The sequence below is a fragment of the Pseudoxanthomonas kaohsiungensis genome (genome assembly GCF_010211765.1).
GTDB classification, from domain to species: Bacteria; Pseudomonadota; Gammaproteobacteria; order Xanthomonadales; family Xanthomonadaceae; genus Pseudoxanthomonas; species Pseudoxanthomonas kaohsiungensis.
The window spans coordinates 57,672-112,201 of the sequence record NZ_PDWO01000004.1 but is presented as its reverse complement, the minus strand read 5'-3'; the positions used below and the strand labels follow the sequence as shown (position 1 = coordinate 112,201).

Here is a 54,530-nt window from a genome sequence, read left to right as displayed (position 1 = left end):
GGCCGGGGCGGCTTCTTCGCCACCACCCTGCTGCTCGGCGACGGCCTTGACCGCGCGGGCGAACATGGTGGCCGGTTCGGCCAGGACGCGGGCCAGCATGGCCAGGGCCTGGTCGAGCGTCGGCAGCGAAGCCAGGACCTCGACGTGGCTGGCCGGGTACAGCTGGCCGCCCACGGCGACCACCTTCGGCTGCAGCTTGTCGTTGGTCTTGGCGAACTCCTTGATCAGGCGACCGGCAGCGCCGGGCTCCTCGGTCGAGAACGCATACAGCAGCGGGCCCGTGAGCGCGTCCTTCGTGCACTCGAACTCCGTGCCTTCGACGGCGCGCGCGGCCAGCGTGTTCTTGACAACCTTCAAGAACACGCCGTTCTCGCGGGCCTTCTTGCGCATCGCGGTCATCTGGGAGACCGTGGTGCCTGCGTACTCGGCGGCGATCAGGGAGTGCGCCTTGGCGGCGACGTCGGCCAGTTCGGCGACGACTTCCTTCTTCTGGGACAGATTGAGAGCCATAACACTCCTCCGTAGTAACTCCGCTCGCGGCTCCTGCCGCTTGCGGTCCTGGGCGGCGCCCTTCCGTGCGCGCCGGGGATGCCTCGGGCATCCCGGTGCTGGCCTTTCTGATCCGTACGCCCGAATGGTCGGTCGTGCCGGGAAAACTTCCAGAAGGCGGCACCATCTACGCAGGCTTGGGGTCCGGACGGACCCTTGATTAAGCGACCCCGCTGCATCGACGGCGAATCCCTGCCGTTCCCGAGCTTCCCTGCCCGTCGCCGATGTGCGCGGACCGCACCTGCGGTCTTTGACGGCTGTCGCCACGCCGGAGCGCGGCGACTGCCCTCAAAAGCCCGCTCCGCCACATGCGCGGCGAAGCGGGGTGAAACGATTACTTCAGGCTCAGCGACGCCTGGTCGACGGTCACGCCCGGGCCCATGGTCGAGCTCAGCGAGATCTTCTGCAGGTACTGGCCCTTGGAGGTCGCCGGCTTGGCCTTGATCAGGTCCAGCAGCAGCGCCTGCAGGTTCGACTTCAGCGCGTCGTCGCCGAAATCGGCCTTGCCGATCGTGGCGTGGATGATGCCGGCCTTGTCGGTGCGGTAGCGGACCTGGCCCGACTTGGCGTTCTTCACCGCCTCGGCCGGGTTCGGCGACACGGTGCCGACCTTCGGGTTCGGCATCAGGCCGCGCGGGCCCAGCACCTGGCCGAGCTTGCCGACCACGCGCATGGCGTCCGGGGTGGCGATGACGACGTCGTAGTTCAGGTCGCCGGCCAGCATCTTCTCGGCCAGGTCGTCCATGCCCACGGCCTCGGCGCCGGCAGCCAGCGCCTCGTCGGCCTTGGCGCCGGCCGGGGCGAACACGGCCACGCGCACGCTCTTGCCGGTACCGGCCGGCAGCACGGTCGAACCGCGCACCTGCTGGTCGGACTTCTTGGCGTCCACGCCCAGGCGCACGGCCACGTCGACGGACTCGACGAACTTGGCCTTGGTGAAGCCCTTGATGATCTTCAGCGCCTCATCGATGGAGTAAGCCTTGCCCGGCTCGACCGCCGCCTTGATCGCCTTCTGTCGCTTGTTCAGTGCCATGTGCTCAGCCCTCCACCACCAGACCCATCGAACGGGCCGAGCCCGCGATGGTACGAACCGCCGCGTCCAGGTCGGCCGCGGTCAGGTCGGGTTCCTTCGCCTTGGCGATTTCCTCGAGCTGCTTGCGGGTGACCTTGCCCACCTTGTCGGTGTTCGGGCGCTTGGAGCCGGAGGTGATGCCGGCCGCCTTCTTGAGCAGCACGGTCGCCGGGGTGCTCTTGGTGACGAAGGTGAAGGTACGGTCCGAGTAGGCCGTGATGATGACCGGGGTCGGCAGGCCCGGCTCGAGCTTGGAGGTCGCCGCGTTGAACGCCTTGCAGAACTCCATGATGTTCAGGCCGCGCTGGCCCAGCGCGGGACCGACCGGCGGCGAGGGGTTGGCCTGGCCGGCCTTCACCTGCAGCTTGATGTAACCGACGACTTTCTTTGCCATTTCAATGCTCTCCGGGTGCTAGCGCCTGCAAGGCAGGCTCCCCATCGTTCCGGGAAAATCACGCGTCCCGGCGTCGCGTTGACGCTTGAAGTCCGTTCGCGCGAACGGCCGCCAGGGCGGCGGCCGGTGCGGTAGCCCGGCTGACCCGGGCAGGGAGCCGCGCAGTATAGCAGGGTTTTCGACCCCTTGGGCGGCGGCCGGGGCCGCCGGGGGTCAGGCCTTCTCGACCTGGCCGAACTCCAGCTCCACCGGGGTCGAGCGGCCGAAGATCAGCACGGCCACGCGCAGGCGGCTCTTCTCGTAGTTGACCTCTTCGACCACGCCGTTGAAGTCGTTGAACGGACCATCGGTGACCCGGACCATCTGGCCCGGCTCGAACAGGACCTTCGGACGCGGCTTCTCCACGCCCTCCTGGACACGCTGCAGGATGGCGTCGGCTTCCTCGTCGCGGATCGGCAGCGGGCGGTCGGCGGTGCCGCCGATGAAGCCCATGACCCGGGAGGTTTCCTTGATCAGGTGCCAGCTCTCGCTGTCGATGCGGGGAATGCCGCCCTCGTCGTGGGTCTCGATCTGCACCAGCACGTAGCCCGGGAAGAACTTGCGCTCGGAACGGCGCTTCTGGCCGGCGCGCATCTCGACCACTTCCTCGGTCGGGACCAGGACTTCGCCGAAGCGGTCTTCCATGCCGTTGCGGACGATGCGGTCGCGCAGCGCCTGGGCGACGCTCTTCTCGAAACCGGAATAGGCATGAACCACGTACCAACGCTTCACTGCGACATTCTCCTCAGCGACCCAGGAACCACTGGATCGCCTTCTGCACGACGAAATCGAACCCGGCCAGGATCAGGCTCAGGATGATGACCACCGCGATCACGACCCAGGTCATGCGGGTGGTTTCCTGGCGGGTCGGCCAGACCACCTTGCGCAGCTCGAAGCGGGACTCGGACAGGAAATCGCGGACGTCGTGGCCCTTGGCGCTGGTGAGGAACACCAGGGTGCCCGCCACCAGGCCCAGCGCGACGGCCAGGCCGCGCAGCTGCGGGGCCCACGTGCCGAGCGCCACGGCGCGCTCGGGCGCCGAGAACCAGAACCAGACGAACAATCCGCCCAGCACCAGCAGCGCGGCAATGACGTACTTGACGATGTCGCCGCCGGAAGCGGACGGTGCCGGGTTGATCTTGCTGTTCAAGTCTTGTCGCTCTCTTGCGGTTGCGGCCCGGTGGGGCCTGCCTCGCGGAACTGCGGGAAGTGGCACGCCAGGAGGGACTCGAACCCCCAACCTGCGGTTTTGGAGACCGCTGCTCTGCCAATTGAGCTACTGGCGTACGTTGAAAAACGCTGGCTTCCCTTAGACGGCGAAGGCGGACCGTGGTTCCGGCCCGCCCTTCGCGCTTTCCGGCGAACCCGTCGCCGGGATCCGCAGGGGGCTTACTTGATGATCTTGGCCACGACGCCGGCGCCGACGGTGCGGCCGCCCTCGCGGATCGCGAAGCGCAGGCCTTCGTCCATCGCCACCGGGTTGATCAGCGTGACCACCATCTTCACGTTGTCGCCCGGCATCACCATCTCCACACCCTCCGGCAGCTGAACCGCGCCGGTGATGTCGGTGGTGCGGAAGTAGAACTGCGGGCGGTAGCCCTTGAAGAACGGCGTGTGGCGGCCGCCCTCGTCCTTCGACAGCACGTACACCTCGGCCTCGAACTCGGTGTGCGGGGTGATCGAACCCGGCTTGGCCAGCACCTGGCCACGCTCCACGTCGTCACGCTTGGTGCCGCGCAGCAGCAGGCCCGCGTTGTCGCCCGCCTGGCCCTGGTCCAGCAGCTTGCGGAACATCTCCACGCCGGTGACCGTGGTCTTCTGCGTCGGACGGATGCCCACGATCTCGATTTCGTCGCCCACCTTGATCACGCCGCGCTCGATACGGCCGGTCACCACGGTGCCGCGGCCCGAAATCGAGAACACGTCTTCCACCGGCATCAGGAACGGCTTGTCGATGTCACGCTGCGGCTCCGGAATGAACGTGTCCAGCGCCTCCACCAGCTTGATGATCGACGGCACGCCGATCTCCGACTGATCGCCTTCCAGCGCCAGACGGGCCGAACCGTGGATGATCGGGGTGTCGTCGCCCGGGAACTCGTACTTGCTCAGCAGCTCGCGGACTTCCATCTCCACCAGCTCCAGCAGCTCGGCGTCGTCCACCATGTCCGCCTTGTTCAGGTAGACCACGATGTACGGCACGCCCACCTGGCGCGACAGCAGGATGTGCTCGCGCGTCTGCGGCATCGGGCCGTCGGCGGCCGAGCACACCAGGATCGCACCGTCCATCTGCGCCGCACCGGTGATCATGTTCTTCACGTAGTCGGCGTGGCCCGGGCAGTCCACGTGCGCGTAGTGGCGCGTCGGGCTCTCGTACTCCACGTGCGCCGTCGAAATCGTGATGCCGCGCGCCTTCTCTTCCGGCGCCGCGTCGATCGCATCGTACGCCTTGAACTCGCCGCCAAAACGCTCCGCGCCGATCTTCGTCAGCGCCGCCGTCAGCGTCGTCTTGCCATGGTCAACGTGACCGATCGTGCCCACGTTCACGTGGGGCTTGGTGCGCTCGAACTTACCCTTGGCCATGGCTGCCTATCTCGCTGACGGTTGTAGATGGAGTACTGCGTTTTTCCTGCGGAACAGCCCGGCTCAGGTCCGGGCGGCTCCCGCGGGCGGGCCCGCGTCGAAGATGGTGCTCACGAAAGGAATCGAACCTTCGACCTCCTCCTTACCAAGGAGGTGCTCTACCGACTGAGCTACGTGAGCGTGGAACCTGTTACTTGCCGGAACACCGGGTGCGGCGCAATGGAGCGGGAGACGGGAATCGAACCCGCACCATCAGCTTGGAAGGCTGAGGTTCTACCATTGAACTACTCCCGCGAGGGGAACCGCTCCCGGCCTACCGCCCCGGGCCTTGCCTCGATGTTCCGATACAACCTGAAACTGGTGGAGGGAGGTGGATTCGAACCACCGAAGGCGTAAGCCAGCAGATTTACAGTCTGCCCCCGTTGGCCGCTTGGGTATCCCTCCGGGATCTGCCACCGCGACCCATACAACCTAGGTGTACGACCGGGGTGAAACAGCCCGCAATTCTGACGACCGCCGCGCGCGCTGTCAACGTTCCCCGGGAGACTTTTTCCGGTCAGACATTGAAGCGGAAATGCAGGACGTCGCCTTCCTGCACCCGGTACTCCTTGCCCTCCAGGCGCATGCGGCCGGCCTCGCGGGCGCCCGCCTCGCCGCGGTAGCGGATGAAGTCGTCGAAGCCGATCGTTTCGGCGCGGATGAAGCCCTTTTCGAAGTCGGTGTGGATCACAGCGGCGGCCTGCGGCGCGGTGGCCCCGGCCTTGACCGTCCAGGCGCGGACCTCCTTTACCCCGGCGGTGAAGTAGGTCTGCAGCCCCAGCAGCCGGTAGGCGGCGCGGATCACCCGGTTCAGGCCCGGCTCGTCCAGGCCCAGGTCGGCCAGGAAGGCGTCGCGGTCGGCATCGTCGAGCTGCGCCAGCTCCTCCTCGATCGCCGCCGACACCGGTACCACCTCGGCGCCCTCGGTCGCGGCGCGGGCGCGAACGGCCTCCAGCAGCGGGTTGTCGTGGAAGCCGTCCTCGAGCACGTTGGCCACGTACATGACCGGCTTGAGGGTCAACAGGAACAGGTCGCGGACCAGCGCCCGCTCCTCCTCGTCCAGGCCCAGCGCCCGGCCGGGCTTGCCCTCGCTCAGCCCGGCATGCAGCTTCTGCAGCACCGGCTTGCGCGCGATGGCATCCTTTTCCCCGGCCTTGGCCGATCGTTCGGCGCGGTTAAGCGCCTTTTCCACGCTGTCGAGGTCGGCCAGGGCGAGCTCGGTGTCGATCGTCTCGATGTCCGAAATCGGGTCGACCTTGCCGGCCACGTGGATGATGTCCGGATGGTCGAAGCAGCGGACCACGTGCGAGATCGCGTCGACCTCGCGGATATGGGCCAGGAACTTGTTGCCCAGGCCTTCGCCGCTGGCGGCGCCGGCCACCAGGCCGGCGATGTCGACGAACTCGACGGCCGTGGCCACCACCTTCTCGGGCTTCACGATCTCGGCCAGCTGGCCCAGGCGCGGATCCGGCACCGGAACCACGCCGACGTTCGGCTCGATCGTGCAGAACGGGAAGTTGGCCGCGGCGATGCCCGCCTTGGTCAGCGCGTTGAAGAGGGTCGACTTGCCGACGTTGGGCAGGCCGACGATGCCGCATTTGATGCCCATGGTTATCCGTTGTCCCGCAGGAGATTGGGGGCTGGGGACCGGCGTTCCCGCCGGATCCCAGCCCCCAGCCACCTAGGCCTTGGCGGTATGCAGCCGCTTCATCGCCTCGTTGACGTCGCCGGCCACCACCAGCGGCATGACCGCCAGGGCGTCGTCGATGGCGCGGTCGATCAGCACCGCGTCGTCCTTGCCCGGCCGGCCCAGGACCCAGCCGGTGACCCGGTCCTTGTGTCCGGGATGGCCGATCCCGATCCGCAAGCGGTGGAACCTGCCGTGCCCCAGGTGCTGGATCGTGTCGCGCAGGCCGTTCTGCCCACCATGGCCGCCGTCGAACTTGAGCCGGGCCGCACCCGGCGCCAGGTCGAGCTCGTCATGCGCCAGCAAGGCCTCCTCCGGCTCGATCTTCCAGTAGCGCAGCGCCGCCGCCACCGACTTGCCGGAAAGGTTCATGAAGGTGGCCGGCTTGAGCAGCCAGACCGTCCGCCCACCGATGTCGGCCTTGGCCGTCTCGCCGAACAGCTTCGACTCCAGGCCGAAGCGCACGCCGGCCTGGGCGGCCAGCGCGTCGACAAAACGAAACCCGGCGTTGTGCCGGGTGTTCGCGTGTTCGGGACCGGGATTGCCCAGCCCGACGATGAGTCGCAGTTCCGCCATTGCACTGGCAGCCTGCATCCTGCCCGGCGTGCCGGGCAGGATGCGGACGGCTTACTTCTTCTCTTCGTCGCCTTCGGCCGCCGGCGCCTCTTCCTCGACGCGGGCATGCTTGGCGATCACCACGGCCAGGTCGTGGTCGGGGCCGAGCTTCAGCTCGGGGATCTCCACGCCGGCCGGCAGCTTGAGCGCCGACAGGTGGATCACGTCGCCCACGGCCAGCTCGGACAGGTCGACCTCGATGGCCTCCGGCAGGTCCTTCGGCAGGCACGAGACGGTGACTTCGTTCAGCTCGTGGGTGATGACCACGCCCGCCGACTTGCCGGCCGGCGACTTCTCGGCGTTGACGAAGTGCAGCTGCACGGCGGCGCGCAGGACCTCGTTGTCATTCACGCGCTGGAAGTCCAGGTGCATGATCAGCTGCTTGTACGGATGACGCTGCATGTCGCGCAGGAGCACGCGCTGCACGTCGCCGTTGAGGCTCAGGTCCAGGATCGAGGAGTAGAACCACTCGTTCTGGCTGGCCAGCCACAGCTTCTCGTGGTCCAGCTGGATGTTGACCGGCTTCAGGTCGCCGCCATAGACGATTGCCGGAATCTTGCCGTCGCGACGCAGGCGGCGGCTCGCACCCTTGCCCTCGTCCTCGCGACGCTCGACGTTGATCACATGAGTTGCCATTGCTCTATCACTCTTCAGTTTGCGGGGACCGCTTCGCGGACGCCCTGGATGGGGACCGCCTTGCGGCGATCCGTGCGACTCGTCCGCGACCAGACGAGTCGTGTGGTTCCCGGGGATCGGGAATCCGGAATCGCCTCCGCAGCGATTCCGCATTGCCGTCCCCCGGTGGCCGGCATCCCGCCGGCCCGGGCCGTCGAGGCTCAGTCGACGTAGAGCGAGCTGACCGATTCGCCGAAGGCGATGCGGCGGATCGTCTCGGCCAGCAGCTCGGCCACGCTGACCTGGCGGATCCGCCCGCAGGCCCGGGCCGCCGGCGACAGCGGGATGGTGTCGGTCACCACCAGCTCGTCCAGCTGCGAGCCGGTGATGTTGTCGACCGCCGGCCCCGACAGCACCGGGTGGGTGCAATACGCGGCCACCTTGGTCGCGCCCTGCGCCTTCAGCGCCGCGGCCGCGGCGCACAGCGTGCCGGCGGTGTCGACGATGTCGTCCACCAGCACGCAGGTCTTGCCGGCCACGTCGCCGATGATGTTCATCACCGTGGACACGTTCGCGCGCGGGCGGCGCTTGTCGATGATCGCCAGGTCGGCGTCATCCAGGCGCTTGGCCACGGCGCGGGCGCGGACCACGCCGCCCACGTCGGGCGAGACCACGATCAGGTTCTCGGTGCCGTAGGCGCGCCAGATGTCGGCCAGCAGCAGCGGCGAGGCATACACGTTGTCGACCGGCACGTCGAAGAAGCCCTGGATCTGGTCCGCGTGCAGGTCCACGGTCAGCACCCGGTCGGTACCCACCGCGCTGAACATCTTGGCCGCGACCTTGGCGGTGATCGGCACGCGCGAGGAACGCAGGCGCCGGTCCTGGCGCGAGTAGCCGAAGTACGGCACCACCGCGGTGACCGAAGCGGCGCTGGCGCGCTTGAGCGCGTCGATCAGCACCAGCAGCTCCATCAGGTTCTCGGCCGTCGGCGCGCAGGTCGGCTGGACCACGAACACTTCCTGGCGGCGCACGTTCTCCTCGATCTCCACCTGCACTTCGCCATCGGAGAAGGTGGACACCAGCGCCTTGCCCGGCCGCACCCCGAGCTCGCGGCAGATGCTGTCGGCGAGCGGCTTGTTGGCGTTGCCGGAGAAGACCAGCAGGCTGCGTTCGTCTTGCATCTTGGTCATACCGGCGGCGGCTCGGATCAAGGTGGAAATCGATGGAACGCCACGATCCCTGCGGCCTTCCGTTGAATCCCCGCACATGGATGTGCGGGCTTTTGCGAGGGGCTCGCAATGCATGGCAGGGGCGGCAGGATTCGAACCTGCGGATGCCGGGATCAAAACCCGGTGCCTTGGACCTCTTGGCGACGCCCCTGTGTCAGTGCTGGTGCGACGGACGCGCCAACGCCGCCCGCAGCGGCGAATCCGAAACGCCGGCCGCGACCCAGGCGTGCATCCGTCGCGGCAAACGCGCCAGAGCCTCCTGCGCCGCGTCCCGGTGGGCGAACTCGACGAAGCAGCCGCTGCCGGTACCGGTCAGGCGCGGAACCCCGATCCGCGCCAGCTCTTCGAACACGGCCTCGACGGCAGGTTCGCGGCGGCGCAGGACCGGCTCGAACGCATTGTCGAGCACGGTTCCGGCAGCGAAGTCGGATATTTTCGCGGGCGCCGAATCCCTAGTCAAATCCGCGGACTGGAACAGCGCGGCGGTGGGGACCTGGACCCCGGGGTCGACCAGCACGTACCAGGCCGGCGGCAGCGCGACCGGGACCAGCCGTTCCCCCACCCCTTCGGCCCAGGCGCTGCGACCGCGGACGAAGACCGGGACATCCGCCCCCAGCTCCAGGCCGAGCGCCGCCAGCCGGTCCTCGCCCAGTTCCAACCCCCACAGCCGGTCCAGGGCGCAAAGGACGGTGGCCGCGTCCGAGGAACCGCCGCCGAACCCGCCCCCCGCCGGGATGCGCTTTTCCACCTCGATGTCGGCTCCTTGCGGACAATTCGCCGAAGATTGCAGGAGGCTGGCCGCACGGACCGCCAGGTCGGCGAGGTCCTCCACCCCGGGCAGTCGGTCGCCGTGGCGGACGATGCGGCCGTCGCTGCGGGGACGCAGCCGGATCCGGTCTCCCCAGTCCAGCAGGCGGAATACCGTCTGCAGCTCGTGGTACCCGTCGGCACGGCGGCCGGTAATCCGCAGGAACAGGTTCAGCTTGGCCGGCGCCGGCCACTCGCTCCAGCCGGAATTCATGGGGCGGCTTCCCAGCCGTCGATCACCAGGCGGACCCGCGCGCCCTCACGGCTGGCCTGCAGCCGGCGCGGCATCTGCGGCCAGTCCGCATCCGCCGGCTGCCACTCCTGGTACTCCACGGTCCAGCCGTCGGCCACCAGCCGCCGCAACCTGCCATCGGCACCGAACTCCTGCGTGGCCTCCGGGGTCGACGGCAGGCCCTGCAGCCATGCCGCCATCGCCGCGACCGGGATCGGCCAGCCGGTGGCCTGGTACAGCAACTGCGCGGCATCGGGGCCGGACCGCACGCCCCCCTCCAGCCCGTCCAGGGTCGCCCCGCCGGGCTCGCCGGACAGCTGCCAGCTCTGGCGGGTGACCGGTGCGCTGAGCGAAATCCGGTACGCGGGGCCCTGCTGCTGCCAGTCCAGGCGACCGCTGCCGCCCTTGCCGTCGACGCTGACCGCGATCCGACCCTGCATCGACCAGGCGGGGATGGCCGCCAGTTGCGCCTGCCGTTGCGCCTGCAGCGCCAGGGCCTGGGCGCGGTCCACGGCGGGCGCCGGGGGCCGGCGCGGCGCGGTGCCACACGCCGCGAGCAGGGCCACGACCAGCCAGGCGCCGGCCCACGCGCGGGCCCGGATCATCGCTCCGGGCCCGCGGCGGCCGGCTGGGCGGCGGCCGGGGCGGCGGGCGGCAACACGACCTGCAGCTTCTCCAGCGCGCGGACCAGCGAGCGGTTGTCGGGATCGAGCCTGCGCGCGTCCTCGAAGTAGCGCATGGCCTCGTCGCGCCGACCCATCACCCACAGCACCTCGCCGACGTGGGCGCCGATCTCCGGATCCTTGAGCAGGCCCCAGGCGCGGCGCAGCTCCACGAGCGCCTCCTCGTTGCGGCCGAGGCGATAGAGCACCCAGCCATAACTGTCGACGATGGCCGCGTTGTCGGGCTCGGCGGTGCGCGCGCGGTCGATCAGCTCCAGCGCTTCCTGGTAGCGCTGGGTGCGGTCGGCCAGGGTGTAGCCGAGCGCATTGAGCGCAGCGACGTTTTCCGGTTCGGCGACCAGGACCTTGCGCAGGTCCGCCTCGGTGCGGTCGATGCGATCCTGGCGCTCCCAGGCCAGCGCGCGGGCGTACAGCAGCGCCGGGTCGTCGGGATAGGCGGCCAGCCCCCGGCTGAGGGCTTCGATCTCGGCGGCAGGGTCGCCACCACGCTGGCGCAGCTCGCCTTCCAGCAGGTACGCGTTGCGACGCGCGTCGTCGTCGCTGGCGGCGTCGTTCTGCAGGGCATGGGCCTCGCTGTAGGCCTGCTCGACCTGGCCCTGCTCGTACAGCGCCGCCGCGATCCGGATCCGCGCTTCGGCGCGCAACGGACCGCCCGGGACGCCGCGGTACCAGTCCACCGCCTCGGCCGGGCGCTCGAGGAACTCGGCGATCCGGCCGAGCAGCATCCGGCTCGCCGGATCGGGCCTGGCGCCCTGGCTGTCGGAAAGCTCCCGGTACAGCCCTTCCAGGGTCGCGCTGTCCTCGGCACGCGCCAGCAGCGACGCGCGGATGCCATAGGTCTGGACATCCTGCGGCCCCAGGGCCATCACCCGGGCGGCCTCGGCGAAATCGCCCATGCCCTCGTAGGCGACCGCGAGCATGCCGCGCACCTCCGGATCGGCGGCCGCACGCGGTTCGGCGGCCACCAGCATCTCCCGCGCCCGCGCGGTCTCGCCGGCCTGGTGCAACTGGCCGGCGCGCAGCACCGCTACCCGCGGCTCGTCGGGGAAACGCTCGACCATCTGGTCGACGATGCGCGCGGCCACCTGCGGGGCATCCAGGCGCAGGGACAGGCGGCCGAACTCCTGCCAGGCCTGGAGCTGGTCGGGAATGGCGCCGGCATCGACCAGTTGCCCCAGCACCTTGGCGACCGCCTCGGGATCGCGGCCACCGGCCAGCGCCACCAGGGCGTAACGCCAGGCACGCGGATCCGGGGCGGCGAGCAGCTGCAGCAGCTCCTGCCGCGCCTTGCGCAACCTGCCTTCGCGCAGCGCCAGCGAGGCGGTGGCCGCCTGCAGCGACAGGGAATCGGGCGAACGCTTCTGCCAGAGTTTCAACGCCTGGGCGGCGCGGACGTCGTCATTGGCGAGCATCGCGATGCGGGTGGCGCGCTCGGCGAGCAACACATCGTCCTGCGCCAGCCGGGCCGCCTCCAGCGACCATTGCGCCGCATCGGCCAGCTGGCCGGCCTGCAGCGCGAACTCCCCCGCCATGAGCTGCTCCAGCGGAATGGCCTCGGCCGACGGCTTCGGAAGCGGAGCGGCAGGGGCGACCACTGGCGCGGCCAGCGCCATGAGCAGCAGCCACGGCCGCCTTCGCAGGCGGCCGGGCGACGGACGCGGGCGTCCGGTGTCGATCTCGGAAAGCTCAGGTACGGGCATTGGCACCCACCGGGCCGTAAAATGGCGGCCCAAACAAGCCAGCAGATTAACGCAAGCACCTGAACATGACGCTGTGGCTCCTCGGCCTCAACCACCAGACCGCGCCGGTCGACCTGCGCGAACGGGTGGCCTTTGCCGGCGATGCGCTGGGCCGGGCCCTGGCCTCGCTGCGCAAGTTGCCGGAGGTGCACGAGGCCGCACTGCTGTCGACCTGCAATCGCACCGAGATCTACGCGGTGGCCGCTGACGGCCAGGCGCTGGCGGCATGGCTGGACGAACAGGCCGAAGGGCTGGGCGCCTACCTGTACCAGCACCGCGACGCCGACGCCGTGCGCCACCTGTTCCGGGTCGCCACCGGGCTGGATTCGATGGTGCTCGGCGAGCCGCAGATCCTCGGCCAGGTCAAGGAGGCGTGGGCGCTGGCGCGCGAGCACGGCGCACTGGGCGGCCGCCTGGACCGGCTGTTCCAGCAGACCTTCGCGGTGGCCAAGCGCGCGCGCACCGACACCCGAATCGGGGCCAACCCGGTCTCGGTGGCCTCCACCGCGGTGCGGCTGGCCCAGGACTCCTTTGCCCACCTGCCCGATTCGACCGTGCTGCTGGTCGGCGCCGGCGAGACCATCGAACTGGCCGCCCGCCACCTGGCCAAGGGCGGGGTGCGCCGGCTGCTGGTCGCCAACCGCACCCTGGCCCACGCCCAGGACCTGGCCACGCGCCATGGTGGCTACGCCTTGCCGCTGACCGAGCTCGACCGCCACCTGGCCGAGGCCGACGTGGTGTTCTCGGCCACCGCCAGCCGCGAGCCGGTGCTGCGCCAGGCCCAGGTCGAGGCCGCGCTGGCCGCGCGCCGGCGCAAGCCGGTGCTGCTGTTCGACCTGGCCGTGCCACGCGACATCGAGCCGGGCGTGGCCGGCCTGGACGACGCCTACCTCTATACCGTGGACGACCTCGAACGCGCGGTCGAGGACAACCGCCGCGGCCGGCATGAGGCCGCCGAGGCGGCCGAGGCGATCATCGACCTGCAGGTCGCCCGCTACATGGAGGCCCTGCACGCCGGCGACCGCCAGGAGACGCTCAAGCGCCTGCGCATGCTGGGCGACAACACCCGCGACGAACTGCTCGCCCGCGCCCGCCAGCAGCTGGCCGGCGGCCGCGACGCGGACGAGGTGCTGCAGTTCCTCGCCCACACCCTGACCAACCGCCTGCTGCACCCGCCGACCGCCGCCCTGCGCGAAGCGGCGCTCAGCGGCGACGCCGAGCTGGCCCGCGCCGCCGAACGCCTGTTCCCGGCCAGGGCGCCCTACGCCCATCCGGCGACTCCCCCGACCGCCGAACCGCGACTGCCCGATGACCCCGAGCCTGCGCCGTAAGCTGGAAGCGCTGGCCGAGCGCCGCGAAGAACTCGAACGCCTGCTCGCCGATCCCGGCGTGCTGGCCGACAACGCACGCTTCCGCGACCTTTCCCGCGAGTTCGCCCAACTGGAGCCGGTCGCCACCGCGCTGGCTGCCGAAGCCCGCGCCAAGGCCGACCTGGCCGCCGCCGAGGCCATGCGCGACGACCCCGAACTGGCCGAACTGGCCGGCGAGGAAATCGCCGCGGCGCGCGCGCAGCTCGACACGCTCGACCGCGAGCTGGCCCTGCTGCTGGTGCCGAAGGATCCGCGCGACGACGGCAACCTGTTCCTGGAGGTGCGCGCGGGCACCGGCGGCGACGAGGCGGCGATCTTCGCCGGCGACCTGTTCCGCATGTACGCCCGCTACGCCGAGCGCCAGGGCTGGAAGGTCGAGGTCGAATCGGACAATCCCGGCGAGCACGGCGGGCACAAGGAGATCGTGGCGCGCATCGTCGGCCGCGGCGCCTACTCGCGGCTGAAGTTCGAGTCCGGCACGCACCGGGTGCAGCGCGTGCCGGCGACCGAGTCGCAGGGTCGCATCCATACCTCGGCCGCGACGGTGGCGATCATCCCCGAAGCCGACGAGATCGAGGACATCGCGATCAACCCGGCCGACCTGAAGGTGGATACGTTCCGCTCCTCCGGCGCCGGCGGCCAGCACGTCAACAAGACCGACTCGGCGATCCGCATCACCCACCTGCCCACCGGCGTGGTGGTCGAGAGCCAGACCGAGCGCAGCCAGCACGCCAACCGCGACAAGGCGATGAAGCGGCTGAAGGCGCAGCTGCTCGACGCCGAGCGCAGCCGCCAGCAGGCGGCGCAGGCCGAATCGCGCCGCCTGCAGGTCGGCAGCGGCGACCGCAGCCAGCGCATCCGCACCTACAACTTCCCGCAGGGCCGGATCACCGACCACCGGGTCGAAGGCCTGACCCTGTACGACCTGCCCAACATCCTGGAAGGCGAGCTCGGGCCGCTGGTCACCCGCCTGCAGCAGGAACACCAGGCCGACGAGCTGGCGCGACTGACGTCGGAGTAAGGCCGGCGCGGCGCCGTCGCCACGCACATGGCTTCTTTCAGCGCCGGGCGGGAGCTCCGGCGCCGGGCGGAAATCGCCACACCATCGGCGGCAACCCGCCCTCGAACCGGACCGCCGCATCCGGGGCCCCGGGCGGGGTGCCGGCGCGGAAGCCGCGGCCTCGGAACGTCGGGCGGGGCCAAGGAGCCCAGTCGCAAGGCAAAAGGCCTTGCGGTTGGGGCCCGGGAGCCCCGGCGTTGGAGCAAAAAGCCCCGATCGCGGAGCCCGGCAGCCCCGGGCGCAAGGCAAAAAGCCTTGCGATTGGGGCCCGGCAGCCCCGGCGCTGGAGCAAAAAGCCCTGGCCGCGGGGCCCGGCAGCTCCGGGCGCGAGGCAAAAAGCCTTGCAGTCGGGGCCCGGGAGCCCCGGCGTTGGAGCAAAAAGCCCCGATGGCGAAGCCCGGCAGCCCCGGGCGCAAGGCAAGAAGCCTTGCGGTTGGGGCCCGGGAGCCCCGGTATCGGAGCAAAAAGCCCAGGCCGCATGGCCGGGCACCCCCGGGCGCACGGCAAAAAGCCCCGGGGGGATGCCTAGGAGTTCGGTGACGGGGGAGCGCCCTACAAGGCGGTACTCGCGACCGTAGTGCCAGCTCCGGACCGGGCCGCCGTGCCCTGGGGGCAGGGCGCATCCCTCGACCGGACGTCCTGTCCGGACTCGGGTCGTGGCACATCCCTGTGCCACTTGCGCCCTGCCCCCAGGACACGACGTCCTCGGGCGACGTTGTGGGCGTGGCTTCGCTCGACGCGACGGTATCGCCAGAAGGAGCCAATGCCACGGTGTCTCCACCCTTTCCTTCGTCGGCGGGCCACGCACCAGCGACGACGGATGCTCTCCTGTAGGGACGGGCATGACCGGAGCGACGACCCCAACGCACCCCGAAGACGTGGTGGGCCGGAGGCGTCGCAGCAGCGGCCATGGATGGCCGCGGTAGCGAGTGCGTACAGGGATGTACGCCCGAGCGGCTGCGATGCCTCCGGTCCACCACGGCTCCCGCCGGAGCCGACCACGACCGGCGCTTCCGCACTTGCTGCCGCTGTCGTCTCTGTCGTTTCGGCCCTGGCGGAGCAACAACCCCAACGCACCCGAAGACGTGGTGGGCCGGAGGCGTCGCAGCAGCGGCCATGGATGGCCGCGGTAGCGAGTGCGTACAGGGATGTACGCCCGAGCGGCTGCGATGCCTCCGGTCCACCACGGCTCCCGCCGAGCCGACCACGACCGGCGCTTCCCCACTTGCTGCCGCTGTCGTCTCTGTCGTTTCGGCCCTGGCGGAGCAACAAGCCCCACGCACCCGAGGACGTGGTGGGCCGGAGGCGTCGCAGCAGCGGCCATGGATGGCCGCGGTAGCGAGTGCGTACAGGGATGTACGCCCGAGCGGCTGCGACGCCTCCGGTCCACCGCGGCTCCCGCCGGAGCCGACCACGACCGGCGCTTCCGCACTTGCTCCGTTGTCGCTCCAGTCGCACCCGGTTGCCTAGGTCGCCGAGGCCACTGCCCGCGCCGCCGCCTTTCCCACCGCCGCCACGCCGCCACGCCCGCAAGGTATAGGCTATGTCCATGACCGCCGAACGCGACTTCATCCCCCTGCAGGTGTGCGTGCTGACCGTGTCCGACACGCGCACCGCGGCCAACGACACCTCGGGCGACTACCTCGTCCAGTCGCTTGAAGCAGCCGGCCACCGGGTGCCGATGCGCGCGCTGATGCCCGACGACCGCTACCGCCTGCGCGCGATCGTCGCGCAGTGGATCGCCGATCCCGAGGTGGACGGCATCCTCGTCACCGGCGGCACCGGCTTCACCGGGCGCGACTCCACGCCCGAAGCGCTGCTGCCCCTGCTGGACAAGGAAATGCCGGGCTTCGGCGAACTGTTCCGCGCGGTGAGCGTCGAGGAGATCGGCACGTCGTCGCTGCAGTCGCGCGCATTCGCCGGCCTGGCAAACGCGACCTTCCTGTTCGCGCTGCCCGGCTCGACTTCGGCCTGCCGCACCGCGTGGGAAAAGATCATCCGCCACCAGCTCGATGCGCGGACCAAGCCATGCAACCTGGCCACCCTGCGGCCACGGTTGCGCGAGTAGACCTGCTCCACGCGGAGGCACCGGCATGGCTGGCAAGAAGGGCAAGCATCCGAAGGGAGCGAAGGCGCTCGGCAAGGGCGACTACAAGGACCTGCTCGAACCGCTGCAGCTGGAACTGGTGCGCATGGCCGAGTGGCTGCAGGCGACCGGCCTGCGCCTGGTGGTGCTGTTCGAGGGCCGCGACACCGCCGGCAAGGGCGGCGCGATCAAGGCCCTGTCCGAGCATCTCAACCCGCGCCAGTGCCGTACCGTCGCGCTGCCCAGGCCGACCGAGCGCGAATCTACCCAGTGGTACTTCCAGCGCTATGTCGCGCACCTGCCCGCGGCCGGCGAGATGGCCCTGTTCGACCGCAGCTGGTACAACCGCGCTGGCGTGGAACGGGTGATGGGCTATTGCACCCACGCCGACTACACCGCCTTCCTGCACCAGGCGCCGCAGTTCGAGCGCATGCTCGTGGACGACGGCATCCTGCTGTTCAAGTACTGGCTGTGCGTGGACCAGGCCGAGCAGGAGCAACGCTTCGCCGAGCGCCACCAGAACCGGCTCAAGGGCTGGAAGCTATCGCCGGTGGACCTGGAGGCGCGGCAACGCTACGACGCCTACACCCGTGCGCGCGAGGACATGCTCGCCGCCACCCACACGCCCCACGCGCCCTGGACGCTGGTCGACTTCAACGACCAGCGCTGCGGCCGGCTGACCCTGATCGCCGACCTGCTCGACCGGCTGCCCGACGTGGAGGTGCCCAATGACATCCCGCCGCTGGTGCCGCTCAAGGGCAGGCCGCACCGCGAACGCTACCGCGTGCTCGAACCGATCGCGCCCTATGCGCCGGACAAGCGCGGCGACGGCAACGAGGTCCGCTGACCCGGCGGCCCGGGTCCAGCGTGGCCTCACCCGATCGCGAAACCCTGTGCCACCGACGCCGGCGGCGCCAGCCGTTCCAGCGCGTCCACGCGCGCCCGGGGCGGCCCCTGCCGCAACGCCGCTTCCAGTTGCGCCAACGCCTGCGGCGCGCCGCAGGCGACCACTTCGACCGAACCGTCGTCCAGGTTGGTCGCGCTGCCGTCCAGCGCCAATCGCAAGGCCTGCTCGCGGGTCCAGGCGCGGAAGAACACGCCCTGCACGCGACCGCACACGCGCCAGCGCATCGTGGTCGCATCCACCCCGCTCATTCCAGCGTGCCGCCGCCGGCCTTGATCGCGTTCTCGATGTCGTAGGCGGTCACCGGGCCGAGGAAGTGCCGCGCCACCTTGCCGTCGGGCGCCAGCAGGTAGGTGGTGGGCAGGCCGCGCGGCGTGGCGAAATCGGCCGGCGGGCTCATCGGGTCCAGGATCACGATCGGATAGGAGACCGGTCGTTCCTCCAGGAACGCGCGCATGTCCTCGACGGTGATGTCCTCGTAGGCCAACCCGACCACCTCCACCTGCTCGCGCATGGTGTGCAGCGCCGACAACTCCGGCATCTCCTTCAGGCAGGGGCCGCACCAGGTCGCCCAGAAGTTGACCACCACCCATCTGCCGCGATGGGCGGCCAGGTCGTACAGGGCGCCGTCGACCGCCGGGGCGGAGAAGCGCGGCACCTCGGCGGTTTCATCGACCACGGTGGCTTGCGCCGGGGCCGGCTCGGCCGGCGGCGCGGCCGGCGTGGCGGCGGGCGCGGGCGTGGCGGTGGTGGCCGGCGCCTGCTCCTGGCCGCAGGCCGCCAGGGCCAGGATCAGGACGGACAGGCACAGGGTGGGAAGGCGCATGGGTCAGGCTCCGGTTCGTTCGTCGGTCTGCGGGAAGATGTCGCCGACGCGGCGCTTGAGCGCGTCGCGCAGCGGCAGGCGCAGGTCGTCCAGCACGGCCTGCACCGCGGCGCCGAGGGTGTCGTCATGGCACGGCAGCCACGCTTCCTCGATCGGCACCCGCAGCTGGCAGGCCTCGTACAGCTCGGCCAGGGTCAGGGTGTCGAGGTCGCGCGCGAGCAGCCATTCGCCGCGCTCGTCGCGCCGCACCAGCCGGATCTCGTCCAGCCGGCACAGGAATTCCTGCAGCAGCGAATCGGTGAGCATCGGCTCCAGCGCCAGCATCTGCTCGGTGTGCAGGCCCCGGCCCTCGCGGCGCGCCTGCTGGAAACGGCCGATCAGGCGCAGCAACGCATAGCCCTCGTAGCCCTGCGGCAGGCGCATCGCCGCCGGCTGGTAGCGGAAGGCGGCCATCGACGAGGCCAGCGAGGCGCCGAGCAGGATCGCGACCCAGCCCAGGAAGATCCAGAGCATCAGGATCGGGATGAAGGCCATGGCGCCGTAAAGATTCTGGTAGCCGTCAAAACTGCCCAGATACAGGCCGAGGCCGGCCTTCACGCTCTCCAGCAACACCACCGCCAGCAGCGCGCCTGCCGCGGCGTGGCGCCATTTGACGGTATGGTGCGGCACCACCCGGTAGGCGAGCATCACCACCACCAGTTCGATCAGTATCGGCGCGATGCCCAGGCTGAAGTTTGCAATCCACTGGCCCTGCGGCGTTTCGACGAACAATTTCATGGCGAAGAAGCGGGCCGACATCGACAACGAGGCGGCGGCCAGCAGCGCGCCCAGGGTCAGCACGGTCCAGTACACGAGGTAGCGCGACAACCTGGGCCGCGCGCTTGCCACTCGCCAGATCCGGTTGAAGGTCGATTCCACGCTGTTGAGTGTCACCAGCAGCGATATGACCAGGGCTACGGTGCCGGCGGCGGTGAGCTTCTTGGTGTGTGCGGCCAGCGTGTTGAGCTGGTCCCGGATCGAGTCTGCGGCGGCTGGAACGAAGTTCGAGAGCACATAGTCGACGAGCTTTTCGCCCATGTCCTGGAACACCGGGAAAGCCGACAGCACCCCCAGCACCACCACCGCCAGCGGCACCAGCGCGAAGGCGGTGGTGTAGGCCAGCGAACCGGCGGCCTGGAACAGGTTGTCGTCGAGGAAGCGGCGCCACAGGAAGCGGGCGAACGTCGCCGCGCGGGCGCGGTCGCGCACCCGTTCCCTCAGCCTGTCCGCGACATCCGCCATGCCCATCGGGGAAGCCTACCCGATGCGCGGTCGTGGCCGCATCGTCGATACTGGGCGCCCTCGCCACCGACGTGGAAGCCCGATGCCGGAGATCCTGGTCCTGTACTACAGCCGTGGCGGCTCCGTCGCCCGCCTGGCGCGGCAGATCGCGCGCGGAATCGAGGAGGTGCCCGGCATGCAGGCGCGCCTGCGCACCGTGCCGCCGGTGGCCGCGGTGACCCAGCAGGCCGCCCCGCCGGTGCCTGACGACGGCGCGCCGTACGTGCAGGCCAGCGACCTGGCCGATTGCGTCGGCCTGGCCCTGGGCAGCCCCACCCGCTTCGGCAACATGGCCGCGCCGGTCAAGCACTTCCTCGACGGCCTGGGCGCGGAGTGGGCCAGCGGCACCTTGGCCGGCAAGCCGGCGGCGGCGTTCACATCCACCGCGACCCAGCACGGCGGCCAGGAATCGACCCTGCTGACCATGCACGTGCCGCTGCTGCACCACGGCTGCGTGATCGTCGGCATCCCCTTCACCGAGCCGCTGCTCAGTTCGACGCGCAGCGGCGGCACGCCGTACGGCGCCAGCCACGTGGCCGGGGCGCAGGACGATCCGCAGCCCAGCGACGAGGAAGCGGCGCTGGCACGTGCCCTGGGCCGGCGCCTGGCCGACATCGCCGCGCGGCTGGCACGCTGATGGCGGCGACGACTTCGCATCGCGTGGCCGGTGTCGCGCTGCTGGCGCTGGCGGGCCTGTTCGTGGGCTGGTTCCATGACGACCGCCATGCGGCCGCAGCGCTGCTGGTATTCGCGCTGCCGCCGCTGCTGCTGGCCGTGCCGGCCTGGCGCGGCGGCCGGCGTGCGGGCTTCTGGGCGGGGGTGTTGGCGCTGTTCTGGTTCAGCCACGGGGTCATGGTCGCCTGGACCCGCCCGGGCGAAGCGCTGTTCGCGTGGCTGGAGATCGTGCTGTCGCTGCTGATCGTGGGCGCGGTCAGCTGGGCCGGCCTCCAGGCCCGTTTTGGTCGCCGCGGCTGAACCGCGTGCGGGCGGCCGGGCGGCCGCCATCGCCAATGGTCGATAATGCCGGCACTTCGCGTCGCGACGGCCCCGGCCCGCGCGCTCCCACTCTCCGTACCGGACGCCGCGCGCGCCGGACCAGGGCACCGACATGGAAGAACTGCTGATCGTCACCACCGGTGGCACCATCGACAAGATCTACTTCGACGACAAGTCCGACTACCAGATCGGCGAGCCGCAGATCGGCACGATCCTGCGCGAGCTGGGGGTGAGCTTCCGCTTCAGCGTGATCCCGATCCTGCGCAAGGATTCGCTGCACATCACCGACGAGGACCGCGAGCTGGTCCGCGCCACCATCGCCGCCCAGTCGACCGAACACGTGCTGGTCACCCATGGCACCGACAGCATGGTCCAGACCGGCCAGGTGCTGAAGTCCATCGCCGGCAAGACCATCGTCATGACCGGCGCGCTGAGCCCGGCGCGCTTCCGCGGCTCGGATGCCGAGTTCAACATCGGCTGCGCGATCGGCGCGGTGCAGTCGCTGCCGCGCGGCGTCTACATCGCCATGAACGGACTGATCTGGGATCCGGCGAACGTGCGCAAGAACGTGGCCGCCAACCGTTTCGAGGCGACCTGAGGCCAACCACCGTGTCGATGGCTACCCGCGCCACCCGCGCGCTGGACGCCGCAGGCGTGGCCTATCGCCTGCACCCGTACGACTACGAGGCCGGCGCGGCCGTGGGCAAGGGCCTGCAGGCCGCCGCGGCGCTGGGCCTGGCCCCGGACCGGGTGCTCAAGACGCTGATGGCCTGGGTCGATGCGCGCGCGGTCTGCGCGGTCGTTCCCTCCGACCGCCAGCTGCAGCCCAAGGCGCTGGCCACGGCCTGCGGCGGCAAGGCGGCACGGATGATGGAGGCTGCCGAAGCCGAGCGCCGCAGCGGCTACAAGGTCGGCGGGGTCAGTCCGTTCGGCCAGCAGCGGCCGGTGCCGGTGTGGTTCGAACACGATGCGCTGGCCGCGCCCAGCGTGTGGATCAACGCAGGCCAGCGCGGACTGCTGCTGGAGATCGCCCCGGCCGACGCACTGCGCGTGCTGCAGGCCTCGAGCGCGGCGATCAGCCGCTGACACCGGCTACCAGGCTGCCTCGCGCACGACCGCGTAGAGCGGGGCTTGCCCCGCTGCTGTTGTCTCCCGGCGAGGAGCAGCGGGGCAAGCCCCGCTCTACGAACGCCGCATGACGGCAGCGGGGCAAGCCCCGCTCTACGGACGCGCGATGCAATGCAGGGGACGCGCGATCCGACGGTCGCACCGGGCCCAACTGGATGGGGTGCGGCAACGCCGCTCAGAACATCCCGGTTTCCAGCCGCGCGGCTTCGGACATCATGTGCCGGCCCCACGGCGGGTCGAACACCAGCTCCACGTCGGCCTCGGCGATCGTCGGGATCTGCTCCAGCTTGCTGCGCACGTCGTCGACCAGGATCTCGCCCATGCCGCAGCCGGGCGCGGTCAGGGTCATCCTGACCTCGACCATGCGCTGGCCGTCGTCGCGCGGCTTCAGGCTGGCCTCGTACACCAGGCCCAGGTCGACGATGTTGAACGGGATCTCGGGGTCGAAGCAGGTGCGCAGCTGGCGCCAGACCATCGCCTCGACCTCCTCGTCGCCGGCGTCGGCGGGCAGGTCCAGCTCGGCCGGCGGCTCCTTGCCGATGGCATCGGCATCCTTGCCCGCGATGCGGAACAGGTTGCCCTCCACGAACACGGTATAGCTGCCGCCCAGGCCCTGCGTGATGTAGCCGACGCTGCCGGCCGGCAGGGTCACGGCTTCGCCCTGCGGCACCATGACGGCGGCGCAATCGCGCTCGAAACGGACGGGTTCGCTGCTGCGGGAATACATGGAGCCGATATGGGGCGCGCAGGCCCGGCGCACAAGGCGGGACGGATACGCGGCCGCGGAAGGGGGCGAGAGGCGGCATTCTAGCCGATGCGGGCAACGCGTATCCTTGGCCGCCCTGCCTGGAGCCCGAATGCCACCTGCCCCGCCTCGCCCGCCGCACGCCGCGCATCGCGCCCCGGGCTGGCTGTGGCCCTTCATGCTCCTGCTCGGCAGCACCACCCTGGTGGTGGCATGGAGTTCGCTGGCCCTGGCCACCGGCCTCCAGCACGGCTGGTTGGGCCTGCTCGCCGCCCTGGAAGCGGCCTGGATGTTGCGCCTGGGCGGCATGCGCCCAGGCTGGCCACGCCGGCTGACCGCGTTGGCCGCCACCGTAGTGATGATCGTGGCCGTGCAGTGGCTGGTCGCCGCCGGCCATATCGGCGCGCAGATGGGCCTGGCGCCCTGGGAAGCGGCGCCCAAGATGGGCGCGTTCTACGTGTGGACCCTGGCCCGGCTGGCGAACACATGGCTGGACGTGATCTGCCTGGTCGCAGCGCCGCTGCTGGCATTGCGGATCGCGCGCTGAGCGGAAAGCAGCCCGAGGAGGCGCAGCGGGGCAAGCCCCGCTCTACGAAAAGCCTGCGTCCCGTAGAGCCGGGCTTGCCCGGCTTGGCGGTGCCGCGTAGAGCCGGGCTTGCCCGGCTGGCCGCCATCTTGGAGAAAAGCAGCGGGGCGAGCCCCGCTCTACGAAACCCCGGCCGCGCAGGGCGCGACGCGCGCCCGCTCAGTGCCCGCCGCCGTCCAGCGCCTTCAGTTCGCTGACCAGGGCGCTGGCCATCTCCGCGCCATCGCCATAGAGCATGCGGGTGTTGTCGGCATAGAACAGCGCGTTCTCGATGCCGGCGAAACCCGTCCCCTTGCCGCGCTTGATCACGATGGTGTTCTTCGACTCGACCACGTCCAGGATCGGCATGCCGTAGATCGGGCTGGCCGGATCGGTCTTGGCCACCGGGTTGACCACGTCGTTGGCGCCGATCACCAGCGACACGTCGGTGTTCGGGAACTCCGGGTTGATGTCGTCCATGTCGGCGATCAGGTCGTAGGGCACGCCGGCCTCGGCCAGCAGTACGTTCATGTGCCCCGGCATGCGCCCGGCGACCGGGTGGATGGCGAACTTCACTTTCACCCCGCGGTCGATCAGCCGCTGCGCCAGCTCCCAGATCTTGTGCTGGGCCTGGGCCACCGCCAGGCCATAGCCGGGCACGATCACCACGCGCTCGGCGTAGGCCATCATCGCGGCCACGTCGCCGGCCTCGATCGGCTTCTGCGATCCGCTGATTTCCTGCTGCTGGCCGCCGCCACCGAAGCTGCCGAACAGCACGCCGGTGATCGGCCGGTTCATCGCCTTGGCCATCAGCCGGGTCAACAGGATGCCGGCCGCGCCGACCATCATGCCGGCGATGATCAGCGCCTCGTTGCCGAGCACGTAGCCTTCGAACGCCACTGCCAGGCCGGTGAACGCGTTGTAGAGCGAGATCACCACCGGCATGTCCGCCCCGCCGATCGGCAGGGTCATCAGCACGCCCAGCGCCAGGGCGACCACGAAGAACGCGACGATCGCCCAGACCTCCAGGGTCACGCCGGCCCAGACGCCCAGCACGGCCATCGCCACGGCCACCAGCAGGTTGAACGCCTGCTGCCCGGGGAACACCACGCGCTTGTCGAGCCGGCCGTCGAGCTTGGCCCAGGCGATGATCGAACCGGACAGCGACACCGCGCCGATCGCCGAGCCGAGCACCGCCAGCACCAGCACCACCGTGCCCGGGTGCGGCGGCAGGCCGTCGGGCCCGAGCGCGCCGCCATGCGCGAAGGACGAGAAGCGCAGCAGCTCCACCGCGCCGATGGCCGCGGCCGACCCGCCACCCATGCCGTTGTAGAGGGCGACCATCTGCGGCATGTCGGTGATGGCGACACGCTTGCCGGAGATCCAGGCCGCCACCGTGCCGAGCACCAGCGCGGTCACGATCAGCGGCATGTTGTGCAGGCCCGGCAGCAGGAACGTGGCCCCGGTGGCGATCAGCATGCCCCAGCCGGCCCAGTGGATGCCGCTGCGCGCGGTGGCCGGCGAGGCCATCCGCTGCAGGCCCAGCAGGAACAGCGTGGCCGCCACCAGGTAACTGGCGCCGACGAACCACGTACGCAAATCGAACTCCCCTCCGATCATGCCTTTTCCCCCGGTTGCGCCGCGCCTGCGGCGCGCGACGGATGCGCGACGCCATCGATGCGCGACGGATTTCTGTCCAGTCGATGGTGCTCGAACATCTCGATCGCCGTCTTCAGCAGCCCGAACATGCCCAACCCCAGGCCGACCAGGCCCATGGCCAGCTGCGACCACGCCGAGCCGTCGGCCAGGTACATGCCGGCCAACCCGCCGCCCAGTGCCAGCACGACGATCGCGGCGATGATCCCGATCCCCCAGCTGCCCTTGCCCGGGTCTTCCCAGACCTTGCGCGATATTTCGTTCTGCGTGGTGGTCGGATCCTGCAGCGAGGAGAACCCGATCGCGATGCCCGCATGCAGCAGCGCCAGGTTGAAGTCGGCGAGGATCGAAGCGAAGCCGGTGAAGTACGGCCGCACCACGTAAAAGCACGCCACCGCCATGAACGGGTACTGCAGGTAGCTGGCGGCATGGAACAGCTTGCGCGGGCTGCGCCAGCCGGTTGCCGCTGCGGCCCGGTCCGCGCTCATTTGCCGCCGCCCTTGGCAGGCGGCTTCTTGCTGCTCTTGAACATCTCCAGCATGCGTTCGGTGACCACGTAGCCGCCAGCCGCATTGCCCGCGCCCAGGACCACGGCGATGAAGCCGATGGCCTTTTCCAGCGTCGTGTCGGCATGGCCGAGCACGACCATGGCGCCGATCAGGACGATGCCGTGGATGAAGTTGGATCCGGACATGAGCGGCGTGTGCAGGATCACCGGCACCCGCGAGATGATCACGTGGCCGGCGATGGCCGCCAGCATGAAGATGTACAGCGCAACGAAACCGTCGTTCATTACCGCCTCACTCCCCGGGGCACGGTGCCCCACCGGATGATAACCGCTGCCTGAACATGGCACAGCCCGGTCAACCGGTTGCATCTGCATGCGTTTCCAGTGGCGTCACCACCCACCGCCCTGGAGGATTTCCATGAAGCATCGTGCCCCGACCTTGCTGTCCGCCCTCCTGCTGCTGGGTCTGTCCGGCGCCGCCCTGGCCGCCGACCGCGGCCATCGCGTCGACGCCCGCCTGGACCGGAAGGGCGAGCGCATCGATGCCCGCCTGGACCACCGTGGCGATGTCGCCGAACGCCGCTACGACCGCGCAGCGGGCGTGGCCGGGCGGCAAGGCCATCCGCGCCTGGCGGACCGGCTGGACCTGCGCGGCGACCGCCTCGACGCCTCGCTGGACCGCAAGGGCGACCGCGCCGACCGGCGCTGGGACCGCCGCGGCGACCGCTTCGAGCGCCGCTGGGATGCGCGCGGCTAAGCTGTGCTGGTGACCGCGCCCCTGGATCCCGGCTGGGAAACGCAAGCGACGCCCGTGTGGGGGTCGCTGGACGCATTCCTGGCCGACATCGGTCCGCGCGCGTTCCGCTTCGCCGAGGCCGGGCTGCGCCACCACGACGACGCGCTGGACGCGGTGCAGGACGCGATGATGAAGATGCTGGTCTACCGCGACCGCCCGGCGGGCGAATGGACGCCGCTGTTCTGGAGCATCCTGCGCCGGCGCATCATCGACATGCAGCGGCGCGCGGGTTTCCGCCTGCGCTGGCTGCGCCCGGCCGGCGACCTGCCGCATGCCGACGATGCCAGCATCGACTGGGCCGACCCGGGCGCCGGGCCGGCCAACGCCCACGAACAGCGCGAGTCCTATGCGCGGCTGGTGGCGGCGCTGCGCGCGCTGCCGCCGCGGCAACGCGAGGCGTTCACCCTGCGTGTGTTCGAGGAGCTGGACGTGGCCACCACCGCCCAGGTGATGGGCTGCTCGGAAGGCTCGGTGAAGACCCACCTGTCGCGGGCGCGGCAGGCACTGCAATCGCAACTGGAGGACGTCCTGTGACGACCATCCCCGACAACGACAACCCCACGTCCCTGGACGCGCGCGCGCGCCGGCTGCACGCCGACGCGCTGGCCACGGTCTCGCCGCGCACGCTCGCCCGCCTGCGCGATGCGCGCCGGAACGCCACCACGCCCGCGCCCTCCCGCACGCGGGCGCCGCTGGGACCGTGGTTCGCCGGCGGTGCCCTGGCGGCCGGCCTGGCGCTGGCCGTGCTCATGCTGCCCGGCGTCATGCCCGCACCGGATCGGGCGGCTCCATCCGCCCCGGCGGTCGCCGCCCTGCCAGCCGCCGGATCGACGGACGAGCCGGTCGGCCCGCTGCAGGAGGATCCGGGTTTCTACCTGTGGCTGGACTCGGTCGACGCCACCGCACTTGCCATGGAGTAAACCATGAAGCTTCCCCTTTCCACCTGCCTGCTGCTGTTGTGGCTGCCCGCGCTCGGCCACGCCCAGGACGCCCCGGCCACTGGCGCCAAACCCGCGCCGGCGGCAACGGCCCGCGCGCCGGCGGCCGAAGCGCCCCTGCCCGCATGGGACCAGCTCAGCGCCGAGCAGCGCGAGGCGCTGGTGGCGCCGCTGCGCGAACGCTGGAATGCCTCGCCCGCCGAGCGCGCGCGGATGCTCGAGCGTGCCCGGCGCTGGGAGTCGATGCCGCCGGAGGAGCGCGAACGCGCGCGCCGCGGCATGCGCCGGTTCGAGCACATGACGCCGGAACAACGCGACCAGGCGCGGGCGATCTTCGACCAGACCCGGGCCATGACGCCCGAACAGCGCAAGGCCTTCCGCGAACAGTGGTCGAAAATGAGTCCCGAACAGCGGCGCGCGTGGCTCCAGCGCCACGCGCCCGCGCCCCCTGCGCCGCCGCCCCCGGCGCGCTAGCGCGCCCCGCCAGCCGGCGAAGGCATGCCGTTACGGATCGGACCGATCGCCTCAGCCGGCCGCGGTTGCCGGTTCGGGCGCCGGTTCCGGCCAGGCCGTCTTCGCCACCAGCTCGTCGTTCCAGTCGAACGACAGCACGCCGTCCTTCAGCAGTAGCGCGACGAAGTTGTAGACGTTGCGCGCGTACATCTCGCTGGCGTGCACCGCGCCCATGCTGGCCAGGTTCAGCGGGCCGTCGATCACCACCCCGCCCTCCTCCACGGTTTCGCCCGGCCGGGTGAGCTCGCAGTTGCCGCCGGTCTCGGCGGCCAGGTCGACGATCACGCTGCCCGGCTTCATGCCCGCCACCATCGCGGCGGTGACGATCTTCGGCGCCGGGCGGCCGGGCACGGCGGCGGTGCAGACCACGACGTCGATCCCCCTGAGATGGTCGGCGAGGCGTCGCTGCTGCTCGGCGCGTTCATCGTCGGTCAGCTGGCGCGCGTAACCGCCTTCGCCCGCCGCGCTCACGCCCAGGTCCAGGAACTTGCCGCCGAGCGATTCGATCTGCTCGCGCGTCTCCGGCCGCACGTCGAAGCCCTCCACCTGCGCGCCCAGCCGACGCGCGGTGGCGATCGCCTGCAGGCCGGCCACGCCGGCACCGACGATCAGCACCTTCGACGGACGGATCGTGCCGGCCGCGGTGGTCAGCATGGGGAAGAACCGCGGCGCCAGCTGCGCGGCGATCAGCACCGCCTTGTAGCCGGCCATGCCGGCCTGCGAGCTGAGCACGTCCATCGCCTGCGCGCGGGTGGTGCGCGGCAGCCTCTCCAGCGGGAAGGCACGGATCCCGCGCGACCGCAGGGCTGCCGCGCGCGCCTGGTCGGCCTGCGGATGCAGCACGCCGACCAGGGTGGCGCCCTGCCTGAGCGTGCCGATCGCCTCGGCCGGTGGTGGCTGCACGCACAGCACCAGGTCGGCGCTGCCGCTCGAATCGGCGGCCGCCAGTTGCGCGCCGGCATCGAGGTAGGCCTGGTCGGTGATGCCTGCGCCCAGGCCGGCGCCGGATTCCACCGCGACCTGCGCGCCGGCGGCGGCGAGCTTCTTCACCGTTTCCGGCGTCGCCGCCACGCGCTTCTCGCCCGCGGCCGACTCCTTCAGCACCAGCACTTGCACCGACATGCGTCCCCCCGCCCAGATGCGGACCGAGCGGCGATGCTAGCAAACCGCATGCGGCCGACGATGCCCGGGCGATGGTTTCAGGCGTACCCGAAGGACATGCCGACGCCGGGGGCCAGGTGCGGGAAGCGGGCCGCGAAAAAAGTCGTGGGTGCCTGGCAGGCGGCCGCGCGGGCAGCTTGCGTGCCCGTCGATCGGCGGCGGCAATCCCCGCGCGCCGGCCCGGTCAACAGCGCCCGCGCGCCGGGACGGCAGCACGTCGTCCATGCGGAATGGTCTGCGCCGGCCTACCGCCGGACGCGACGTATGCGGGATCGCGGCGCCGCGCGGGCGCCGCGCGCGGTGTCAGTGCAGGGTCACCGCTTCCTGCACGGCCGGCACGTCCAGGCGCTCGATCACGCCCTGCATCGCGCTGTCGAAGGCGCCGTCGTCGGCCACGTGGGTGCGCAGGCGACCGAGCCGCACCATCACCGCCAGCTCTTCCGGCGAAGCCACGCAGAAGCGCACCCCGCGACGGTTGACGAACAGCAGGCGCGAGGAGATCGGGCTGATCCACGACAGCTTGCCCGCCTGCACGCGCCCTTCCTTGTCCACGAAGTCCAGCCAGGTACCGACCGGCAGCGCGCGGATCCGGTCCGCGTCGGCATTGTCGAAGTCCAGGGTATCGGTGCCGGCCACCAGCTCGATCCCGCCGCGTTCCACCGGTGCCGGCTGCGGCAGGGTCACCGCCGGCAGTTCCGGCAGCGGCTTCTCCAGCTCCGGACGGGCATCGGCCACCGCCTGCAGGGTGTCGTGCAGCGCGCCGATCGCGGCGTCGGCCGCATCGCCGTGCAGGCCGATGCTGGAGAACACCTTGCGCAGGCCCGGCTGCCAGTTCTGCAGCCACAGCTTGCCGACGATGTGGCGCTGCGCCTCGGCCACTTCCTCGAGGATGCCGTCGGCGAGTTCCAGCGACTCGACGAACACGTCGCCGACCTCGCCTTCGCGCAGCAACGCCAGGGTCACGTGGTGCTGCCACGGGTTACGCAGGAACTCGGCCACCGCCTGCGGCAGCTGCCGGCCTTCCAGGCGCGAGGCCAGCTCGAACTCGGCACGGCTCCGGGCCAGCTCCAGGCGCTCCTGGCCACGCTGGATCTCGGCGGCGCGGCGCTCGGTGATCTCGATCCGGCGGCGATGCTGCTCGAGGAAGTCGCGGAACTCCTCCTCCAGGGTCATGAAGATGGCCAGGTTCTCGTTGAACTCGGCCACCAGCCGGTGGATGATCTCCTCGACCTTGGCCAGCAGCGTGCGCTCGGCCGCGCTCTCGCCCTGGTTGCCCTCGCAGGCCTCGGCCAGCGCGTTGAGCAGGCGCCGGGCCGGGTGGGTCTTCTGCACGAACATGCGCCGGTCCAGCAGCGCCACCTTCACGAACGGCACCACCAGCCGGCCGATCAGCTCGCGCGGGCGCCCGGCCAGGTCGCGTTCGTCGAGGAGCACGTCGAACAGCATGCCGACCAGGTCGATCGCGTCCTCGTCCTTCGGATCCAGGCGCGTGCTGGTCGGGTCCATGCCGAGCTGGCTGGCGTTGGAAAGCACTTCGCTCTTGAGCCGCTGCGACAGCGACTCCTGTTCGTCGCCGATCGCCGCGTTCAGTGCCGCGTTGGGCGTGGCCTGCAGCAGCGACAGCACCGACAACATCTCGCGCTGGCTGAGCGGGCGCTGCGCGGCCTGCGCCGCCTGCACGCCACCGGCGGCCTGCTCGGCGCCGCCACGCAGTTCGCGGCTCTGCTGCAGCAGCTGGTGCAGGGCGTCCAGCAGCGAGCCGCCGTGGTTGCCTGCGTGGCCGGCCTCGCCCGGAGCGTCCAGGCCGTGCTGCATCACCCCGCGGGTTTCCTGCCAGCGCTGCATGAAGCGATCCGCCCACGCCGGCGAGTATTCGTCGCCGCCGGCGCCCTCGGCCCAGCCACCCGCGCCGGCGGCATGCGCCTGGTCGGCTGGCCGCGCGGGCCGCTGCGGGGCGCGGGCGCCGGCCGGCGCCCCTGGCAGCACGCCTTCGCGGACCAGGCGCAGGTCCAGCGCCTCGTACAGCTTGGACACCGTGCCGACCAGGTCGCGCTCGCACAGCTTGATCAGGACCAGGCGCACTTCCGGCGCCAGGTCGCAGGTGGCGAAGGCTTCGTGCACGGCCACGCCGATGTGTTCGGGGCCGATCGGATTGGTGTCCGCATCCAGCTCGAAGCCGCCGGCGATCCAGCCCAGCCGGCGGTCCAGCCGCGACAGCGCGGGCTTGCAGTCGCGCAGCAGGACGCTGGCCAGGTTGCGCACGGCCAGGCGCGATTCGAGTTCGTGTTCGGCCACCAGGCTCAGCCCGGACGCCTGGCTGGAGAGCGCGGCTTCGGCCGATGGCGGCGACCCGGCGTCGAGCGCCTGCCACGCCAGCGACAGCTGGGCGCGGAAGCGGCTGGCGATCTCCTGGCGCCGGCGGCGCAGCTCGCGCATGCCGTCGAGGAACAGCAGTTGCGATCCCCCGGCGCGCTCGGCGCGATCGAACAGGACGTCGTCATAGCGCGCGACGGCGGTGGCGAATGCATCGCCGAGCGGCGGCAGGAACGCGTCGCGCACCATCGCAAGCAGGACGGGATCGCGGGCGCGCTCGAAGTTGGGATTGGGCTGTTGGGTCGGGCTCATGCGCGCAACTCCGGCGCGGACTCGGGGAACTGAGGGGGTTGCGGCTCCCCACTACCGCACTCGCATCCTAGGCGCTCGCCGCGCAAGCGACCGTGATCCAGTCTGCAGTTCCCGACGCGTCAGGGCAATTTCCGACGCGCAGCGTCAGGCCGCGGCCGGCGTGCCCAGGGAATCGACCACCGACTGCATGGCACTGTAGAAGGCATCCTCGTCCCGGTGCAGTCGCAGCCGGCCCAGCCGGACCATGGTCGCCAGCTGCTCCGGCGACGCCACGCAGAACCGTGCGCCGCGGCGGTTGACGAACATGCGCCGGCCGGAGATGGGGCTCACCCACGCCAGCTTGCCCGCCTGGACCTGGCCGAAGCGGTCGACGAAGTCCAGCCAGGTCCCCAGCGGCAGCGACTGGAAGTACTCGGCCGTCTCCATGTCGAATCCGACCTGCTCGGGGGGCTCGTCGGGCAGCGGCGAGTCGGCGGCCTCGTCGACCGGGGCCGGCGCCGGCGGGGTCGGGGGCAGCTCGGGTGCGGGCAGGTCGGCCGCCCGCAGCCCGCGCAGCCCGTCCAGCAGGGGGGCGGTGGCCGCGTCGGCGCTGTCCGGCGCCAGCCCGGCCTCGGTGTAGATGCGCTGCAGGACCGGGCGCGGCCGTTCGAGCCAGGCATCGTCGCGGGCCGCCGGTTCCGCGCACGCGCGCAGCAGGCCGTCGGCCGCCGCCAGCGCCGCGGTCGTGGCCGGGCCATCGGCCGCGCCCTCGCGCAGCGCGACGCGCTCGAGGTGCTGTACCCATGGCCGGCGCAGGAAGCCCTCCAGGACGGGCGGCAGCGCCTGTCCCTGCATCCTGGCCTCCAGCGCGCCGGCGGCCAGGGTGCGCGCGGCGACGCGGCGCTCTTCGGCGCGCTGCAGCTCCGCGGCGCGCCGCTCGGCGATCTCGACGCGGCGCCGGTACTGCTCGAAGTACGCGCCGAATTCCGATTCAGCCTGGAGGAACACCCCCAGGTGTTCGTCGAAATCGCGGGCCACGCGCCCGGCAACCGCCTGCACCTGGGCCAGCAGCGCCAGTTCGGCCGCGGTCTCGCCGGGGTTGCCGTCGCAGGCGTCGGCGAGCAAGTTCAACAGGCGACGCGCCGGATGGCTGTCGCGGACGAACAGGCGTGGATCCTGCAGCGCGACCTTGGCCACCGGCACGAGCAGCTGGCCCAGCACCGGGCGCAGGTCCGCGCGCACCTGCGATTCCTGCAGCATGGCCTGGAACAGCATGGCGACCAGGTCGAGGGTGTCGGCATCGGCCGCGTCCATGCGCACCGAGGCGGGGTCGATCCCCAGCATCGCGCCGTGCGCGAGCAGCTGCCCGCGCAATCCGGCGCGCAGGTCGCCGCCCCGGTCGATTTCCTCGAAGCCGGCATGGGGGGTGGTCTGCAGCAGCGACAGGGCCGACGCCATTTCGCGCGGAGACAGCACCCGCCGGCCGTCGCCCGCGGCGCCCGGATCGCCCCCGGCACGCGCACCCTGCAGCAGCCGGTGCAGCTCGGCCGGCAGGAGCTCATGGCCGGCGCGCGCATGGACGTCGATCGCATGGCCGGCCTCCGGCGCCCGCTGCCCACCCTGCCAGTGGCTGAAGAAGCGGCTGATCCAGTCCGCCTCGGCGCGCGCAGACCTAGCCTGGCCGGGGATGCCGCGGCGACGCGCGCGACCCGTGGGCAGCTCGCTGGCGCGGGCGATGGCCAGCAGCTGCGTCTCCAGGCTGGCGTACAGCCGACCGACGCGTTCGACCATGCCCGGCTCGCAGACGCGCACGGTCGCCAGCTGCGCGCGCGGCGCCAGCCGGGTGCCGGAGAGGGCGGCGTAGAACGCCACGCCCAGGTGTTCGGGACCGATCGGGTTGCTGTCGCTGTCCAGGCGCATGCCACCGGCGATGAAACCCAGGTATCGGTCCAGCCGCATCAGCTCCGGGCGCCAGGCCTGCTGGATCGCGCCGGCGAGGTTGCGCACGGCCAGGCGCACCTCCAGCTCGGCCTCGGCGACCAGGGTCAGGTCGTTGCCGCGCGCCAGCGTGCGCTCGACCGAAAGCGGCCGCCCCGCCTCGAGCGCCTGCCAGGCCCTGGCCAGGTGCGCGCGGAAACGGGCGACCAGCGACTCGCGGTCGCGCTTGAGCTCCTGGACTGCGTCCAGGTATTCCTTCTGCAGCGCCGGCGCGGCCGTGTCGGCCAACTGGAACAGCCCGGCACCGGCCGCATCGAGCTCGGCGGCGAAGGCATCGGACAGCGGCAGCAACATGCCCTCCCGGACCTGGTTCAACAGGTCGGGGTTGCGGCTGGGGAGTTCGTCTACGAACGGCGGTGTCTGCATCGGCCTGCGAATTTAAGGCGCGCACATGAACCGCTTGTGCAGGCCAGGTCCGCCCCCGATCCGGGGCGTGCGAGGGGGACGCCTATACTTCCCACTTTCGGCACGCCGCGGCCGGACTTGAGTGATTTGAGATTATGCGCACACTTTCAGCCCTGCAAGCGCTGGACCAGCGCCGCTCGGTTCCCTCCATGCAGCTGGGCGAACCCGGTCCCGACGAGCCGACCCTGCTGCGCATGCTCGAGTCGGCCGTGCGCGTGCCCGACCACGGCAAGCTGGTCCCGTTCCGCTTCCTGCGCATCGCCGGCACCGCGCGGCAGGTCCTGGGCGAGTTCCTGGCCCGGCGCGCGCTGCAACGGGATCCGGACGCCCCGCCGCATGCCGTGGAGAAGGATCGCCAGCGCTTCTCGCACGCGCCGCTGGTGGTGGCGGTGGTGGCCCGCCTCCAGTCCGGGCACAAGGTGCCGGAGCAGGAGCAGTTGCTGACCGCCGGCTGCGTCTGCTTCGCCCTGCTCCAGGCCGCGCAGGCGATGGGCTTCGGCGCGCAGTGGCTGACGGCCTGGATGGCTTACGACACCGGGGTCGCGCGCATCCTGGGCCTCGCCGACGGCGAGCGCATCGTCGGCTTCGTCCATGTCGGCACGCCGTTGCAGGCAGTGCCGGAACGCGACCGCCCCGATCCACGCGCCCTGCTGTCGGACTGGAACCCGTGAGCTCGGCAGCGGCGGAGCTGGCGGACGCGGGCGCTGCAGGGCGGGCCCCGCTCTACCTGGTCGACGCCAGCCTGTACGTGTTCCGCGCCTGGCATTCGATGCCCGACGAATTCCGCGACGCGCATGGTTGGCCGACCAACGCCGTGCACGGCTTCGCCCGGTTCCTGCTCGACCTGCTCGAGCGCGAGCGGCCACCGCAGATCGCCATCGCCTTCGACGAGGCGCTGGACAGCTGTTTCCGCAACCGCCTCTATCCGGCCTACAAGGCCAACCGCGAGCCGGCACCGGTAGAGCTGCGCCGCCAGTTCGCGCACTGCAAGGCGCTGTGCGCCGCGCTCGGCCTGGCGGTGCTGGCCGACCGCGACTACGAAGCCGACGACCTGATCGGCAGCGCCCTGCACCGGGCGCGGCCGGCCGGCTACCGCGGCGTGATCGTCTCGGCCGACAAGGACCTGTCGCAGCTGCTGGGCGAGCACGACGAGCAGTGGGACTACGCGCGCGCGCAGCGCTGGGGCGCCGATGGCGTCAAGGCACGCCATGGCGTGCACGCGCACCAGATCGCCGACTACCTGGCCCTGACCGGCGATGCGGTCGACAACATCCCCGGCGTCAGCGGCGTCGGCGCCAAGACCGCCGCCGTGCTGCTGGCCCATTTCGGCAGCCTCGACGCGCTGCTCGAGCGCGCGGACGAAGTCGGCTTCCTGCGCCTGCGCGGTGCCGCGCAGGTGGCGGCGCGGCTGCGCGAGCAGCGCGAACACGCGCTGCTGTGGCGCCAGTTGACCACCATCGCCTGCGATGCGCCGCTGGGTTACGACGGCCCGGTGGCTGCGCGCGCCGAGGCCGACCCGGAGATGCTCGACGCGCTGGCGGCCACCCTGCGCTTCGGCCCGATGACCCGGCGCCGCCTGCGCGGCGCCGCGGGGCTGGACGCCGACACCACCGGCGACGCACAACCGTCACCGCTTCCGGCTTAGCATGGACGCATGAGCCACGATCGAAACACCGCGCCCGAAGCCACAGGCGTGCAGCCCGGCGACGTCCCCCGCATCGTCTATGAAGGCCGCTACCAGCGCATGGTGGTCCGCGGCACCTGGGAATACTCCGAGCGCACCCATGCCGGCGGCCTGGCGGCGATCATCATCGCGGTCACGCCCGAGGACCGGGTTCTGTTCGTCGAGCAGTTCCGGGTGCCGCTGCAGGCCCGCACGATCGAGATGCCGGCCGGCCTGGTCGGCGATGTCGACGCCGGCGAGACGATCGAGCGGTCCTCGATCCGTGAACTGGAAGAAGAGACCGGCTGGACTGCCGACCACGCCGAAGTGCTGATGGTCGGCCCGACCTCCTCGGGCGCCAGCAGCGAGAAGATCGCCTTCGTGCGCGCCACGGGCCTGCGCAAGGTCGGCGCCGGTGGCGGCGATGCGAGCGAGGACATCACGGTGCACGAGGTTCCGCGCGCCAGCGCGGCGGCGTGGCTGGCCGGCAAGCTCGGCCAGGGCTACGAGCTGGACGCCAAGCTCTGGGCCGGCCTGTGGATGATCGACCACAACCTCGACGGCAGTCCGCGTGGACGCTGATTCCCTGGCCATCGAGGCCCTGCTGCAGCCGGGCGACCCGGCCCCGTTCGAGCTGCTGAACCGCCACGGCGCATCGCCCTGGCTGCTCACCGCCGACCACGCCGGCCAGGCGATCCCGCGCGCGCTTGGCGACCTGGGCCTGCCGCCGGGCGAGATCGATCGCCACATCGGCTGGGACATCGGCATCGCCGGCGTGGCCCGGGAACTGGCGACCCTGCTCGATGCATGGACGATCCTGCAGGCCTATTCGCGGCTGGTGATCGACTGCAACCGGCCGCTGGAGTCGCCGACCCTGATCGTGGCCAGCAGCGACGGAACCGCCGTGCCGGCCAACGCGACGCTGACCGCGCAGGCGCGTGCCGCACGCGTCCGCGAGATATTCCGGCCCTATCACGACGCGATCGTCGAAGCGCTCGAGCAGCGCCGCCTGGCGCCGCGCCCCACCCTGCTGATGACCCTGCACAGCTTCACTCCTGCTATGGCCGGGGTGGCGCGCCCCTGGCACTGCGGCGTCCTCTACCACCGCGACGCGCGCCTGGCGCATGCGCTGCGCGACGCGCTCATGGCCGAAGGCGACCTGGTCGTCGGCGACAACCAGCCTTACGCGGTGAGCGACAGCAGCGACTACGCGATCCCGGTGCACGGCGAAGCGCGTGGCCTTCCACACGTGGAACTGGAGATCCGCCAGGACCTGATCGCCGATGCGGACGGCCAGCGCCAATGGGCGTTGCGGCTGGCCCGCCTGCTGCCGCCGCTCGCGGCCCGGTTCGCCACAGCCTGACCCGCGAATGAATCCGTGACCGGCGGCACTGAAAACGGTACCACCGGTGTCTCGTGCTGGGCCCCGGCCATCCGGCATACTCGGTCGGCTCCTCCTTCACGAAGCTGATGATGCCTGCGCCACGCCCGCTCCTCCTGCCGCTGCTGCTGGTCGCCACGCTCGGTGGCTGTTCGATGGGTGGCGGCACCAAGTCGACGCCCACCGCCTATGAGGCCTTCGATTCGTCCAACACCTATTCGCGCAGCTTCGACCATTCGCCGGCGCAGGCCTGCGAGGCCGCCCGCCGCGCGCTGCTGAGCCAGGGTTTCGTCGTCGGCCGCGCCGAGGCGGACGTGGTCGAGGCCCGCAAGTACTTCCAGCAGGAAGAGAGCCACGAGCAGGTGGAGTTCCGCGCGGTGTGCATGCCGCAGACCCGCGGCGACCAGCAGACACTGGTGTTCGTCAACGCGGTCCAGGACCGCTACGCGCTGCGCAAGAGCAGCACCAGCGCCAGCGTCGGCGTGAGCGCGCTGGGTTCGCTGTCGCTGCCGATCGGCTCCAGCGACGACTCGCTGGTCAAGGTCGCCAGCGCGACCCTGCAGGATCCCAACTTCTACAAGCGTTTCTTCTCGGTGCTCGAGCGCTTCCTGCCCGAGGACATCGAACGGCCGGCCAAGCCGTCGGCCGCCACCCAGGCCCAGCCGACGCTGTTCCCGGTGCTGCCGTATCCGCAGCCGGTGCCGGCCGAGCTGCCGGCCGAGCAGGCCGGGTTGCCGGACCCGCCGGCCGCCGAGCCTTCGCCGCCGCCCTTGTAGGAGCCGATTCATCGGCGACCCGACGCCGTCCGCCCAGGCGGCTCCCTCGTTCTCCCGACGCCCGTGTCGCCGATGAATCGGCGCCTACGAAGCGAACGCGTCGGTCGCCCGAACCAGTGCGTCGATGTTCTCCGGCTCGAACGCCGAATGCCCGGAGGCCACGGTGATCTCCAGCTTCGACGCCGGCCAGGCCTTGTGCAGTTCCCAGGCGTTCTGCAGCGGGCAGACCACGTCGTAGCGGCCATGCACGATCACGCCGGGGATGCCGGCGATGCGGTGCGCGTCGCGCAGCAGCTGGTCCTCGACCTCGAAGAAGCCGCCATTGACGAAGTAATGGTTTTCGATCCGGGCGAACGCCAGCGCGAAGCGCGCGTCCTGGTGGCTGCTGACGAAATCCGCGTCCACGTGCAGGAAGCTGGTAGCGCCTTCCCAGACGCTCCACGCGCGCGCAGCCGCCAGGCGCGTGGCCTCGTCGTCGCTGGTCAGGCGGCGATGGAACGCCGAGATCAGGTCGTGGCGCTCCACCGGCGGGATCGCGGCGACGTAGTGCTCCCAGGCGTCCGGGAACAGCCGGTTGGCGCCCTCCTGGTAGAACCATTCCAGCTCCCAGCGGCGGAGCATGAAGATGCCGCGCAGGACCAGCTCGGCCACGCGCTGCGGGTGGGCCTGCGCGTAGGCCAGGGCCAGGGTCGAGCCCCAGCTGCCGCCGAACACCTGCCAGCGGTCGATGCCCAGCTTCGTGCGCAGCTTCTCGATGTCGGCGACGAGGTCCCAGGTGGTGTTGTCGACCAGGTCCGCGTGCGGGGTGGATCGGCCGGCGCCGCGCTGGTCGAACAGTACGATCCGGTAGCGCGCCGGGTCGTGGAAGCAGCGCATCTTCGCGCTGCAGCCGCCGCCGGGACCGCCGTGCAGCATCACCACCGGCTTGCCCGCCGGGTTGCCGCACTGCTCGTAGTACAGCTCGTGCCGGGCGTCGACCTTCAGGGTGCCGGTGTCGAACGGTTCGATCTCGGGATAGAGCTTGCGCATGCGCGGGTCCTGCAACGGGTAGCAACCCGCATTGTATCGGCCCGGCCGGCACGACCGCTTCCAGGCGCCGCAAGCGACGCGGTGGAGCGGGGCCTGCCGCGCGTCGCCGACTTTCGTGGAGCGGGGCCTGCCCCGCTTCGCCGGCGTTCGTGGATCGCGGCTTGCCCCCTCTTCGCCGGCGTTCGTAGAGCGGGGCTTGCCCCGCTGTTCGTGCGACACAAGCAGCGGGGCAAGCCCCGCTCTACGGCGGCATGCGGCCGAGGGTGACGCGGTCGCGTTGTTCGAGGTCGCGCTCGGTGGCCACTTCGACCATCCCGGCCTGCTGCATCAGCGCCCGGATCGCCGCCCCCTGCTCCAGCCCGTGCTCCAGCAACAGCCAGCCACCGGGCACCAGGTGGCCCGGCGCCGCCTGCACGATCGCGCGGATCGCATCGAGCCCGTCGCTGCCGGAGGCCAGCGCGCGCCCGGGCTCGTGGCGCAGGTCGCCCCGGGCCAGGTGCGGATCGCCATCGGCGATGTAGGGAGGATTGCTCGCGATCAGGTCGAAGCGGTCGTGGCCCAGCGCCTGGCACCAGTCGCCGCGCCTGAACCAGACATTGTCCAGTGCGTGGGCCTGGGCGTTGCGCACGGCCACGGCCAGCGTGTCCTCGCTGACGTCGGTGGCGACCACCACCGAGGCCGGCCGTTCGCTGGCCAGGGCCAGCGCGATCGCGCCGCTGCCGGTGCCCAGGTCGGCGATCCGCGCCGGCGCGTCGCGACCGATGCAGGCCAGTGCCAGTTCCACCAGCAGCTCGGTTTCCGGCCGCGGGATCAGCGTGTCGGGGGTGACTTCCAGGTCCAGGGTCCAGAAGCCACGGCGCCCGGTCAGGTACGCCACCGGTTCACCCGCGGCACGGCGCTCGACCAGGGCTCGGACGCGCGCCGCGGCCGCGGCTGCGACCGGGTCCGTGGCATGGGCGAACAGCCAGGCGCGGTCGACCCCCAGCGCATGGATCAGCAGGGGTTCGGCGTCCTCGCGCCCGATCCGGGCGGAGGACTCGCGCAGCAGGGCGTCGGCGCGGATGCCGGACGGGTCTGGCGTTACGGGGCCGGGCGGGTCTGGAGGGGAGGAGCTCATGTCCGGAACGATGGACCAGCGGCGGCCGCGCGCCAAGCCTGTGGCGCTGCACCAAAGGCCGGGGCTTGAATATCGATAGCCAATGACTATCTATTCAATCCTTTTAATCGATTTGCTCTGTCTATCGAGGCGGCCTAGCATGGTCGCCGTTCCCTTCCACCCCAACCGAGAGGACCTCCCCATGTCCCTGATCAACACCACGGTCAAGCCGTTCAAGGCCACCGCGTTCCAGAACGGCGAGTTCATCGAAGTCACCGACGCCAGCCTCAAGGGCAAGTGGTCGGTCCTGATCTTCATGCCGGCCGCCTTCACCTTCAACTGCCCGACCGAGGTCGAGGACGCCGCCAACAACTACGCCGAGTTCCAGAAGGCCGGTGCCGAGGTCTACATCGTGACCACCGACACCCACTTCTCGCACAAGGTGTGGCACGAGACCTCCCCGGCGGTGGGCAAGGCCCAGTTCCCGCTGGTCGGCGACCCGACCCACCAGCTGACCCGCGCCTTCGGCGTGCACATCGAGGAAGAAGGCCTGGCCCTGCGCGGCACCTTCATCATCAACCCGGAAGGCGTGATCAAGACGCTGGAGATCCACGACAACGCGATCGCCCGCGACGTCAGCGAGACCCTGCGCAAGCTGAAGGCCGCCCAGTTCGTCGCCGCCAACCCCGGCCAGGTCTGCCCGGCCAAGTGGAAGGAAGGCGCCCAGACCATCGCCCCGTCGCTGGACCTGGTCGGCAAGATCTAAGGCCGTCCGTGCCCGTCCGTTCCGCCCGCCGGCGGGACGGACAGGCACCGCCACCCCATCCCCGTCGCCCGACGGGGGTGGGAGTGGAAGGAAGCCATCGCGCCCCACGCAGCCGCCGTCTCTCCCGGCACGCCACGCAGGCCGCGTCGGCTTCCTTCCACTCCTACGCCGCACCGTGTCCGGCGCCCCGGACACGCAACGGGCAACCGTGCCCGCCACTGCCGGACCATTCCTCCCCCAAGGAGTCGCGCCATGTTGGACGCCAGCCTCAAGACCCAGCTCCAGGCCTACCTGGAGCGCCTCACCCGCCCGGTGCACCTGGTCGCCTCGCTCGACGACGGCGACAGCTCGGCACAGATGCTGCAGTTGCTACAGGACATCGAAGCGCTCTCGCCCAAGGTCAGCCTGGAAGTGCGCCGCGACGACGCCCAGCGCAAGCCCTCCTTCGCCGTGACCAGCCCCGGCCAGGACATCTCGCTGGCCTTCGCCGGCCTGCCGATGGGCCACGAGTTCACTTCGCTGGTGCTGGCGCTGCTGCAGGTCGGCGGCCATCCGTCCAAGGCGGCGGCCGAGGTGATCGAGCAGGTGAAGTCGCTCGACGGCGAGTTCGCGTTCGAGACCTACTTCTCGCTGTCCTGCCAGAACTGCCCGGACGTGGTCCAGGGGCTGAACCTGATGGCGGTGCTGAATCCGAAGATCAGGCACGTGGCCATCGACGGCGCGCTGTTCCAGCAGGAAGTCGAGTCGCGACAGGTGATGTCGGTGCCGGCGGTGTTCCTCAACGGCGAGCTGTTCGCCTATGGCCGCATGGGCCTGGAGGAGATCGTCGCCAGGCTCGATACCGGCGCCGCGAAGCGCGAAGCGGAGAAGATCGCGAAGAAGCCCGCGTTCGACGTGCTCGTCGTCGGCGGCGGCCCGGCCGGCGCGGCCGCGGCGATCTACGCCGCGCGCAAGGGCATCCGCACCGGCGTGGCGGCCGAGCGCTTCGGCGGCCAGGTGCTGGACACCATGGCTATCGAGAACTTCATCTCGGTGCCGCACACCGAAGGCCCGAAGCTGGCCGCGCAGCTCGAGCAGCACGTGCGCGAGTACGACGTCGACGTGATGAACCTGCAGCGCGCCACCGCGCTGCTGCCGGCCGGCGACGACGGCCTGGTCGAGATCAGGCTGGAAAACGGCGCCTCGCTGAAGTCCAAGGCCGTGGTCCTGTCCACCGGCGCGCGCTGGCGGCAGATGAACGTGCCCGGCGAGGACGAATACCGCAACAAGGGCGTGGCCTACTGCCCGCACTGCGACGGCCCGCTGTTCAAGGGCAAGCGCGTGGCGGTGATCGGCGGCGGCAACTCCGGCGTGGAAGCGGCGATCGACCTCGCCGGCATCGTCAGCCATGTCACCCTGGTCGAGTTCGACGGTGCGCTGCGCGCCGACGAGGTCCTGCAGCGCAAGCTGCGCAGCCTGGCCAACGTGCGGGTGGTCACCAGCGCCCAGACCACCGAGGTGCTCGGCGACGGGCAGAAGGTCACCGGGCTGGTCTATACCGACCGCGTCGGCCACGACTCGCACCGGATCGAACTGGAGGGCGTGTTCGTCCAGATCGGGCTGCTGCCCAACACCGAATGGCTCAAGGGCACCGTCGCGTTGAGCCCGCGCGGGGAGATCATCGTCGACGAGCGCGGCCAGACCAGCGTGGCGGGCGTGTTCGCCGCGGGCGACTGCACCACCGTGCCGTACAAGCAGATCGTGATCGCGATGGGCGAAGGTTCCAAGGCCGCGCTGGCCGCCTTCGACCACCTGATCCGCACCTCGGCCCCGAAGGCCGAGGCGGTCGCCGAGGCGGCGTGAGCGCGTCGCCGTGGGCCGCCGGTCCACGGTACGCCGGCGCACAGGGTAGAGTGGCTTCCGTGGTCGGCCCCGCGTGCGGGGCGGACCACCACCGACGCGCATTCCGGGAGGGCGACCGGCAATGAACCTGCGTGACCTGAAATACCTGGTGGCACTGGCCGACCAGAAGCATTTCGGCCGCGCCGCCGCGGCCTGCCACGTCAGCCAGCCCACCCTCTCCACCCAGATCCGCAAGCTCGAGGACGAGCTGGGCGTGCCGCTGGTCGAGCGCGCGCCGCGCAAGGTGATGCTCACGCCGGCCGGCCGCGAGGCCGCCGAGCGCGCGCGCCGGATCGTGGCCGAGGTCGAGCAGATGAAGGAGGCCGCGCGCCGCAGCAAGGATCCGGAAGCGGGCACCGTGCGCCTGGGCATCTTCCCCACCCTCGCCCCCTACCTGCTGCCGCACGTGGTGCCGCGGGTGCGTGCGCGCTTCCCGCAGCTGGAGCTGCTGCTGGTCGAGGAGAAGAGCGACGAACTGCTCGCGCGCCTGCGCGACGGCAAGCTCGACGCGGCCGTGCTGGCCCTGCCCGTGCACGACGAGCAGCTGCATGCCGAGTTCCTGTTCGAGGAACCGTTCGTGCTGGCCGTGCCGGAGAACCACCCGCTCTCGCGCCGCGATGCGCTCACCCTGGACGAACTGGCCGAACAACGCCTGCTGCTGCTCGAGGACGGCCACTGCCTGCGCGAACAGGCGCTGGACGTGTGCCGCCTCTCCGGCGCGCACGAGCGGACCGAGTTCCGCGCCACCAGCCTGGAAACGCTGCGGCAGATGGTGGCGGCCAACGTCGGGGTGACCCTGCTGCCGACCCTGGCGATCAAGCCCCCGGTGGCGCGCTCGGACAACATCCACCTGCTGCGATTCGCCGACTCCCATCCCAGCCGCAGCATCGCCATGGTCTGGCGGCGCAGCTCGGCCATGGCCGGCTTCCTGGCCCGCCTGGCGCGGGTGTTCGCCGACCTGCCCCCCGGCCTGCTCGCCCCCGACGCCGGCGATCCGGCGCCGCTGCAGCAGGCCGCCACGACCGCCCCGGCGCCCCGCAGCGACTGGGGCTGAACGCAGGCGATCGGCCACCCCGGACGCGGTTGAAACCGCGCCGGTTACGGGCTACGGTTTGCGCACAACCCAGATACCCGGGGCGGGGCGGAAACGCGCCGCCTTTTCTTCATGCGCGCCCGGCGCGCCCACCCCAGAGGAACACCATGTCCAACCAGCCCACCAGCGGCCTGCCGCCCTCCCTGATCATCTCCAGCCGCGACCTCGCGCGCCTGGAAGCCCTGCTCGATTCGCCCGTGCTCAGCCGCCATCCTGCCGCGATCGCGCTGATGGACGAGCTCAACCGCGCCGAAGTGCTGCCGCCCGAGCGCGTGCCTGCCGACGTGGTGACCATGCACTCGCGGGTGGAGTGCGAAGACATCGCCACCGGCGAGGACCACGTCCTCACCCTGGTCTACCCGAACGAAGCCGACGTCGAGAAGGGCCGCGTCTCGGTGCTGGCGCCGGTGGGCAGCGCCCTGCTGGGCCTGTCGGTGGGCCAGTCGATCGAGTGGGAAGCGCCCGGTGGGCGCACCCTGAAGCTGCGCGTGCGCTCGGTGCGTTACCAGCCCGAAGCGGCCGGCGATTTCCACCGCTGATTCACCTGCCGTCCGGCGCGCTGCGCCGGACCGGTTTTTCTAGTCGAAGACACGGCGACCGGTCAGGCGATCGGCCGCCGTGCCGGCGCGTGCCCGCGCGTCAGCCGCCGCGGGCGTCCAGCGCCGCCACCGCCGGCAGGGTCTTGCCTTCGAGGAACTCCAGGAAGGCGCCGCCGCCGGTGGAGATGTAGCTGACCTGCTGCTCGATGCCGAACTTGTCCACCGCCGCCAGGGTGTCGCCGCCGCCGGCGATGGAGAACGCCTTGGATGCGGCGATCGCCCGCGCCACCGCCTCGGTGCCGCCGGCGAACGCATCGAACTCGAACACGCCGACCGGCCCGTTCCACACCACCGTGCCCGCGGCGGCGATCAGCGCGGCGTAGCGCGCACCGGTCTGCGGGCCGATGTCCAGGATCAGGTCGTCGTCGGCGACCTCGCCCACCGGCTTGACCGTGGCCGGGGCATCGGCGGCGAAAGCCTTGGCCACGACCACGTCGCTGGGCAGCGGGATGTCGGCGCCGCGCGCCTTCGCGTCGGCGAGGATCTTCTTCGCCGTGTCCAGCAGGTCCGCCTCGTACAGCGACTTGCCGACCGGATGCCCGGTGGCGGCGAGGAAGGTGTTGGCGATGCCGCCGCCGACGATCAACTGGTCGACCTTGCCGACCAGGCTGGTGAGCAGCTCGAGCTTGGTCGAGACCTTGCTGCCGGCCACGATCGCCAGCAAGGGCCGCGCCGGGCTGGCCAGCGCCTTGTCCAGCGCGTCGAGTTCGGCCATCAGCAGCGGGCCGCCGGCGGCGACCGGGGCGAAGCGGATCACGCCATGGGTCGAGGCCTGGGCGCGGTGCGCGGTGCCGAACGCATCCATCACGAACACATCGCACAGCGCGGCGTACTTCTTCGACAGCGCCTCGTCGTCCTTGCCCTCGCCGACGTTCATGCGGCAGTTCTCCAGCAGCACGACCTGGCCCGGCCGCACCTCGACGCCGTCGACCCAGTCGCGCACCAGCGGCACGTCCACGCCCAGCAGCTGCGACAGCCGCGCAGCGACCGGGGCCAGCGAATCGGCCTCGCTCCACACGCCTTCCTTCGGCCGGCCCAGGTGCGAGGTCACCATCACCGCCGCGCCCTTCTCCAGCGCGAGCCTGAGCGTGGGCACCGAGGCGGTGATGCGCTGTTCGGAGGTGATCCTGCCCTGCTCGATCGGCACGTTGAGGTCCTGGCGGATCAGCACGCGCTTGCCGGCGAGGTCGAGGTCGGTCATCCGCAGGATCGTCATCGTTGGGCTCTCATCATTCAGTTGGGAAGCGGCGGTTCGCCGCGGGCACGCGTGGCACGGGCGCCGTTGCGCCGGAAACGAAACGCGTCGCCGCCGGCGCGGGAGCGGCATTGTCCCGCCCGCGCGCCGCCACGGCAAACCAGGCTCAATCGCGCGGCGGCTGCCGCAACAGGCTCAGGCCCAGCGCGGCGACCAGCACCGCGCCGCCGACCAGCAGCGCCCACAACAGCAGGCTCTTCCAGTCGATCTGCCGCTGCGGCGCCAAGGCGCGTTCGCCGGCCAGCTCCTCCGGCTCCGGAGCCAGGTAGGCCGGTGCGGGTTGCCATCCCGCACCGCGCTGGCGGCGCAAAGCCTCCAGCAGTGCCGGGATCGGCGCATCGGCACGCCGGGCATTGGCGCTGCCGGCGGCCAGCGCATAAGGCGGTTCGCCCTGGGCCAGGAACACCATCACTTCGGGGCGATATCCCAGCCGCAGCACCGGCGCCTGCGCGCCGACCGCGCTGCCTGCGCCCAGCCGCCACTGGCGGTCGCGCACGACCATCGCCAGCGGCCGGGGATCGGACTGGCTGGCCTGCCCCGCGCCAGCGCCCACCTGGAACGCCATCCACGGACCGGCCCGCCAGATCCACGAGGCGTCCCCGCGTTCGCGGCTGTGCAGGGTCCATTCCACCGCGTTGTTGCCCGGCAGGCGCACGTCGGCGCGCTCGACCGGAATGCGTCCGGGCAGCTTGAACTCGAAGTACTCGCGGCCGCCTTCGCTGCGGCGTTGGCCTTCGAGTTCCACCCACTCCCAGCGCGCCTGCGGCGGCGGCGGCTCCAGCTCGCCGGCCACGCCGCTGAGCACCGGCAAGAGCCCGGGACCGGGCCGCACCGGCAGCAGGCGCAGGTAGCGCGCCTGCCCGTCCAGTTCGATCCGGCCCTGGCGCAGGCGCTCGCCGCCGCGCTCCAGGTCCAGCAGGGTGGTGCCTTCGTTGAGCGTGCGCCACTGGCGCAGGTCGTTGCTGCCCTCGACCCGGTAGCGGGCCTGCAGCGACTCGCGTGGCCGCTCCCACTCCAGCCGCAGCGCGCGCACCGGTTCCCGCAGGGGGCTGGCGTCGACCAGCCACTGCCCCGGCACCGCGACCGCGGCGTCGCGCGGCGGCACGCCGGCCTCGATGCGGACGATGCCGCCGGCCTCGTCACGCTCGGCCACCAGGCGAAGGTCGCCGCCACCGGCGGCCGGATCCAGCGCCGGCAACGGGAACCACGGCAGCGCCAGCGTGCGCGGCGCCTGCGCCAGCGGTTGCGCCGGCGACAGCAGCGCGGCCGGCAGCGGCTGCCCTTGCGCGTTGAACACCTCCACGTCGACCAGGGCGGCCTGGCTGGCGCTGCGGTACACCGCCTCGTCCAGCAGCACGCGGTAGGCGCCGCTTTCCTCCTGGCCCAGGGTCAGCGGCCACTGCCGCGCGTAATCGTCGCGCGATGCGGCGTTGGCCACCACGGACATCACCAGCGAAACCACGACCGCCAGCCAGGCGGCGATCCTCGTTCCGGCGGCTCCCGTGCGAAGCGTCATGCGTGCGACTCCCCAGCCGATGCGCCCGGCATGCGCGGGGGCGCCGGCGCCAGGTAGCCGACGATGGTGCACAGGACCCCATAGGCAATGAACGAGACGATACCGAGCATGCCGCCCAGGTGCTGCCGGTCGACCAGCAGCAGCTTGGCCAGGACCACGCCCATCAGCAGCGCGCCGGCCAGCCACAGGCCGCGGCGGCCGCGGCGCGAACCGGTGATCCAGCCGATCACGCCGAGCACGCTCCAGGTTACGGTCAGGCTGGTCTGGGCCAGGCTGCTGGACAGTAGGCCCGGCTCCCAGGCGACGCCGCCCCAGTGGTGCACGCCACGCAGCGTGCTCACGCTCAGCAGCACGAACCCGACGGCGGCGACCACTGCCATGCGCAGAGGCCGCAGCGCCTGCGGCGCCCAAGGCGACCACAGCCATGCCGCGGCGAGCAGCAGGGCCAGCGAATGGACGAGCTCGGCCGGATTGAGCAGCGGCAGCCACGGCAGTGGCGCGGACGGCGCGGCCTGGCGCAAGGCCAGCAGCCAGTCCAGCGCGACCACCGCAAACGCCACGCACAGCAGCGGCGTGCGCGCGCCATCGGCCAGTGCACCGCGCGGGATCGCCAGCCATTGCCAGCGCCACAGCGCCAGCGCGACCAGCACCAGCCACGGGGCGAGGCCCAGGGTTAGATGCCAGCCCTGCGCAAGGCCGGCGTGCGACGACCACCAGCCGGCCCATAGCGACAGCACCATCGCCCAGGCCAGCCACCAGGCGAACTGCGCCAGGCTGGCGAGGCGGCTCGCGTCCCCGCGCAGGCAGGCCAGGCTGCGCAGGCCCAGCAGCGCGAACGCCACCCAGGCCACCAGCCCGTAGTCGCCGCCGAACGCATGCGAATGCGCGGCGTGCTGTGCCAATGTCAGCGGCAGGGCCGCCGCGAAACCGCCCGCCACGGTCCACGCCAGCGCACGCGCCGGGCTCAGGCGGTGGACTTCCGCCGCCAGCCAGGCCGTGGCGATGGCGAACACCAGCAACCAGTCCGCCCGTGCGACGGGCTCGACGAACCGGTCGATCTCGTGGACGCCGTTTCCGCACCACCAGAGCAGGCCCCACAGGTAGAACGCCACCGCCCGCACCGTCGCACCGTGCAGGCGCGCCGCCCACGCACTGGCCAGCCCCGCCAGCGCGACCAGCAGCGCGGCCATGGCGGTGGGATTGAGCAGCAGGTGGGCGTCGCCCGCGGCATCGTCGACCGCACCCAGCAGCAACGCGCACGCGGCCACCAGCTGCAGCGCGCTGCCGTTGAACACCGGCAGGCCACGCCCCTGGCGCAGGCCGAGCCAGACCAGGCCGGCGCCTTCCAGCGCGAACACGCTCGCGGTGGCGCGTGCCGACAGCGCCAGCGGCACGGCCAGGGTGGCGAAGCCGACCGCCAGGATCGCATGCGACTGGCCGAGCACCCGGTAGCCGGCGCGGCGCAGCAGTACCCATGCCAATGCCGCGTACAGCAGGGCCAGTCCCAGCGCGCACAGCGCCAATGGCATGCGGCTGCCATCGGCGAACAGGCCGTCCATCAGGCCGGCCTGCAGCGTGAATGCCACCAGCGGCGTGCCGAACACCAGGCAACCGTCGACCAGGTCGCGCCGCCCCGCCGGCTGCCGCCGCGCGAACAGGATCGGCACGACCAGGTAGAACGCGAAGAACAGCAGCAGGAACGGCTGCGTGCTGGCGAACTTCTCCGGCGTGTAGGCGCTGGCACCCCACAGGCTGCCGATGCCGAAGGTGAAGAGGAAGCCGAGCAGGTTGAGGATGCGCCAGGCACGGAACCAGGCGATGGCCACGATCGCCGCGTTGAGCAGCGCGTAGTACGAGAACAGCGCGACATGGTTGCCGCTGCCGGTCGACAGCCACAGCGGCGCGAGGAAGCCGGCGAGCAGCGCGAAAACCGCCAGCGCCTTGGCGTCCTGCAGCACCGCCAGCAGTCCCATGCCGGCCACCAGCAGCACGCTCAGCGCGAACGCCGGCCCCGGGTCGATCACGCCATAGAGCTTGAAGGCGGCGAACACGGTCAGCAGCAGCACGCCGATCGCCCCGCCCTGCAGGCTCAGCGCGAAGATGCGGTTGCTGTCGCGGCGTCGCCAGGCGAAGACCAGCGCGCCCAGCGCCGCGGCCGCCACGGCCGCCAGGCGCAGTTCCAGCGGCAGCACGAACAGGCCCTGGTCGCTGGCGTACTTCAGCAGCGCGGCCACGCCCGCCAGCAGCACCAGCATGCCGATCTTGACTGGCACGTTGCCGACCGTGAACCAGCGCTTGACCATGCGCAGCAGCGCGTTCTCCGCCGGCGCGGCGCGTCCATGGGCGATGCGCGCCGAGGCCGTGGCCGCGCGCGCGCGCGCGGTATCGTCGACCGTCTCCCGGGCGGCCTCCTGCCGCGGGCCCGGCGGCGGCAACGGCGGGGGCGCGGAGGCGGCGGCACCGGTCGCGGACGCCGTCGGGGGCGTGGCGGGCGGTCCGACGGGCGCCTGCGGCGGTGCGGGTACCGCCGGCGCGGCCGGCGCGGTGGCGTCGCCGGCCTGCCGCCGCATCAGTTCGGACAGGGTCGGGGCATCGCCGGCCGCCGATGCGGGCTGTGGACCCGGCGGCACCGCCGGATCGCGCGGAGCCGCCGCCGCGCCACTTTCGCGCACGGACGGACGCTCGGCCGCGAACCGCAGCTCCGCCAGGTTCCTTTCGAGTTCGGCCACGCGCCCCTTCAGCGAGGAGAGCGATACCAGCGCGACGACCAGCAACACCGGCATGGCCAGCAAGGCCAGGCCCACGATCACGAGTATCCCTGCCACGTCGTCCATTCCTCCCCCGTCCGTATCGGTACGCGTCGCGCAGCGGTGGCCGGCGGATCCCTGCCGGCCATGGCGCCGGCAGCGTCGGCGATGCGCGGCGGGAATGCAAGGCCGCGACGCCGTCCGTAAGCGCCGCGTTAAACGCGAAAGGGCGCCCTGCGGCGCCCTTTCCGGTGCAACTTACGCCGCGGCGTGCCGCCGCTTACTTGCCGGCGACCACGCGGACCATCTCCAGGCACTTGTTGGAGTAGCCCCACTCGTTGTCGTACCACGCCACCAGCTTGACGAAGGTCGGGTCCAGCGCGATGCCGGCGTCGGCGTCGAAGATCGAGGTGCGGGTGTCGCCGACGAAATCGGTCGCCACCACCTTGTCCTCGGTGTAGCCGAGGATGCCCTTCAGCGCGCCTTCGCTCTGCGCCTTGATCTCGGCCTTGATCTCCTCGTAGCTGGCCGGGTTCTCCAGCTCGGCGGTCAGGTCGACCACCGACACGTCCGAGGTCGGCACGCGGAAGCTCATGCCGGTCAGCTTCTTGTTCAGCGCCGGGATCACCACGCCGACCGCCTTGGCCGCGCCGGTGCTCGACGGGATGATGTTCTCGAGGATGCCGCGGCCGCCGCGCCAGTCCTTGTTGCTCGGGCCGTCGACGGTCTTCTGCGTGGCGGTGGCCGCGTGCACGGTGGTCATCAGGCCGCGCTTGATGCCCCACTTGTCATTGATGACCTTGGCCAGCGGGGCCAGGCAGTTGGTGGTGCACGAGGCGTTGGAGACGATCGCCTGGCCGGCATAGGTCTCGTGGTTGACGCCGAAGACGAACATCGGCGTGTCGTCCTTGGACGGGGCCGACAGGATCACCTTCTTGGCGCCGGCATCCAGGTGCTTCTGCGCGGTGACCTTGTCCAGGAACAGGCCGGTGGATTCGATGACGACTTCGGCGCCGACTTCGTCCCACTTCAGCGCGGCCGGATCGCGCTCCTGGGTCAGGCGGATCTTCTTGCCGTTGACGACCAGGGTGTTGCCTTCGACCTTGACCTCGCCCTTGAAGCGGCCGTGCACGGAGTCGTACTGCAGCATGTAGGCCAGGTAATCCGGCTCGAGCAGGTCGTTGATCGCCACGATCTCGATGTCGTTGCCGAAATTCTGCACCGCCGAACGCAGCACGTTGCGGCCGATGCGGCCGAAGCCGTTGATGCCAACCTTGATCGCCATTGCTGAAGACTCCTGACGCCGCGGCGCGCGCGGCCCGTGGTGGAAAAAGAAGGACGGAAAGGGTTGAAGCGGGGTGGCCATTCTAGCACCGCCGCCCGGGCCGGCCGGCCGCCTTGACTGCGATCAAGGCGCGCGGCGCGCGGCGGCGGGACACTGGCGCCGAACTCCACACGCCACGAGCGCTTACCCATGAAACAGAAGCTCCTCCCCGTCCTGTTCGCCGCCGGCCTGGCCGTCGCGGCCGCCCCCGCCTTCGCCCAGTCCGCCGGAGACTGGACCCTGGGCCTGGGCGTGCACCAGGTCGACCCCAAGTCGGACAACGGCACCCTGGCCGGGGGCACCCTGCCGTTGTCGGTCGGCAGCGACGCCAAGCCGAGCCTGACCTTCGAGTACTTCATCCGCGACAACCTCGGGATTGAAGTGCTGGCGGCCTGGCCGTTCCAGCACGACATCTCGGTCAAGGGCGTGGGTCGGGTCGGCAGCACCAAGCACCTGCCGCCGACGTTCAGCCTGCAGTACCACTTCAACGACAAGGGCGTGGTCTCGCCGCTGGTGGGCGTGGGCCTGAACTACACCACGTTCTTCAGCGAGGACACCCGCGGCGCGCTGGAAGGCACCGAGCTGGAGCTCGGCGATTCCTGGGGCCTGGCCGCGCATGCAGGCCTGGACTTCCGCGTCAGCGAGAACGCCGCCGTCCGCGTGGACGTGCGCTGGATCGACATCGACAGCAGCGTCCGCGTCGACGGCGCGCGCCTGGGCACGGCCAACATCGACCCGCTGGTGTACGGCGCCGCTTATGTCATGAAGTTCTGACTTCATGCGATTCCCCAGCGGAGGGATGCGACCGCCTGCGGCGGGGGCCGCAAGGCCGGTCGGTTAAAGTGGGGGCATGACCCACCCGTCGCATCCCTCCGCACCCCCCACGCGCCGCCCGTCGCGCTGGCTGGCGGCGCTGCTCGCCCTGTCCTTCGCCCTGCCCGCCCATGCGTGGGGCCCGCTCGGCCACCGCCTGGTGGCACGCCTGGCCGACGCCGACCTCACGCCCGAGGCACGCGCCGGCATCGCCCGGCTGCTGCAGGCCGAAGCGGACCCCACCCTGGCCGGCATCGCCAACTGGGCCGACGAACTGCGCGCCAACGATCCCGGGCTGGGCAAGCGTTCGTCGCGCTGGCATTACGTCAACATCGGAGATCCGGACTGCGCGTTCGACGCGGTACGCGACTGCCCCGGCGGCAACTGCGTCGTCACCGCGATCCAGGAGCAGACCGCGATCCTGTCCGACCCGAGCCGCAGCGATGCCGAACGCCGCCAGGCATTGAAGTTCGTGGTCCACTTCGTCGGCGACGTGCACCAGCCGCTGCATGCCGGCCATGCCGACGATCGCGGCGGCAACGATTACCAGGTCAACTGGCGCGGCAAGGGCAGCAACCTGCATTCGCTATGGGACAGCGGCATGCTCAACGCGCAGCGCCTGGACGAGGACGCCTGGTTGGCACGGTTGCGTGCCCTGCCGGCGCCAGCGCCGGTGCCGCCACTGCCGCCGCGCGCACCGCAGTTGTGGGCCGAACAGTCCTGCCGGCTGGTCGCCACGCCGGGCTTCTATCCGTCCGGCCACGTGATCGGCGACGCCTACGTCGCCGCGCACCTGCCCACGGCCGAAACGCAGCTGCGGCTGGGCGGCGCGCGGCTGGCCGCCACGCTCAACGAGGCATTCGCAACCGGTCGCTAGCGTCGGCCGACGCCGGCACCGCCACGACATTCCGCCGCAACGCCCCACCGGAGCACGACCGCATGCCTGCCACGACCATTCCGCTGTTGCGCGCACTGGCCATGCTGGCGCTGGGAATGGGCATGCTCGCATCGCCCGCCCCGGCGCGGTCGGCGGAACGCGCGCCGCTGACCGTGTTCGCCGCCGCGAGCCTCAAGGAATCGCTGGACGAGGCCGCTGCCGCCTACCAGCAGGCCACCGGCACGCCGGTGCGCGTGTCCTACGCGGCAAGTTCGGCGCTGGCGCGGCAGATCGAACAGGGCGCGCCGGCACAGGTGTTCGCTTCCGCCGACCTGGAGTGGATGGATTACCTGCAGCGACGCAACCGGATCGATGCCGGCAGCCGCCGCCACCTGCTGGGCAACCGGCTGGTGCTGGTCGCGCCGCAGGCCGGCGCCGGCAAGGTCGACCTGTCCAGGCCCGGCGCCATCGCCGCCGCGCTCGGTGAGGGCCGCCTGGCCATCGCCCAGACGGCGTCGGTCCCGGCCGGCAAGTACGGCCGCGCCGCGCTGGAATCGCTCGGGCAGTGGAATGGCCTGTCCGCGCGCCTGGCGGAGACGGAAAGCGTGCGCGCGGCGCTGATGCTGGTGGCACGCGGCGAGGCGCCGCTGGGCATCGTCTACGCCTCCGACGCGAAGGCCGAGCCGCGCGTGCGCGTGGTCGCGACCTTCCCCTCCGGCAGCCATCCGCCCATCGTGTATCCGGTCGCGGCGCTGGCGGCCGCACCCGCTCCTGCGCGCGACTTCGTGCGCTGGCTCTCTTCGCCTGCGGCGCGCGCGATCTTCGAGCGCCGCGGCTTCGACGTACTCGACTGAGGCGAGGCCTTGGACTGGTTCTCGCCCGCGGAGCTGACCGCCATCGGCGTAAGCCTGAAGGTCGCGATGGTCGCCGCGCTCGCCAGCCTGCCGCTGGGCGTGGCCGTGGCCTGGCTGCTGGCGCGGCGCCGCTTCCCCGGCAAGGCCCTGCTCGACGCGCTGGTGCACCTGCCGCTGGTGCTGCCACCGGTGGTGATGGGCTACGCGCTGCTGGTGATGTTCGGCAACCAGGGGCCCGCCGGTCGCTGGCTGCACGACACCTTCGGCATCACCCTGGCCTTCCGCTGGACCGGCGCGGCGCTGGCCTGCGCGGTGATGGGCTTCCCACTGATGGTGCGCGCGATCCGGCTGTCGATCGAGAACGTGGACCGCAAGCTCGAACAGGCCGCCGCCACGCTCGGCGCCGCACCCTGGCGGGTGTTCCTCACCGTGACCCTGCCGCTGGCCTGGCCCGGGCTGGTAGCCGGCGCGGCCCTGGCATTCGCCAAGGCGCTGGGCGAATTCGGCGCGACCATCACCTTCGTCTCGGCCATCCCGGGCGAGACGCAGACGCTGTCCGCGGCCATCTACGGATTGATGCAGGTGCCGGGCGGCGAGGCCGGCATCTGGCGACTGGCCGCGGTTTCGCTGCTGATCTCGCTGGGTGCACTGCTGCTGTCGGAGTGGCTGGTGCGGCGGCAGCGGGGCGCGGAGGAAGAAGCATGAGCCTGTCGCAGGGCCTTCGGCTCCGCCATCCGGACGCACCGGCATGCTGCGGGTTCGGCCCATGCTGAGCCTCGACCTGCACCTGCGCCGCGGCGGCTTCCAGCGCCACGTCGGCATCGAGGAGCAGGCACGCGTGGTCGCGCTGGCCGGGCCTTCAGGCGCGGGCAAGACCACCGTGCTCAACGCCATCGCCGGACTGGTGCAGCCGGTCTCCGGCCACATCCGCATCGACGACCGCGTGCTCTACGACAGCGCGCGCGGGATCGACATGCCGACCCACCGCCGCCGCATCGGCT

Annotated in this window: 56 protein-coding genes and 5 tRNA genes (2 of these 61 cut by a window edge); 27 read left to right on the top strand and 34 right to left on the bottom strand. The window is 71.1% G+C overall.

The annotated features are described in order from the left end of the window. From rplJ to CSC66_RS06075, 18 genes are all read right to left on the bottom strand, one after another. Positions 1–510, bottom strand: the 5' portion of a protein-coding gene (rplJ, locus tag CSC66_RS06160; RefSeq protein WP_162376516.1) for a 50S ribosomal protein L10. It extends 24 nt beyond the left edge of the window; 510 of the gene's 534 nt are visible here — the first part of the coding sequence; its start codon is at positions 508–510; its stop codon lies off the left edge, out of view. 373 nt (positions 511–883) lie between these two features. After that, positions 884–1,582, bottom strand: a complete 699-nt coding sequence (rplA, locus tag CSC66_RS06155) for a 50S ribosomal protein L1 (protein ID WP_024870384.1) — start codon at positions 1,580–1,582, stop codon at positions 884–886. 4 nt (positions 1,583–1,586) lie between these two features. Then, the gene (rplK, locus tag CSC66_RS06150) at positions 1,587–2,015 is read right to left on the bottom strand and encodes a 50S ribosomal protein L11 (protein ID WP_024870383.1); all 429 of its coding nucleotides are present in this window, start codon (positions 2,013–2,015) and stop codon (positions 1,587–1,589) included. Positions 2,016–2,228: 213 nt separating this feature from the next. After that, the gene (gene nusG, locus CSC66_RS06145; protein WP_162376515.1) at positions 2,229–2,786 is read right to left on the bottom strand and encodes a transcription termination/antitermination protein NusG; all 558 of its coding nucleotides are present in this window, start codon (positions 2,784–2,786) and stop codon (positions 2,229–2,231) included. A gap of 13 nt (positions 2,787–2,799) precedes the next feature. After that, positions 2,800–3,204: a preprotein translocase subunit SecE gene (gene secE / locus CSC66_RS06140; protein WP_162376514.1), complete on the bottom strand. Its 405-nt coding sequence runs from the start codon at positions 3,202–3,204 to the stop codon at positions 2,800–2,802. Between the two features lie 60 nt (positions 3,205–3,264). Next, a tRNA-Trp gene (locus CSC66_RS06135) sits at positions 3,265–3,340 on the bottom strand. Between the two features lie 103 nt (positions 3,341–3,443). Continuing rightward, entirely contained in the window at positions 3,444–4,634 is a 1,191-nt protein-coding gene (gene tuf / locus CSC66_RS06130; protein ID WP_162376513.1) for an elongation factor Tu, read from the bottom strand. Between the two features lie 104 nt (positions 4,635–4,738). Then, positions 4,739–4,814, bottom strand: a tRNA-Thr gene (locus CSC66_RS06125). 40 nt (positions 4,815–4,854) lie between these two features. Beyond that, positions 4,855–4,928, bottom strand: a tRNA-Gly gene (locus CSC66_RS06120). 64 nt (positions 4,929–4,992) lie between these two features. Beyond that, positions 4,993–5,078, bottom strand: a tRNA-Tyr gene (locus tag CSC66_RS06115). 112 nt (positions 5,079–5,190) lie between these two features. After that, the gene (ychF, locus tag CSC66_RS06110) at positions 5,191–6,282 is read right to left on the bottom strand and encodes a redox-regulated ATPase YchF (RefSeq protein WP_162376512.1); all 1,092 of its coding nucleotides are present in this window, start codon (positions 6,280–6,282) and stop codon (positions 5,191–5,193) included. 72 nt (positions 6,283–6,354) lie between these two features. Further along, positions 6,355–6,936 carry an aminoacyl-tRNA hydrolase gene (gene pth, locus CSC66_RS06105; RefSeq protein WP_162376511.1) on the bottom strand — a complete coding sequence of 194 codons (582 nt, stop codon included), beginning with the start codon at positions 6,934–6,936 and terminating at the stop codon, positions 6,355–6,357. Positions 6,937–6,987: 51 nt separating this feature from the next. Next, complete coding sequence (locus CSC66_RS06100) at positions 6,988–7,611, bottom strand: 50S ribosomal protein L25/general stress protein Ctc (protein WP_162376510.1); 624 nt, start codon at positions 7,609–7,611, stop codon at positions 6,988–6,990. A 200-nt stretch (positions 7,612–7,811) separates the two neighbouring features. Beyond that, positions 7,812–8,771 (bottom strand): ribose-phosphate diphosphokinase, encoded by a 960-nt coding sequence (locus CSC66_RS06095; protein ID WP_162376637.1) that lies wholly within the window; start codon positions 8,769–8,771, stop codon positions 7,812–7,814. 122 nt (positions 8,772–8,893) lie between these two features. Continuing rightward, positions 8,894–8,970, bottom strand: a tRNA-Gln gene (locus CSC66_RS06090). Between the two features lie 3 nt (positions 8,971–8,973). Beyond that, the gene (ispE, locus tag CSC66_RS06085) at positions 8,974–9,840 is read right to left on the bottom strand and encodes a 4-(cytidine 5'-diphospho)-2-C-methyl-D-erythritol kinase (RefSeq protein ID WP_162376509.1); all 867 of its coding nucleotides are present in this window, start codon (positions 9,838–9,840) and stop codon (positions 8,974–8,976) included. After that, positions 9,837–10,463: a lipoprotein insertase outer membrane protein LolB gene (lolB, locus tag CSC66_RS06080; RefSeq protein WP_162376508.1), complete on the bottom strand. Its 627-nt coding sequence runs from the start codon at positions 10,461–10,463 to the stop codon at positions 9,837–9,839. The genes ispE and lolB overlap by 4 nt, the downstream gene beginning before the upstream one ends. Then, on the bottom strand, positions 10,460–12,154 hold the full coding sequence (locus tag CSC66_RS06075; protein WP_238394313.1) for a tetratricopeptide repeat protein: 1,695 nt from the start codon (positions 12,152–12,154) through the stop codon (positions 10,460–10,462). Before CSC66_RS06075 ends, lolB begins: the two co-directional genes overlap by 4 nt. 152 nt (positions 12,155–12,306) lie before the next feature. Between CSC66_RS06075 and hemA the strand changes: the two genes are divergently transcribed. The 4 genes from hemA (at position 12,307) to ppk2 (ending at position 17,643) form a co-directional block, all read left to right on the top strand. Beyond that, positions 12,307–13,611 (top strand): glutamyl-tRNA reductase, encoded by a 1,305-nt coding sequence (hemA, locus tag CSC66_RS06070; protein WP_162376506.1) that lies wholly within the window; start codon positions 12,307–12,309, stop codon positions 13,609–13,611. Then, positions 13,589–14,671, top strand: a complete 1,083-nt coding sequence (gene prfA / locus CSC66_RS06065; protein WP_162376505.1) for a peptide chain release factor 1 — start codon at positions 13,589–13,591, stop codon at positions 14,669–14,671. Before hemA ends, prfA begins: the two co-directional genes overlap by 23 nt. Positions 14,672–16,259: 1,588 nt before the next feature. After that, positions 16,260–16,778: a molybdenum cofactor biosynthesis protein B gene (moaB, locus tag CSC66_RS06060; RefSeq protein WP_162376504.1), complete on the top strand. Its 519-nt coding sequence runs from the start codon at positions 16,260–16,262 to the stop codon at positions 16,776–16,778. A gap of 25 nt (positions 16,779–16,803) precedes the next feature. Beyond that, positions 16,804–17,643, top strand: a complete 840-nt coding sequence (gene ppk2 / locus CSC66_RS06055; protein WP_162376503.1) for a polyphosphate kinase 2 — start codon at positions 16,804–16,806, stop codon at positions 17,641–17,643. Positions 17,644–17,669: 26 nt separating this feature from the next. On the opposite strand, the gene CSC66_RS06050 is transcribed toward ppk2, so the two are convergent. The 3 genes from CSC66_RS06050 to CSC66_RS06040 are packed head-to-tail and all read right to left on the bottom strand — an operon-like array spanning position 17,670 to position 19,813. Beyond that, the gene (locus CSC66_RS06050) at positions 17,670–17,942 is read right to left on the bottom strand and encodes an acylphosphatase (RefSeq protein ID WP_379655833.1); all 273 of its coding nucleotides are present in this window, start codon (positions 17,940–17,942) and stop codon (positions 17,670–17,672) included. 5 nt (positions 17,943–17,947) lie between these two features. After that, entirely contained in the window at positions 17,948–18,526 is a 579-nt protein-coding gene (locus CSC66_RS06045; RefSeq protein WP_162376501.1) for a TlpA family protein disulfide reductase, read from the bottom strand. Positions 18,527–18,529: 3 nt separating this feature from the next. Then, positions 18,530–19,813, bottom strand: coding sequence for a YihY family inner membrane protein (locus CSC66_RS06040; RefSeq protein WP_162376500.1), 1,284 nt, complete (start codon positions 19,811–19,813; stop codon positions 18,530–18,532). 76 nt (positions 19,814–19,889) lie between these two features. Between CSC66_RS06040 and wrbA the strand changes: the two genes are divergently transcribed. From wrbA to ybaK, 4 genes are all read left to right on the top strand, one after another. Further along, positions 19,890–20,483 (top strand): NAD(P)H:quinone oxidoreductase, encoded by a 594-nt coding sequence (wrbA, locus tag CSC66_RS06035; RefSeq protein ID WP_162376499.1) that lies wholly within the window; start codon positions 19,890–19,892, stop codon positions 20,481–20,483. Further along, positions 20,483–20,821: a DUF2069 domain-containing protein gene (locus CSC66_RS06030; protein ID WP_162376498.1), complete on the top strand. Its 339-nt coding sequence runs from the start codon at positions 20,483–20,485 to the stop codon at positions 20,819–20,821. Before wrbA ends, CSC66_RS06030 begins: the two co-directional genes overlap by 1 nt. Before the next feature lie 133 nt (positions 20,822–20,954). Beyond that, positions 20,955–21,440 (top strand): asparaginase domain-containing protein, encoded by a 486-nt coding sequence (locus tag CSC66_RS06025; protein ID WP_162376497.1) that lies wholly within the window; start codon positions 20,955–20,957, stop codon positions 21,438–21,440. A gap of 11 nt (positions 21,441–21,451) precedes the next feature. After that, a complete protein-coding gene (gene ybaK / locus CSC66_RS06020; RefSeq protein ID WP_162376496.1) occupies positions 21,452–21,928 on the top strand; it encodes a Cys-tRNA(Pro) deacylase in 477 nt (158 codons plus the stop codon). Between the two features lie 217 nt (positions 21,929–22,145). Here ybaK and sufT read toward each other — a convergent pair whose 3' ends face one another. Further along, positions 22,146–22,697, bottom strand: a complete 552-nt coding sequence (gene sufT / locus CSC66_RS06015) for a putative Fe-S cluster assembly protein SufT (protein WP_162376495.1) — start codon at positions 22,695–22,697, stop codon at positions 22,146–22,148. 130 nt (positions 22,698–22,827) lie between these two features. Here sufT and CSC66_RS06010 point away from each other — a divergent pair, with 130 nt between their 5' ends. Next, positions 22,828–23,262 carry a hypothetical protein gene (locus tag CSC66_RS06010; protein WP_162376494.1) on the top strand — a complete coding sequence of 145 codons (435 nt, stop codon included), beginning with the start codon at positions 22,828–22,830 and terminating at the stop codon, positions 23,260–23,262. Positions 23,263–23,460: 198 nt separating this feature from the next. On the opposite strand, the gene CSC66_RS06005 is transcribed toward CSC66_RS06010, so the two are convergent. Genes CSC66_RS06005 through CSC66_RS05995 form a run of 3 tightly spaced genes read right to left on the bottom strand, consistent with a single transcriptional unit; the run spans position 23,461 to position 25,729 of the window. Then, positions 23,461–24,900: an NAD(P)(+) transhydrogenase (Re/Si-specific) subunit beta gene (locus tag CSC66_RS06005; RefSeq protein ID WP_162376493.1), complete on the bottom strand. Its 1,440-nt coding sequence runs from the start codon at positions 24,898–24,900 to the stop codon at positions 23,461–23,463. Next, a complete protein-coding gene (locus tag CSC66_RS06000; RefSeq protein WP_202935609.1) occupies positions 24,897–25,424 on the bottom strand; it encodes a hypothetical protein in 528 nt (175 codons plus the stop codon). The genes CSC66_RS06005 and CSC66_RS06000 overlap by 4 nt, the downstream gene beginning before the upstream one ends. Continuing rightward, entirely contained in the window at positions 25,421–25,729 is a 309-nt protein-coding gene (locus CSC66_RS05995; protein ID WP_162376492.1) for an NAD(P) transhydrogenase subunit alpha part 2, read from the bottom strand. The genes CSC66_RS06000 and CSC66_RS05995 overlap by 4 nt, the downstream gene beginning before the upstream one ends. A 133-nt stretch (positions 25,730–25,862) precedes the next feature. Between CSC66_RS05995 and CSC66_RS05990 the strand changes: the two genes are divergently transcribed. From CSC66_RS05990 to CSC66_RS05975, 4 genes are read left to right on the top strand one after another with little or no spacing between them, the layout of a single operon-like run. Beyond that, positions 25,863–26,201 (top strand): hypothetical protein, encoded by a 339-nt coding sequence (locus tag CSC66_RS05990; protein WP_162376491.1) that lies wholly within the window; start codon positions 25,863–25,865, stop codon positions 26,199–26,201. Positions 26,202–26,204: 3 nt separating this feature from the next. After that, on the top strand, positions 26,205–26,774 hold the full coding sequence (locus CSC66_RS05985; RefSeq protein WP_162376490.1) for an RNA polymerase sigma factor: 570 nt from the start codon (positions 26,205–26,207) through the stop codon (positions 26,772–26,774). Beyond that, positions 26,771–27,160, top strand: coding sequence for a hypothetical protein (locus CSC66_RS05980; protein ID WP_238394305.1), 390 nt, complete (start codon positions 26,771–26,773; stop codon positions 27,158–27,160). Before CSC66_RS05985 ends, CSC66_RS05980 begins: the two co-directional genes overlap by 4 nt. Before the next feature lie 3 nt (positions 27,161–27,163). Beyond that, positions 27,164–27,652: a DUF3106 domain-containing protein gene (locus tag CSC66_RS05975; protein WP_162376489.1), complete on the top strand. Its 489-nt coding sequence runs from the start codon at positions 27,164–27,166 to the stop codon at positions 27,650–27,652. Between the two features lie 51 nt (positions 27,653–27,703). Here CSC66_RS05975 and CSC66_RS05970 read toward each other — a convergent pair whose 3' ends face one another. The 3 genes from CSC66_RS05970 to CSC66_RS05960 all read right to left on the bottom strand — a co-directional run bounded on the left by CSC66_RS05970 (position 27,704) and on the right by CSC66_RS05960 (position 33,820). Beyond that, on the bottom strand, positions 27,704–28,813 hold the full coding sequence (locus CSC66_RS05970) for an NAD(P) transhydrogenase subunit alpha (RefSeq protein ID WP_162376488.1): 1,110 nt from the start codon (positions 28,811–28,813) through the stop codon (positions 27,704–27,706). 342 nt (positions 28,814–29,155) lie between these two features. Continuing rightward, complete coding sequence (locus tag CSC66_RS05965; protein ID WP_162376487.1) at positions 29,156–31,477, bottom strand: DUF1631 domain-containing protein; 2,322 nt, start codon at positions 31,475–31,477, stop codon at positions 29,156–29,158. 144 nt (positions 31,478–31,621) lie between these two features. Continuing rightward, on the bottom strand, positions 31,622–33,820 hold the full coding sequence (locus tag CSC66_RS05960; protein WP_162376486.1) for a DUF1631 family protein: 2,199 nt from the start codon (positions 33,818–33,820) through the stop codon (positions 31,622–31,624). Between the two features lie 134 nt (positions 33,821–33,954). On the opposite strand from CSC66_RS05960, the gene CSC66_RS05955 reads away from it, so the two are divergent. The 5 genes from CSC66_RS05955 (at position 33,955) to CSC66_RS05935 (ending at position 37,679) form a co-directional block, all read left to right on the top strand. After that, positions 33,955–34,530, top strand: a complete 576-nt coding sequence (locus CSC66_RS05955) for a nitroreductase family protein (protein ID WP_162376485.1) — start codon at positions 33,955–33,957, stop codon at positions 34,528–34,530. Then, on the top strand, positions 34,527–35,504 hold the full coding sequence (locus tag CSC66_RS05950) for a 5'-3' exonuclease (RefSeq protein ID WP_238394304.1): 978 nt from the start codon (positions 34,527–34,529) through the stop codon (positions 35,502–35,504). The genes CSC66_RS05955 and CSC66_RS05950 overlap by 4 nt, the downstream gene beginning before the upstream one ends. A gap of 9 nt (positions 35,505–35,513) precedes the next feature. Next, entirely contained in the window at positions 35,514–36,104 is a 591-nt protein-coding gene (locus tag CSC66_RS05945; protein ID WP_162376484.1) for an NUDIX hydrolase, read from the top strand. After that, positions 36,094–36,885 (top strand): N-formylglutamate amidohydrolase, encoded by a 792-nt coding sequence (locus CSC66_RS05940; RefSeq protein WP_162376483.1) that lies wholly within the window; start codon positions 36,094–36,096, stop codon positions 36,883–36,885. The genes CSC66_RS05945 and CSC66_RS05940 overlap by 11 nt, the downstream gene beginning before the upstream one ends. 110 nt (positions 36,886–36,995) lie before the next feature. Further along, positions 36,996–37,679 carry a DUF2242 domain-containing protein gene (locus tag CSC66_RS05935; RefSeq protein ID WP_202935608.1) on the top strand — a complete coding sequence of 228 codons (684 nt, stop codon included), beginning with the start codon at positions 36,996–36,998 and terminating at the stop codon, positions 37,677–37,679. An 84-nt stretch (positions 37,680–37,763) separates the two neighbouring features. Here CSC66_RS05935 and pip read toward each other — a convergent pair whose 3' ends face one another. Both pip and prmC read right to left on the bottom strand, forming a co-directional pair. Then, positions 37,764–38,708 (bottom strand): prolyl aminopeptidase, encoded by a 945-nt coding sequence (gene pip / locus CSC66_RS05930; RefSeq protein ID WP_162376481.1) that lies wholly within the window; start codon positions 38,706–38,708, stop codon positions 37,764–37,766. 241 nt (positions 38,709–38,949) lie between these two features. Continuing rightward, on the bottom strand, positions 38,950–39,825 hold the full coding sequence (gene prmC, locus CSC66_RS05925; protein ID WP_162376480.1) for a peptide chain release factor N(5)-glutamine methyltransferase: 876 nt from the start codon (positions 39,823–39,825) through the stop codon (positions 38,950–38,952). 181 nt (positions 39,826–40,006) lie between these two features. Here prmC and ahpC point away from each other — a divergent pair, with 181 nt between their 5' ends. From ahpC to rnk, 4 genes are all read left to right on the top strand, one after another. Further along, on the top strand, positions 40,007–40,570 hold the full coding sequence (ahpC, locus tag CSC66_RS05920) for an alkyl hydroperoxide reductase subunit C (RefSeq protein WP_162376479.1): 564 nt from the start codon (positions 40,007–40,009) through the stop codon (positions 40,568–40,570). 252 nt (positions 40,571–40,822) lie between these two features. Beyond that, a complete protein-coding gene (gene ahpF, locus CSC66_RS05915; protein WP_162376478.1) occupies positions 40,823–42,412 on the top strand; it encodes an alkyl hydroperoxide reductase subunit F in 1,590 nt (529 codons plus the stop codon). Positions 42,413–42,533: 121 nt separating this feature from the next. Then, a complete protein-coding gene (oxyR, locus tag CSC66_RS05910) occupies positions 42,534–43,505 on the top strand; it encodes a DNA-binding transcriptional regulator OxyR (RefSeq protein ID WP_162376477.1) in 972 nt (323 codons plus the stop codon). A 146-nt stretch (positions 43,506–43,651) separates the two neighbouring features. Beyond that, complete coding sequence (rnk, locus tag CSC66_RS05905; protein ID WP_162376476.1) at positions 43,652–44,083, top strand: nucleoside diphosphate kinase regulator; 432 nt, start codon at positions 43,652–43,654, stop codon at positions 44,081–44,083. A gap of 100 nt (positions 44,084–44,183) precedes the next feature. Here the strand turns inward: rnk and CSC66_RS05900 are convergent, their stop codons facing one another. The 4 genes from CSC66_RS05900 to gap all read right to left on the bottom strand — a co-directional run bounded on the left by CSC66_RS05900 (position 44,184) and on the right by gap (position 50,946). Continuing rightward, a complete protein-coding gene (locus CSC66_RS05900) occupies positions 44,184–45,359 on the bottom strand; it encodes a phosphoglycerate kinase (RefSeq protein WP_162376475.1) in 1,176 nt (391 codons plus the stop codon). A gap of 145 nt (positions 45,360–45,504) precedes the next feature. Further along, on the bottom strand, positions 45,505–46,914 hold the full coding sequence (locus CSC66_RS05895) for a DUF3999 domain-containing protein (protein ID WP_162376474.1): 1,410 nt from the start codon (positions 46,912–46,914) through the stop codon (positions 45,505–45,507). After that, positions 46,911–49,697, bottom strand: coding sequence for a DUF2339 domain-containing protein (locus tag CSC66_RS05890; protein ID WP_425501033.1), 2,787 nt, complete (start codon positions 49,695–49,697; stop codon positions 46,911–46,913). The genes CSC66_RS05895 and CSC66_RS05890 overlap by 4 nt, the downstream gene beginning before the upstream one ends. 244 nt (positions 49,698–49,941) lie before the next feature. Then, a complete protein-coding gene (gene gap / locus CSC66_RS05885; RefSeq protein WP_162376472.1) occupies positions 49,942–50,946 on the bottom strand; it encodes a type I glyceraldehyde-3-phosphate dehydrogenase in 1,005 nt (334 codons plus the stop codon). 189 nt (positions 50,947–51,135) lie between these two features. On the opposite strand from gap, the gene CSC66_RS05880 reads away from it, so the two are divergent. The 5 genes from CSC66_RS05880 to modC form a co-directional block, all read left to right on the top strand. Beyond that, the gene (locus CSC66_RS05880; protein ID WP_162376471.1) at positions 51,136–51,759 is read left to right on the top strand and encodes an OmpW/AlkL family protein; all 624 of its coding nucleotides are present in this window, start codon (positions 51,136–51,138) and stop codon (positions 51,757–51,759) included. 76 nt (positions 51,760–51,835) lie between these two features. Next, positions 51,836–52,675 carry a S1/P1 nuclease gene (locus CSC66_RS05875; protein WP_162376470.1) on the top strand — a complete coding sequence of 280 codons (840 nt, stop codon included), beginning with the start codon at positions 51,836–51,838 and terminating at the stop codon, positions 52,673–52,675. Between the two features lie 62 nt (positions 52,676–52,737). Beyond that, complete coding sequence (gene modA / locus CSC66_RS05870; protein WP_162376469.1) at positions 52,738–53,529, top strand: molybdate ABC transporter substrate-binding protein; 792 nt, start codon at positions 52,738–52,740, stop codon at positions 53,527–53,529. Between the two features lie 9 nt (positions 53,530–53,538). Then, positions 53,539–54,234 (top strand): molybdate ABC transporter permease subunit, encoded by a 696-nt coding sequence (gene modB, locus CSC66_RS05865; RefSeq protein ID WP_162376468.1) that lies wholly within the window; start codon positions 53,539–53,541, stop codon positions 54,232–54,234. 61 nt (positions 54,235–54,295) lie between these two features. Beyond that, positions 54,296–54,530 carry the 5' portion of a molybdenum ABC transporter ATP-binding protein gene (modC, locus tag CSC66_RS05860; protein WP_162376467.1) on the top strand. Its footprint extends 380 nt past the window's final position, so only the first 235 of its 615 coding nucleotides appear in the window; the start codon lies at positions 54,296–54,298; its stop codon lies beyond the right edge, outside the window.

Bases quoted from the DNA above. Each gene is read 5' to 3' on its own strand.
- rplA (WP_024870384.1), bottom strand. From the start codon at position 1,582: ATGGCACTGAACAAGCGACAGAAGGCGATCAAGGCGGCGGTCGAGCCG.
- rplK (WP_024870383.1), bottom strand. From the start codon at position 2,015: ATGGCAAAGAAAGTCGTCGGTTACATCAAGCTGCAGGTGAAGGCCGGC.
- tuf (WP_162376513.1), bottom strand. From the start codon at position 4,634: ATGGCCAAGGGTAAGTTCGAGCGCACCAAGCCCCACGTGAACGTGGGC.
- ychF (WP_162376512.1), bottom strand. From the start codon at position 6,282: ATGGGCATCAAATGCGGCATCGTCGGCCTGCCCAACGTCGGCAAGTCG.
- pth (WP_162376511.1), bottom strand. From the start codon at position 6,936: ATGGCGGAACTGCGACTCATCGTCGGGCTGGGCAATCCCGGTCCCGAA.
- CSC66_RS06100 (WP_162376510.1), bottom strand. From the start codon at position 7,611: ATGGCAACTCATGTGATCAACGTCGAGCGTCGCGAGGACGAGGGCAAG.
- CSC66_RS06095 (WP_162376637.1), bottom strand. From the start codon at position 8,771: ATGCAAGACGAACGCAGCCTGCTGGTCTTCTCCGGCAACGCCAACAAG.
- ispE (WP_162376509.1), bottom strand. From the start codon at position 9,840: ATGAATTCCGGCTGGAGCGAGTGGCCGGCGCCGGCCAAGCTGAACCTG.
- lolB (WP_162376508.1), bottom strand. From the start codon at position 10,463: ATGATCCGGGCCCGCGCGTGGGCCGGCGCCTGGCTGGTCGTGGCCCTG.
- CSC66_RS06075 (WP_238394313.1), bottom strand. From the start codon at position 12,154: ATGGCGCTGGCCGCGCCAGTGGTCGCCCCTGCCGCTCCGCTTCCGAAG.
- hemA (WP_162376506.1), top strand. From the start codon at position 12,307: ATGACGCTGTGGCTCCTCGGCCTCAACCACCAGACCGCGCCGGTCGAC.
- prfA (WP_162376505.1), top strand. From the start codon at position 13,589: ATGACCCCGAGCCTGCGCCGTAAGCTGGAAGCGCTGGCCGAGCGCCGC.
- moaB (WP_162376504.1), top strand. From the start codon at position 16,260: ATGACCGCCGAACGCGACTTCATCCCCCTGCAGGTGTGCGTGCTGACC.
- ppk2 (WP_162376503.1), top strand. From the start codon at position 16,804: ATGGCTGGCAAGAAGGGCAAGCATCCGAAGGGAGCGAAGGCGCTCGGC.
- CSC66_RS06045 (WP_162376501.1), bottom strand. From the start codon at position 18,526: ATGCGCCTTCCCACCCTGTGCCTGTCCGTCCTGATCCTGGCCCTGGCG.
- CSC66_RS06040 (WP_162376500.1), bottom strand. From the start codon at position 19,813: ATGGGCATGGCGGATGTCGCGGACAGGCTGAGGGAACGGGTGCGCGAC.
- wrbA (WP_162376499.1), top strand. From the start codon at position 19,890: ATGCCGGAGATCCTGGTCCTGTACTACAGCCGTGGCGGCTCCGTCGCC.
- CSC66_RS06030 (WP_162376498.1), top strand. From the start codon at position 20,483: ATGGCGGCGACGACTTCGCATCGCGTGGCCGGTGTCGCGCTGCTGGCG.
- CSC66_RS06025 (WP_162376497.1), top strand. From the start codon at position 20,955: ATGGAAGAACTGCTGATCGTCACCACCGGTGGCACCATCGACAAGATC.
- sufT (WP_162376495.1), bottom strand. From the start codon at position 22,697: ATGTATTCCCGCAGCAGCGAACCCGTCCGTTTCGAGCGCGATTGCGCC.
- CSC66_RS06010 (WP_162376494.1), top strand. From the start codon at position 22,828: ATGCCACCTGCCCCGCCTCGCCCGCCGCACGCCGCGCATCGCGCCCCG.
- CSC66_RS06005 (WP_162376493.1), bottom strand. From the start codon at position 24,900: ATGATCGGAGGGGAGTTCGATTTGCGTACGTGGTTCGTCGGCGCCAGT.
- CSC66_RS06000 (WP_202935609.1), bottom strand. From the start codon at position 25,424: ATGAGCGCGGACCGGGCCGCAGCGGCAACCGGCTGGCGCAGCCCGCGC.
- CSC66_RS05995 (WP_162376492.1), bottom strand. From the start codon at position 25,729: ATGAACGACGGTTTCGTTGCGCTGTACATCTTCATGCTGGCGGCCATC.
- CSC66_RS05990 (WP_162376491.1), top strand. From the start codon at position 25,863: ATGAAGCATCGTGCCCCGACCTTGCTGTCCGCCCTCCTGCTGCTGGGT.
- CSC66_RS05975 (WP_162376489.1), top strand. From the start codon at position 27,164: ATGAAGCTTCCCCTTTCCACCTGCCTGCTGCTGTTGTGGCTGCCCGCG.
- CSC66_RS05970 (WP_162376488.1), bottom strand. From the start codon at position 28,813: ATGTCGGTGCAAGTGCTGGTGCTGAAGGAGTCGGCCGCGGGCGAGAAG.
- CSC66_RS05965 (WP_162376487.1), bottom strand. From the start codon at position 31,477: ATGAGCCCGACCCAACAGCCCAATCCCAACTTCGAGCGCGCCCGCGAT.
- CSC66_RS05960 (WP_162376486.1), bottom strand. From the start codon at position 33,820: ATGCAGACACCGCCGTTCGTAGACGAACTCCCCAGCCGCAACCCCGAC.
- CSC66_RS05955 (WP_162376485.1), top strand. From the start codon at position 33,955: ATGCGCACACTTTCAGCCCTGCAAGCGCTGGACCAGCGCCGCTCGGTT.
- CSC66_RS05945 (WP_162376484.1), top strand. From the start codon at position 35,514: ATGAGCCACGATCGAAACACCGCGCCCGAAGCCACAGGCGTGCAGCCC.
- CSC66_RS05935 (WP_202935608.1), top strand. From the start codon at position 36,996: ATGCCTGCGCCACGCCCGCTCCTCCTGCCGCTGCTGCTGGTCGCCACG.
- pip (WP_162376481.1), bottom strand. From the start codon at position 38,708: ATGCGCAAGCTCTATCCCGAGATCGAACCGTTCGACACCGGCACCCTG.
- prmC (WP_162376480.1), bottom strand. From the start codon at position 39,825: ATGAGCTCCTCCCCTCCAGACCCGCCCGGCCCCGTAACGCCAGACCCG.
- ahpC (WP_162376479.1), top strand. From the start codon at position 40,007: ATGTCCCTGATCAACACCACGGTCAAGCCGTTCAAGGCCACCGCGTTC.
- ahpF (WP_162376478.1), top strand. From the start codon at position 40,823: ATGTTGGACGCCAGCCTCAAGACCCAGCTCCAGGCCTACCTGGAGCGC.
- oxyR (WP_162376477.1), top strand. From the start codon at position 42,534: ATGAACCTGCGTGACCTGAAATACCTGGTGGCACTGGCCGACCAGAAG.
- rnk (WP_162376476.1), top strand. From the start codon at position 43,652: ATGTCCAACCAGCCCACCAGCGGCCTGCCGCCCTCCCTGATCATCTCC.
- CSC66_RS05900 (WP_162376475.1), bottom strand. From the start codon at position 45,359: ATGACGATCCTGCGGATGACCGACCTCGACCTCGCCGGCAAGCGCGTG.
- CSC66_RS05895 (WP_162376474.1), bottom strand. From the start codon at position 46,914: ATGACGCTTCGCACGGGAGCCGCCGGAACGAGGATCGCCGCCTGGCTG.
- CSC66_RS05890 (WP_425501033.1), bottom strand. From the start codon at position 49,697: ATGCCGGTGTTGCTGGTCGTCGCGCTGGTATCGCTCTCCTCGCTGAAG.
- gap (WP_162376472.1), bottom strand. From the start codon at position 50,946: ATGGCGATCAAGGTTGGCATCAACGGCTTCGGCCGCATCGGCCGCAAC.
- CSC66_RS05880 (WP_162376471.1), top strand. From the start codon at position 51,136: ATGAAACAGAAGCTCCTCCCCGTCCTGTTCGCCGCCGGCCTGGCCGTC.
- CSC66_RS05875 (WP_162376470.1), top strand. From the start codon at position 51,836: ATGACCCACCCGTCGCATCCCTCCGCACCCCCCACGCGCCGCCCGTCG.
- modA (WP_162376469.1), top strand. From the start codon at position 52,738: ATGCCTGCCACGACCATTCCGCTGTTGCGCGCACTGGCCATGCTGGCG.